The following is a 57,671-nucleotide window of genomic DNA, read 5'->3' on the forward strand; positions in this document are numbered from 1 at the left end:
TGTGGTTTTTAATGCATATAGAACGATTAAATCATCGTGATATGCAAAAAATGGGGTTACAATTAACTCCCGAAGAAATTTACAGTGTTAACAATCAAAGTTTAAAAGATGCAATAGTGCAATTTAATGGAGGTTGTACAGCAAGTATCGTTTCAGAAAGTGGATTGGTGTTAACAAACCATCATTGTGGATACAATGCGATTGCAGAATTATCTACAGCAGAACAAAATCACTTAAAAAATGGTTTTTGGGCAGGTTCTAAAGAAGAGGAATTGAAGCCAGAAAGCTTATATGTTCGCTTTTTTGTAAGAATGGATGATGTTTCTAAACGTATTTTATCATTAGTAAATGATAAAATGAGTGAAAAAGAACGTGAGGCAATCATCAATAGAGAAATTGCTAAGATTGAAAAAGAAAATAACGAAGGTGGAAAATACACGGTTTCTGTTCGTTCTTTTTATGAAGGAAATGAATTTTACTACTTTGTTTATGAGGATTATAAAGATGTTCGTTTAGTAGGTACGCCTCCAGAAAATGTTGGTAAATATGGTGGAGATACAGATAACTGGGAATGGCCAAGACATACTGGTGATTTTTCTTTATTTAGAGTTTATGCTGATGAAAATGGAGCACCAGCAGAATATTCAACAGCTAATGTGCCTTTAAAAGCAAAATATCATTTACCTGTTAATATTGATGGAGTAAAAGAAAATGATTTTGCAATGATTTTAGGATATCCTGGTAGAACTAACCGTTGGATGCCTGCACAAGGAGTAGAGCAAAACGTAAAATACGCATATCCTGCTTGGGTAGAAGGTTCTAAGTTAAGTATGGATGTTATGAGAAAATACATGGATGCAGACGAGTCTGTGAATCTAATGTATGCATCTGCTTACGCCGGTATTGCCAATTATTGGAAAAATAGAGGTGGAATGATTACTGCTTTAACAGAACATAAAACTGTAGAAAAGAAGAGTAAAGTAGAGGCGAAGTTTGCCAAATGGGCTAAGAAAAAAGACAATAAAGAAGTCTACGGAAAAGTTATTGAGAACATCAATAATTATTATAGTTTAACCAATGAAAAAACAAAACAAACCAACTACTTATTGGGGATGTTGCGTTCTAGTAAATTTGCTGTTTTATCATACAGAATTGGTGGCGCTTTAAAGCAATATACAGCTGCAAATGAAGCAGAGCGTGCAAATATGTTACCAAGATTACAAGCGCTTATAGAGAGTTCTTATAAAGATTTCTACTTGCCTTTAGAGGAAGAGGTTTTTGCAAAACAATTAGGTTTGTTAGCATCTAAATCTAATTATTCATTGCCAGAATTGGTAGCAGAAGTAGGTGGGAAAAACGATAATGATTTTTCTGCGTATGTAAAAGCTATTTTTAAGTTGAGTATGTTTACTTCTAAAGAGGGAGTAGAAGCTTATTTACAATACCCAGATGAAGCGATCTTAAATAGTGATCCTTTATTACAATTATCTAATCAGTTATTAGATAAATATAGAGAGAGTCCAGAGAGTTTAGTGCAACCAGAAAATGATTTTAAAGCATCATTTAGATTGTTAGTAAAAGGATTGCGTGAGTCAGGATTGAGTGATATTCAGTATCCTGATGCAAACTCTACATTAAGATTGTCTTACGGTAAAGTAAGAGCTTTGCCTGCGGATAAGAGAAACGATGCGAATGAAAATAATTATACTACTTTTCAGGGGATGATTAAAAAGTACAAACCAAACGATCCTGAGTTTGATTTAGACCAAAGCATGTTAGATATTTACGAAAAGAAAGATTACGGACGTTACGCAAATGAGCGTGGTCAATTGCCTGTAAACTTTTTAACGGATAACGATATTACAGGTGGTAATTCTGGTTCTCCTGTTGTAAATGGAAAAGGTGAATTAATTGGTTTGGCTTTTGATGGAAACATTGAAGCAATGGCTGGTGATGTTATTTTCGACTCAAACTTACAAAGAACTATTAATGTTGATGTTAGATATGTACTTTGGTTGATAGACAAATACTCAAACGCAAAACATATTGTAGACGAGTTGACTATTATTAGTAAAAAATAGTAAAGTCTATTTGTAGATTTTATAGTAATAAAAAAGCTCTCTGGTTTCAGAGAGCTTTTTTGTTTTAGGAATGGAAGTTTGTGAGTGGGGTTTGCTTAGGTTTTTGTGTATTGAAAGTTGCGGTTTTGTGAACGAGGAATTTCCGAAGGAAATTCAGATGTAACAAAAGTGCACTAAACTTTGATTAAGCACTAAATTACGCATTATTTTTATACGGTGTTGTAACACGTTTTAATTCCATTTTTTTTCTTTAATTAACTTTCCTTTTTTGTTCCATTCTTTCCATACTCCAATTGGAATTCCATTTATAAAATTTCTCTCACTTTTTTTCTGACCATTTTCGTACCATTCAGTCCAAATCCCACTTTCAATTCCATTTTGAAGTTTTCCTTTAAGTTTCAATTGACCGTTTTTATACTTTTTCTCAATTATTTCTATTTCTTTTACAGGTTCAATTTTCTTATTTATTTTTCTATAAAATTCATTTTCACTAAAAAGATTTTCAGGATCTGTTAATATTAATTCCGAAATTGTAAGTTTTAGTATCTTATATTTCCTCCAACTCATTGTTAATATACTATCTTTCAAATTGAATTTTACTCTTGACTTATCACCAAATTGTATGATGTCCAGATTTCCTTTTTTACCAAATTGTAAAATAATATCGGCTTCTTTTTTTTCGGTTTCTTTACTTTTTTTTCCTGAATTAATTGGTTCAGTTATTGGAGTCAGTTGTTCTCTTTCTTTTTGTTGCTTTTTAGTTTCATATGATTCCCAAGTTCCGTGCAATTGTTCAACTTTCAATTGGGCATAAATATTTTTAAATGATATTGCAAGGATTAATAATAATAAAAGCTCTTTTTTCATAATGTGTTACAACGTTTATGTGTATGAGTTGTGGCGTGTGCCGTCACGGACAATTCCAAACGATCAACTGCCTGTGGAAAATCCGCAGGATTTTCCAAGTAGGCACAGACACAGCCATAACTTATACACGGTGTTGTGCGCTGGCTTTTCCTCGGTTTAATTGCGTTTCTACTATTTTTTCTAATTCGTTTTGTTTAAAGTCAAACCAGTTTTGTCTATAATCTGAATTGTCAATTGTATTCTTAAAATTCTGAAATGGTTTTTTCCGTTCCAAGATAATTTCCAATTCTGCTTGAAATTGTTCGTTCGCAATTTGGGTAATAAAACGTTCCATAATCTTAAAAGACTCAAAACTCTCTAAAACCTCGATTTTTATAAAATCCGCTTTGTTTTTCTTTACTTTTTTCAATTCCATTCCAAAAGATTCACGAAATTCATCTTCATCAAACATTTCCCCAAAATTCGGAATTGTTATTAATTCGTTCGTTTTAGGATTGTAATAGCAGTCGTTTCCGCAATCTAATTCCTGCGCAATTTCTTTAATTATATTTTGTCTTGAATTATCCATAAAAACAACCGTGTTTATCTTCTTTGATAATATCGATAATGTTATCTAAATGAGTTGATTTTGGAAATGGTTCATAAAGTTCCCATTTTCCGCTTGCACGCATCCAATATAAATTCCATTCTTGTCTTGATTTATAAAACCTGATTTTCGCAAATTCGATATGTTGAATTTCTTTTGGATTATTCCAAACAGGACGAATTTCATAAAGTACAATTACTTTTCCGTCATAAGAATATCCGAAATCAAGTTGTGCACGAATTTCTTGATTTTCCGGACGTAATGAACTCACGTAATTTTTTATAGTCGCTTCGTTTATATCAATTGTAATGTTTTTCATTAAGTCTCAATTTTTTTCAGCTTGCGCACAACTTCTTTGTATGATAACTTTAATTACGTATATCCACTATTTAAAAAGGGATATACATAGTAATATCTTTAATTTTTTAGAAAAATTCTTTCATAGCAAATGGGAAGAATTTGGTGGTATAAATTTACAATAAATAACAAGTGTATGCTGTTTAAATGTTTAAACATTTGTTTCAACTTATTAACAAAAGTTTATATGACAGCAGCTTGTGAAAAAACGAGTTTCAGAAATTTCTTTTAAGATTCTTTATTAGTAAGTATTACTTGTTTTAGAGTTTCAGAAATCATTTTAAAAGTCAATAGGTATTAGAGAAGCATATCATAGGATAAATACTTTTTACATGCAAAAAGCTCCCTGAAATCAGAGAGCTTTTTGTAATTATATAGCTTGTAAAGAATGTTATTCTTATTTTACATCCATTAATTCTACATCAAAAATAAGTGTTGCATCTGGTGGAATTACTCCTCCTGCACCAGCAGAACCATACGCTAAATTAGATGGAATTACAAAACGAGCTTTGTCACCCACTTGTAATAATTGAATTCCTTCATCCCAACCAGAAATAACCTGACCTACACCAACATTAAAATCGATTGGTTCTTTTCTCTTGTAAGAAGAATCGAATACAGTACCGTCTAATAATTGACCTTTATAGTGTACAGAAACTCCAGCTCCTTTTGTAGCTTTCTTTCCTGTTCCTTTTTGTAAAATTTGGTAACGTAAACCACTTGCAGTTTCATCATAACCAGCAGCAACTGTATCTAACAATGCTTTTTGTTTAGCTTTTTCTTCTGCTTCACGCTTTTCTCTAGATCCTTCAAAAGTTCTAAAAGCTTCAACAGCATTAAAAGCTTCTGCTTCTGCACCAACTTTAATAATTTCTACAGTTGTTATTTCATCTCCTTGAGCAATTGCATCAACAACATCTTGTCCTTCTATTACAGAACCAAAAACAGTATGCTTACCGTCTAACCATGGAGTAGGTACGTGGGTAATATAAAACTGACTTCCGTTTGTTGCTGGACCAGAATTAGCCATCGCTAATTTTCCTGGAGCATCATGTTTTAAATCTGGGTGAAATTCATCATCAAATTTATAACCTGGGTTACCAGTTCCTGTTCCTAGAGGACAACCACCTTGTACCATAAATTCTGGAATTACTCTGTGGAATTTTAATCCATCATAATAAGGAGTTCCTTGCTCTTTTACAGCGTTTTCTAAATTTCCTTCTGTTAAAGCAACAAAATTACCAACAGTTCCAGGAGCTTTTTCGTGTTCTAATTGTACTAAAATCTCACCTTTTGGAGTGGTGAATTTTGCATAAATTCCGTTATTCATAATCTTTAATTTACTTTTTTGTTTTCTCGAGCGCAGTCGAGAGGTTTTATTCATTTATTAGTCCTCGACTGCGCTCGAACTGACATTAATTCTAATCTTGAAATGCATCAAGATTTTATTGTTATGATTCTGAAACAAGTTCAGGATACATTATTTTTTAGCATTTAAAATTGATAAACCATAAGTAAAACCAATATTTAAATTTGTTGAGTTTACGTTACCATTAGGAGACCACATTTGTCCGCCCGAAGCTGTAAACGAAAAGTTGTCGTTTAAATGATAATTAATACCTACGGTTGGTCTTACTAAAACACCTTCGCCAGAATCTACACCACCGCCACCTGCAACACCTGCTGCAGCTTCTACAAATAATGAAAAATTGTCATTTAAAAATTTATTTGATTTTATTCCCAATCCAAAAATTCCATGAGCATAACCACCTGCACCACCTAAATAAGCAAAAGAAGCTTCTCCGGCTATATAAAAACGATGGTTTAGGTCGTAATTAATTTTTAATGCTATTAACTCTAAATCATGTTCTTTGTATTGTCTATCAAGAATGGCAACATCAAAATAAGTTTGATTTTGCACACCAATTTGTATTCCTTGGGTATTTATATATTTAATTTTTTCTGCTGCGTAAGGATCTTTTATTCCGCCACTTAAACCATGATATTTTAAACTAAAACCGGCTGTATATGCTTCAAAAGTACCACTAACAGATTTATGATAACCACCATGAAGACCTAATCCAAAATTTTTGGTAATTTTTACATCTGCACCCACACTTGGGTACATGGTTAAACCACCTTCAGGAAAAATTCTACCTCCTGCAGCACCAATTCCTGCTTTTGCAAAAAAGTTTACATATTCTGTTTCTATAAAGTTTTTACCAATACCGAAAAAAACATCCATAAAACCAGCTCTTAAACCACCATACATGGCATCTACATGTGCGTAAACAAAGGTGTTTTTATTTAAATAACGTTGGTACTCAAAACCTAAAAGACTTAATGTTTGGGTAATTGGAGTGGTATTATTAAAGTTTCCAAAACCATCGTTTCTTGAAGATCCTATTGGAAAAAGATAATCAAAAGTAATTTGTTGTACACTTTTTACAGCAGGCTTCCTCCAAACTTCATCTTTGGTTTCATTGTTAACTGTAAAAGATTTTTGAGCATGTTTGTAAGATGTAGTTCTTAACGAGGTTGGTATTTCTACAAAAAAGGAAATATTATCTCCTTTTTGAATTCCGGTAAAAAAGTTTACATACCCATATTGCAAACCAAATGCATATCCGTTATTTTTATATTGTAAACCTACATTTGGGTAGATAATTCCACCACCATCAACTAAGCTTCTAAAACCACCACCGCCTCCTATGTGCACGTTGGCATCGAAATACAAGTTTTTATAAAGTTGGGTATTTACCCCTAAATTTACTCCTAAAGTAAACAAACCACCTTGATCTCCATAAACTGCTCCGTGAAAACCCGCACCTGTATATAACCAATCATTTAAAGGAAAATTATAATTTAATCCAAATAAACCCATTCTTGGTTGAAGTGTGTAGGTACTACCATCTCCATAATTGTATGTATTATTTGGTTGGTCTATTAAAATATAATTTAAACGAATTGAATTGTGTAATTCTTTTGGTTTAAAATCTGATAAATTATAAGTCTGTGAAACTCCGTTAAAACTGAGAATTGTTAGCAGTAAAAAAAGTAATTTCTTCATCATAATTATTTTTTAAATTCACTTGTAAAATGCAATTTAACCGTTGGGTATTTACTTTGTGTCATTTGTATTGTAAACTCAGAATCTGCTAAAAATACCAACTGACCTTGTTTGTCTTTTGCTAAATAACGCTGTTTAACACGTTTAAATTCTTTAAATTCATCGTTTTTGATATCTTCTGGCTCTACCCAACATGCTTTGTGAACACTTAAGTTTTCGTAAGAACATTTTGCACCATATTCATGCTCTAGTCTATATTGAATTACCTCGTATTGTAATGCACCAACAGTTCCAATAACTTTACGACCGTTCATGTCTAACGTAAATAGCTGCGCTACACCTTCATCCATTAATTGATCTAAACCTTTATATAATTGTTTAGATTTCATTGGGTCTGCGTTATTTACGTAACGGAAATGTTCTGGAGAAAAACTAGGAATTCCCTTAAAATTCAACTCTTCTCCTTCTGTTAAAGTATCTCCAATCTTAAAGTTTCCGGTGTCATGAATTCCTACAATATCTCCAGGAAAAGATTCATCTACTATTTCTTTTTTCTCTGCAAAAAATGCATTCGGACTAGAAAATTTTACTTTTTTACCATTTCTAACATGTAGATAAGGGGAGTTTCTTTTAAAAGTACCCGATACAATTTTAATAAACGCCAAACGATCTCTGTGCTTAGGATCCATGTTTGCATGGATTTTAAATACAAAACCAGTCATTTTTTTCTCTTTAGAATCTACTAAACGCTCTTCTGCTTTTTTAGGTTGTGGAGCAGGAGCAATGTTAATAAATGCGTCTAATAATTCTTTTACACCAAAATTATTTAAAGCAGAACCAAAAAATACAGGTTGGAGCGAACCGCTCAGGTATTCTTCTCTTTCAAAATCGGGGTAAACCTCGCTTATCAATTCTATTTCCTCACGTAAAGTATCGGCAGCTTTTTTACCAACGATAGTATCTAGTTCTGGGTTTGATAAATCATCAAACTCAACACCTTCAGAAATAGAAGTTTTATTATCACCAGAAAAAAGATTTAATTTCTTTTCCCAAATATTATAGATTCCTTTAAAATCATATCCCATTCCTATAGGGAAACTCATTGGGGTAACAGTTAAACCTAATTTTTGCTCAACTTCGTCTAGCAAATCAAAGGCATCTTTTCCTTCTCTATCCAACTTGTTGATAAAAACCAACATCGGAATTTTTCTCATTCTACAAACTTCAACCAATTTCTCAGTTTGAGGCTCCACACCTTTTGCAACATCAATTACTACAATAACACTATCTACAGCAGTTAAAGTTCTAAAAGTATCTTCTGCAAAATCTTTGTGACCAGGAGTATCTAAAATGTTTATTTTTTTATCTTGATAAATGAAAGCTAAGACAGAGGTAGCAACAGAAATACCACGCTGACGCTCAATCTCCATAAAATCGGAAGTTGCTCCCTTTTTTATCTTATTATTTTTTACAGCACCTGCTTCTTGTATTGCACCACCAAATAGTAACAATTTTTCTGTTAAAGTTGTTTTACCAGCATCCGGGTGCGATATAATTCCAAAGGTTCTTCTACGTGCTATTTCTTCTAAAAATGTCATCTACAAAATTTGAGGTGCAAAGATAGGTTTTATATACGATATTTTATAGTGAATTTAAAGGACTAAAAACGGAAGGATTTGATACTGTTTTTAACCATTTTAACGGGTTCATATTTTAATACAAATAGTTGATAAATTTTTGTTTTAAAAAGGATGTTGCTTATGTAAGTTGTGAGTTTGCTTTTTTTAGTGTGAAAAGGGTTGAATTATTCTATAATTTCGATGTGCATTTTTACATCATCAATAGGCCATTCATCTTCACCAACCTTAACTTTAGACATTTTTGTCATGGTATCAAAACCAGAAATAACTTCACCAAAAACAGTATGCTCATTATCTAAATGATGTGCGCCATTTTTTTTCTGAACAATATAAAATTCAAAAGGACTTGATAATTTATTAGGATTGTTATCCCATTGTCTGGCTGAAGCCAATGCACCGTATGTATGTTTTCTGTTATTTCTAAATTCTGGTTTTAATAAATAATTCCCATATTTTCTTCGTTCTCTCTGCGTGTACATTTCATCAGAATTACCACCTTGAAGTACAAAGTTTTTAGCAATTCTATAAAAAACAGTGGTGTTAAAATATTTTATTTTAGTTAAGAAGATAAAATTAGCTCTATGTATTGGCACATCTTCAAATAAACGCAATTTTATTTTACCAAAATCGGTAGTAATCTCTACAATGGTTTCTGGGTTTTGTTTGCCAAATTCAGTTAAAAAAGCTTCTGTATTGTGGCTATTTAAGCTATCCCAAGCTTTCACAACTTTTTCTTCTGCCTTATTTTTATGGATCGATTTTTTTTGAACAGATTTGTTTTCATCTTTACATTGATAAAATGCAATTATGGCGATTATAAAAAAGGCTTTTAAGAAAAGTTTCATGAAAGAAATTGGATGTTAATAATTACAAATATATGTTATCATAATAAAAGAATAGAAAACTCTGATGGCTTTTGTAATTATTTTATGATTTAATACTCATTGATTTTCTTATTTTTGCTAATATGGAAGAACAAGTAGTTTTAGTTGATGAAAAAGACAACCCAATTGGGTTGATGGCAAAAATGGAAGCACACGAAAAAGCTTTATTGCATAGAGCTTTCTCGGTATTCGTTTTTAATGACAAAGGAGAATTAATGTTGCAACAAAGAGCTGCGCATAAATATCATTCACCTTTATTATGGACAAATACCTGTTGTTCTCATCAAAGAGATGGAGAAACAAACTTAGAAGCAGGTAAAAGAAGATTAATGGAAGAAATGGGGTTTGTTACGGAGATAAAGGAAGTTTTTTCGTTTATGTACAAAGCACCTTTTGATAATGGCTTAACAGAGCATGAGTTCGATCATGTTATGGTTGGGTATTATAATGATGCTCCAAAAATAAATAAGGAAGAAGTAGAAGCTTATAAATGGATGACTTTACTAGATGTTAAAAAAGACATAGAAAACAATCCTACAGAATATACAGAGTGGTTTAAAATTATATTTGACAAATCTTTTGAAAAATTAACAAATGCCTAAAGTAAAAGTTTATAGAAGAGCTCATTTTAATGCGGCACACAGACTATTTAATTCAGATTGGTCTGACGAGAAAAATGCAGCAGTATTTGGTAAATGTAGCAACCCAAATTATCATGGTCATAATTACGAAATGATTGTGGCTTTGTTTGGTGAAGTAGATCCTGTTACCGGTTTTGTGTATGATTTAGGCCTATTAAGAGAATTGATTAAAGAAGAAATAGAAGATCCTTTTGATCATAAAAACCTAAATATTGAAGTTGCAGAATTTAAAAACTTAAATCCAACTGCAGAAAACATCTCAATAATTATTTACAATAAATTAAGACCTCACATACCAGCACATTTAGAAATAGAAGTGACTTTATACGAAACACGAAGAAATTTTGTGCGTTATTCTGGAGAGTAATCATTTTTACAAGTACCTATTAAATATATTTTATGAAAATAATTGCCATGATTCCTGCACGTTATAGTGCATCTCGTTTTCCAGGAAAGTTAATGAAAGATTTAGGAGGGAAACCTGTAATTTTAAGAACGTATGAAGCAGCTTTGCACACCAATTTATTTGATGATGTTTATATTGTTACAGATTCTGATGTTATTTTTAAAACGATAGAAAAAGCAGGCGGAAAAGCAATTATGAGTACAAAAGAACACGAATGTGGTTCTGATAGAATTGCTGAAGCTGTAGAACATATAGAAGCAGATATTGTAATTAATGTACAAGGAGATGAACCTTTTATAGATGCAGTTTCACTTTCTAAATTAATTGATGTTTTTAAAAAAGACGATAAAAAAGAAATAGATTTAGCTTCTTTAAAAGTACAAATCACTAATAAAGAAGATATAGAAAACCCTAATAATGTTAAGGTAATTACAGATGTAGATAATTTAGCAATTTACTTTTCTAGAAGTGTAATTCCTTTTCATAGAGATAAAGATATTACTGTTAAGTATTACAAACACAAAGGTGTGTATGCGTTTAGAAAACAAGCTTTAATAGATTTCTACAATACACCAATGACACCTTTAGAAGCAGCAGAGAAAATAGAAGCCATTAGATACCAAGAAATTGGTAAAAAAATTAAAATGGTAGAAACAGATGTAGAAGCTGTTGGTATAGATACTCCAGAAGATTTAGAAAAAGCAATTCAATTTTTAAAGGCATAAATTATGACTAAAATAAGTAAAAACATAAAGGTAATTGCTTTTGATGCTGATGATACTTTATGGGTAAACGAAACTTATTTTAGAGATGCAGAACATCAGTTTGCAAAACTACTAGCAAAGTACGAAACCGAAAATAAAATAGACCAAGAGCTTTTTAAAAAAGAAATTAAAAACTTAAAATTGTATGGTTATGGCGTTAAAGGTTTTGTTTTGTCTATGGTAGAATGTGCCTTAGAGCTGTCTAATTATCAAGTAAATCAAAAGACAATTGCTGCAATTCTAGAAATAGGTAAAGAAATGATAGAAAAACCTATAGAATTGCTAGATGGAGTAGAAGAGGTGTTGCAATCGTTACAAGGAAAGTACAAGTTAATTGTTGCTACCAAAGGAGATTTATTAGATCAAGAAAGAAAACTAGAAAAATCTAACCTGTTAAAATATTTTCATCACATAGAAGTGATGAGCGATAAGAAAGTTAAAGATTACAAGAAATTAATAAAACATTTAGATATTGCACCATCAGAGTTTTTAATGATTGGTAATTCATTAAAATCAGATGTGCTACCATTAATAAACTTAGGAGCATCTGCAATTCACGTTCCGTTTCATACCACTTGGGTACATGAAGAGGTTAGTGATGAAGAGAAGTCTGATTCAGATTATAAAACAGTTCCTAAAATTAAAGACATTGTTGGTTTTTTATGAAATATTTAGATGTAGATACCTGGAATAGAAAGCAACATTATCAGCATTTTTTAAGTTTACAAGATCCGTTTTTTGGCGTTACTGTTAATGTAGATGTTACTACTATTTATAAAAAATCTAAAGCAGAAAATATATCTTTTTTTGCAATGTATTTACATGCTTGCTTAATAGCGATAAATAAAATAGAAAATTTTAAATATAGAATTAAAGAAGATAAAGTTTTAATCTGTGATGCCATACATGCTTCGGCAACAATTGCTAGAAAAGATCATACTTTTGGTTTTTCTTTTATTTCCTTTTCTGAAGACTTTAATGAGTTTAATAAGAATTATTTAAAAGAAAAAGAACGAATTTTAAATTCTACAGATTTATTTCCACCAATAAATTCAGATAGTTGTATATATTGCTCCGCTTTACCTTGGTTTACCTTTACAAGTCAAAAAGAACCCGTTTCTGGAGTTAAAAATGAAAGTATACCTAAGTTGTCATTTGGTAAAATTTATGCAGAAAGTGATAAAATAATGATGCCTGTAGCTATTTCTGCAAACCATGCTTTAGTAGATGGATATCATATTGGTTTATTTTTTGAAGAATATCAGAAACAATTAGATAAAAACACCTAACTTTGCAAAATTAAATTTTAAATAAGTTATGGCAAGTATAAAAAACTTAAAAAAAGATATCAATTACGTTTTAGGTGATGTTATCGAATATGCATTAGATGTTTCAATCTTAAAAAATGCACCAGAAAAAGGAGAAGCAATTATTGATGAAGCGATCGAAACTTTTGATACTTTAGTTTCTAAAGTTAACAACAGTAAAGTAGAGAACAAGAAAGCTCACTTTAAAGCAATTAATTTAGAGTTAGAAGAAAAAGCTAAAGGTTTGGTAGAGAAGATTAATACTTTATAATCTTAACAAATTTTTAAGCATAATTTAAGACCATCATTTATACAATGATGGTTTTTTTTGTTATTTTTGGTACAAGCATACTATAACGATTTAGTAGGCGTTCTATTATTGTATAATTTAATTATTAAAAATGGCTAGAGCAATGTTTGAGTACACTAAAACGGTACTAAAAAAGGTGAGTTTTAATTCAGATTTGTTTTGTAAAGAACTAGAAAAGGCCTTAAGTCGATTGTTACCTTATGAAATAGATGAGCTAACAATTTGGTTAAAGCAGTTTACTTCTAATAAACCAGAATTATATTCTTGTATGGCATTAATTAAGTAACAAAAAAAAAGGAAGCATTTAGCTTCCTTTTTTTTGTTTAATTTTTAGAATCTGATTTCCTATGCTTGTATTTACTCATTAGTTTTCTGCCAAACTCCATTTCTGCTAATTGTAGTTTAACAATCTTTTTATAAGAAATTACTTTTTTTACGTTATTTATAAAATCATTTTGAGATTCATAAATTTTTTGATCTGTGTCTAGTTTTAAAGCGATTAATTTTTCTGCTTCTTTTTCAGAAACCGAGTTAATATCTCCTTCTATCATAGCTCTTTTAATTTCCGACCTTAGTATGTTTCTTAAGCTATACTGTTCTTTACTATAGGTGTTGTAAATAGGCCAAAATTTTTCAGCTTCGCTAGGAGATAAATTTAATTGTTCTGTTAAATAAGAGATTTTTAAAGCCTTAATCTTTTCTTTACTTCCTTGTTTATCTTGAGCAGACAAGGTAAGAGTACAAAAAAGGGTAATGCAAATAATAGTGATAATTTTTTTCATATTCTTAATTTTAGTTTATTTCATTTAAAAATGAAGTGTTGTCTATAGAGTTCATGTAGTCTTCAATATTTTCATCCTCTAAAGATGAAAAATAAAAGTCACTTTCTTCTAAAACATCATTTTCTAATACAATTGCAATATCATTGGTATGTAATGTGGTAGAATTTAACCAGAACTCTATATCATCATCAGAAAGAGAGTCTATGGTAAGTTCTTCTGTTTTGTTAAAAACAAAAGAATTTAATCCAATAAATAAAATAATTGAAGCAGCAGCAGCAATAGGAATCATTTTTAAAACTCTTTCTTTAAAAGAAATAACTTTTGTTTCTTTTTTTGGTGATGAAACTTTAGCTAAAATTTCATTTTCTAAATCATTAAAGTAATTATCTGGTGCTGTAAAACCATTTTCGTTTATAATATTTTCTTCTGCTAATTTTGTTTCAATAGCATTTTCAATTGTATCAAAATAGTTTTTAGGAAGAGAAAAACTAGTTTCCTTTCCTAATATTGAGTTTAAATACTCTTCGCTATTTTTAATCTTGTTTTCCATGATACTCTTTAGACCTTTGATTTGTAAAAAGGTTTAATTTGTTTCTTTTTTTATATAAAGTTCAATTTTCTTAACTGCTTGAAAATAAGAGGCTTTTAAGGCTCCTACAGATGTTTCTAAAATTTCAGACATTTCATCATATTTTATTTCATCAAAATATTTCATGTTAAAAACAAGTTGTTGCTTTTGCGGTAACGTTGCAATTGCTTTTTGTAAAATAACTTGAATTTCATCACCAGTAAAAAAATCATCACTCGCTAGAGTGGTTGCTAATTCTTGTTGGTAGTCAGAAATATCTAAACTTCTTTTTTTGGCTCTTTTGTTGATAAAAGTGATAGATTCATTCGTTGCAATTCTGTACATCCAAGAAAATAGTTTACTCTCTTGGTTAAATTTGTCTATATTTTTAAAAACCTTAATAAAGGTGTTTTGTAAAACATCATCTGCATCATCATGAGAAATCACAATTTTACGTATATGCCAATACAAGCGTTCTTTATAGAGAGTTATCAGTTCTCTAAACGCTTTGTCTTTAGTCTGAACACTTTTTAGTTGTTCTATTAAAAGAGTTTCATCTATCAACTATAATCGTTTATAAAGTTTAGACTAAAAGAATATTAAAAGGTTTAATTTTTATTTTCTTACTCTTGTTCTAGAGTAGCCAAAAAGTCTCTTTTGTTTTATTGTATCAGAAATTCCTTCTGGTAACATGTCTTCCCAACCTTTTTCTCCGTTTAAAATCATTTTTAAGATAGTACGAGAAAAAATATCTAGGATATCTTTGTCAAAATCATCAATATTAACAAGCTTTCCGTTGTTTTTAAAGAACTTGTATAGTTCTTTCATTCTAGGGTGAACCTGTAAGTTTTCTATAGTAATATATTCGTCAGATTCAGTGTCATGATAAGGGTATGTGTATACCTTTAAGTCTCTGTAAAATAATTTACCAAAAGCTTCTAGAATTCCTCCACTTAAATTACGGTAATATTTTTCTTCAAAAAGTTCAATAAGGTTTTGACCTCCCATGGTTAACCCCATTCTTTCTTTGGTGAATTCACTAAAATATTCTACCAATTTAAAGTACTGTTGAAAGCTAGTAATCATTACATTTTGCCCTAGAGAGCAAAGTAGTTCTGCTCTGTCTAAGAAATCTCTTTCGTTAATTTTACCCTCTGAAGTAAGGTTGCTTAAGGTAATCTCAAAGATAACTTGAGTTTTACTTTCTTCAACTTTCTTTTCGGCCAAAAACATTTTTTTAGACTTTTCATACATGTCCATATTTACCTTAGTAACAGGTCTAAAACTTCCACGTAAAGCTAAAATGTTTTTCTTATATAAAACTTGTGCTGGTAATAAGTTATTTCCGTCTGGGCCAAACATAACGGCATTTGTCATTCCGTTTTTAAGTAATTGTAAACTCATTAAACGATTGTCTACATACATAAAACGTGGACCAGCAAAATTAATCATATCAATTTCTAACTGGTCATTACTTAAATTATCATAAAAAGATTTTACTAAATCTTTAGGATTATCATTTAAATAGAAGGCACCATAAATTAAATTTACACCTAAAATACCTAAGGTTTCTTGCTGTAAACGGGCATCGGTTTCTTTAAAACGTAAGTGTAAAACAATTTCATTATAGCCTTCTAAAGGGTCTAATTGAAAACGGATACCTACCCAACCATGACCTTTAAATTGCTTTGCAAAATCTATAGTAGTTACGGTATTTGCGTAACTAAAAAATAATTTATCTGGATGTTTTTGTCTGCTTAATCGATCTTCCATTAAATCGATTTCGTGACCTAACATTTTTTTTAAACGTGGCTGCGTTACATAACGATTGTCTTGTTCCATGCCATAAATAGCATCAGAGAAATCTTTATCATAAGCACTCATTGCTTTTGCTATTGTACCAGAAGCAGCTCCAGATCTAAAAAAGTTACGAGCAGTTTCTTGACCTGCACCAATTTCTGCAAAAGTTCCGTAAATATCTCTATTTAAATTAATTCGTAGCGCTTTGCTTTTAATAGTAGGAACACTACTAATTTCTTGATCTCCTTTTAAAGAAATTGCCATATAATGCTATTTTAAGATTGAAACAAATGTACTAAAATAGACTGCTATGAGTCAATTTTTATGTTATTTTTGTTGGAATGAACTTTACTAAGAAACAACTGAATATTACTTTTTTAGGAACAGGTACTTCACAAGGAATTCCTATGATTGCAAGTAACGACCCTGTGTGCTTGTCTAAAAACTTAAAAGACAAACGTTTGAGGTCTTCTATTTTAATCTCTTGGGACGATGTTTCTTACACCGTAGATTGTGGGTTAGACTTTAGGCAGCAAATGTTAAGAGAGAATGTTCAGTCTTTAAATGGAGTATTTTTTACACACGAACATGCAGATCATATAGGTGGTTTAGATGATTTAAGAGCGTTTTGTTATCAAATAGGGGAGATGCCCATTTATTTATTAGAAAGAACTTTACTTAGTTTAGAAAAAAGGTTTGATTATATTTTTAGTGTAGAAAACAGGTACCCTGGTGCGCCTAGTGTATTACCAAAATTAGTGCATAAAACTAGTTTTAATGTAGCAGGGTTAAAGGTTACACCTATAGAGGTTCTTCATGGAAAATTACCCATTATAGCCTATAGGTTTGGAGACTTTGCTTATTTAACAGATGTTAAAACTGTTTCTGATGAAGAAAAATTGAAGCTTAAAGATTTAGATGTTTTAGTTATAAATGCATTAAGAATAGAAGCGCATCCTACGCATTTTAACTTACAAGAAGCATTAAATTTTATTGCAGAAATAAAACCTAAAAAAGCCTATCTCACACATATTAGTCATAAACTTGGATTTCATGATGAGGTTTCTAAAATATTGCCTAAAAATGTGTTTTTGGCCTATGATGGTTTAAAAATAACGGTTTAAGATTATATTACCTCTTTTTTAATGTATATTTGTTAGGAGTGCCTAATTTTTAACACTTAATTAAGAATAAAACAATTAGTTACAGTAATCAACTTTTAGTATAAATGGAAAAAAATTCAGAAAATAAACAGCCTGTTGTTGAAAATCATAAAATAGATGATAGAATTGCAGCAGTAAGAGACTTGATTTTTGGAGAAAACATGCAGCAATACAGTACTGAGTTTGCAGATGTTTACGACCAAATTAAAACACTTAAAGATCAAACAAATAAAAATCTATCTGAGTCAGTTACAAATCTTGAAAATAAATTAGCAGATTTAGAAAGTTTAATGGAGCACAAGTTTCAAGACTTAAATGACGATTTAGATAAAAGATTAGCCGATTTAGATGATGAAAAAGCAGACAGAAAAAAACTAGGTAAAGCTTTAGAGAAAATTGCATTGATGTTGCAAGAATAGATGAAAAAAATGCCTGCAGATAACAATAAAGACAATCGTTTTGAGTTGCTCAGAGACCTTTTATTAGCTGATGATAGAGAAAAGTTTGATTCTCTTAGTGAAGAAATTATTCTTCGAGAAAAACTGTCTAAAAGAGTAGCACCTCTTGTAGATGAGAAAATTACGGACTTACGTAATAATTTTTCAAGAGATTTTGGAGATACCATTACAGAAACTATAAAAGTTCAAATTAGAGACTCTCAAGATGAAGTTGTAGAAGCCTTGTACCCAATTATGGGTAAAATGGTTAAGAAATTTATTGTTGCAGAAATTACTAAGTTGTCTGATAGTATTAATAAAACTATAAAAGAAAAATTCTCCATTCAACAAATTCTTAAAAGATTTTTTAAAGGGAAAAGAAATGATGCTGGCATTGTTTTAGAAGGAGTTTTTGAATTTGTTATAGAAGAAGTTTTTATAATAGAAAAAGAATCTGGTTTACTTTCTGGAAACTATTCTAGAGGAAGTGTTGTTGATAAAGATATGATTTCTGGCATGTTAACTGCTATTAAATCTTTTGCTGAAGATGCTTTTTCTAAAGAAGGACAAGATTTAGAAAATATAAAGTTCGAAACTTTTCAGCTTTCTATAAAAAACTTTAAAACTATTTATATTGCAATTGCAACTTCTGGTGTTATCACAGAAGAGCATACAGAAGAATTGTCTGACAGCATAAATAACTTAGCCGAAATTATTTTAAGAGATCGAACTTATTTATCGGATGAAGAGCGTTTAAATAAGTTGATTTTTAAGGAAATAATCGAAGCCTAAATAATTATTCATAATTTATGATTGCAAAGAAAGTACTGCTCGTTGGTAATTTTGGTGTTGGTAAAACATCATTAATTAGACGATTTGTTTTAAATGAATTTTCTGAAGATTACATTAGTACTATTGGTGTTAGAGTGAGTAAAAAAGTAGTGGAATATAAAAATGAAACTATTAAATTGATGATTTGGGATGTTGCTGGTACAAGCGGAAATGAAAAAATACCGAAAGCTTATTTTTTAGGTTCTAGTGCGGCAATGTTTGTGTTTGATGTAAGTAGAGAAGAAACGTATTTAACCATAGCCGAGAATCTAAATATAGTTAAAGAACTGTCTGGTTTGCAAAATATAACTGTGGTTGGTAATAAAAAAGATTTGCTTTCTGCAGAAGAATTAGAAAATGTAATACAAAAAGTTTCTGTGAATATAGATTTAATTACCAGTGCCAAAGAAGATGAAAATGTAGAAGATGCTTTTATGAAATTAACCACGCTAGCCTTAAAATAATAGTATTGATACCTGCAAAAATAGATGATGTTTTTATACAATTGACTACTGATTATTCGGGAGTTATTACAAACATTATTGCTGGTAAATTTGCCAAATCTTCATTTATACCTAAAGAATCTATCTACGATTCTTGTCCTTTTTTAGAAGGTACTTTAGATGCTTTACCTTTAAATGAGCCTTTTCTTTTAGAAGGGATGATTATTTTTTCTGAAGAAGATGAATACAACATAGATTTAGAACTTTTTAAAAACGATGTTTCCATTAGTGTTTTAATACATAATAGAAGCAGTGTTTACAAATATGTAAGTGAGCTAAATCAAAATAGAAATGATATTTTTTTCATAAAAAGAGAACTTGCAGAAAAAAACATTGAATTAGATAAATTACGAAAAATTGCAGACAAAGCGAATGAAGAAAAGTCTCGTTTTTTAGCAATGATGAGTCATGAAATTAGAAACCCATTGAATTCGATTCTTGGATATTCAGAAATGATTTCATCAGAAAAATTGAATAAAAAAGTAGCTGTATACATTAAAAACTTATCATCTGCAGGGAAGAATTTAAAAGTTATTGTAGATGATATTTTAGATTTGTCGCGTATTGAAGCTGGTAAATTAGTTTTAGTTCATGAAGAAATTTCTATTCTAGAAATTATTAAGAATTGCAAAAACGATTTTCAGCATATCCATACAAATAAAAATGTGGATCTTGTTTTTTCAACTTCAGAAAAATTACCAGAAATTGTTTTAGGTGATGTAGTAAGAATTCAACAAATACTATCAAATTTAATTGGTAATGCAATTAAGTTTACTAATAAAGGAAAAGTTGTAACAAGTGCAAAAATAACTGTTGAAACAGAAAGTAAGGTTGTTTTAATTTTTGAAGTTACAGATTCTGGTAGAGGAATGAATGCTTCTCAGTGTTTAAAAGTCTTTGAAGAGTATCAGCAAAATGAATTAAATGACCAATATGTACATGGTGGTGCAGGTTTGGGGTTAGCTATTGTAAAACGTTTGGTAAAAGCCATGAACGGTAGTATTTCTGTAAAAAGTGAATTGAATAAAGGGACTTCTTTTTTTGTGGAAATTCCTTTTGAAAAAAGAATAAAATTTAAAAAGAGTCCGGTAACACCAATAGTCGCTAAAAATAAAAATATACCTTTAAAAGGTATAAATATTTTAGTTGCTGATGATGATATCATGAATCAAACAATAGTTGCGCATATTTTAAAAAAAGAAAAAGTAAATTTAACCATTGTAAGTGATGGTTTAGAGGCACTTTCTAAGATTGAAAAAGAAGTTTTTGATGTTGTTTTATTAGATATTAACATGCCTAATATGACAGGTGAAGAATTGATGCGAAAGAAAGCTATTATTGCTAAGGTCAATGATAAAACTCCTTTTTTAGCATTAACCGCCAATACCACTACAGAAGATATAGAAAGATATTCTAACCTAGGTTTTTCTGGAGTTATTTCTAAACCTTATACGATTGTTGATTTTATTGATAAAATTAGAAATGTTCTTATCAATCAACATTTACCAAACAATAGAACTCTTTAAGATCTTAGTGTAAGTTAATATTTATTACACTTAATCTCTATCTAGAAAATCTTGAAAAGCATCTTGAGAAATTGATTTTCCTAAAGAGTCTAATTCTAGAGCTTCTGTACCTTCTTCTAAAATTGGTTTTTTACTAACATGATCAAATAGATACAGTCCGTTTTTACTAAGTGTACCAAATCCTTTGTTAAAGATATAATGTGCGTATTGTTTATCGGAAGTATTAAAGATGTTTTTACTAAATTTAAATTCAGAATTATCGCCTTTTAATAAATCTAGTAAGGTGTAAGATAAGTCTATTTGACTGGCAATATTATCTATTTCAATTCCTTTTTTATTTAAAGCACCACCTAACCATAACATAGGTATTTGAAACTTTATTGGAGCATTAAAAGCACCTTTGTGTTCAGGAGTACGGTGGCCATGATCTGCAATAATAACGATTAGGGTGTTGTTGTACCAAGGTTGCTGTTTTGCAAATTGAATAAATTTTCCAATTGTTTTATCTGTGTAAGCATGTGCACTTCTAAATTTATTTTCTTCGGTGTCTTTACCAAATTCATAAGTATCAGGAAACTCGTAAGGCTCGTGACTTGTAAGTGTTAAAGCGATTTTAAAAAATGGTTCGTTTTGTTTTTTAGACAAGTCGTCTGCTAAACGTTTCATAAATACGTGATCGTGCGCTCCCCATTTAGAATTCCAATCTTTTACATCAAAATCGTTTCCATCTACAAATTCAGTAATGCCTGAATTTCGTAAATAGGTATTCATGTTTCCAAAGTTTAAATCACCGCCATAATAAAAAGAAGTATTGTAGCCTAAATCCATCATTTTTTTAGGTAACATTGGTAGGTTTCTAGTTTTATTTGGCATTTTCATAACGCTCTGCGATGGTTGTGGGTAGTATCCACTTAAAATAGCAGGAATCCCTTTGTCTGTTCTGTCTCCGTTAGCATAAAAGTTGGTAAATAAAATTCCTTCTTTAGAGAGTTTGTTTAGGTTTTCTGTTACGTTAGGTTCACCTCCTAAAGAACCTACTACTTTTGCAGTTAAACTTTCCCATATAATAAAGATTACATTGGGTTTTGTAGTATTTAAAATACTATCGGTATCTGCTTTTAAAAGTTGAGACCTTCTTTTGTTAATGGTGCTTTTTGCTATTTCAGTATCAAAAAATTTATAAGGATTTTTACCGTTAGGTTTGTGTGTAAGTGCGTTAGAAAAGTTCCAAGCATAATTTATAGATGAATGGTTTGCAAACATTTTATTAGAAAAATAAACATTACTTTGGTTAACAGGTATGGTTTGTAAACCGCCTCGTACAGGTATAATTAAGGCTGCTGTTATTAAGAAAAAAAGAACAGCTTGTAACCAGAAACCTTTTTCTACTTTGGTTATTTTTTTTGATATAATTCTGTTGAACCATTTTATAAAGACGAAAGAAGTAATCAGCCAAAAAAGAGTTCCGCTTACCTTTTGGAAAGTAGAAACAGAAGCAATCATAATTTCTGGAGTATTTAAATACTTTAACAAAGAGGCGTCTAAACGCGTTCCCCAAGATTGATATAGGCTTGCATCAATAATTAGTAATAAACTTAAAATTACAATCATTATTGCTGAATACCACTTTATGATTCTTCCAATTTTTTTAGCGTCGATAAAAACAGTTAAAATGATAATTAAAAACGGAGTAAAACATAAATAGGCGGTAAAAGAACTGTCTAACCGTAAACCGTAAAGAAATGTTTTTAGCGTAGTTAAAAAGTCTAATTCCCTTGTTTTATCAATATAAAAAAGAAGAAAAAATAATCTTGCAAACGCAAAATATCCAATCCATAATAGAAAATAATAAATATTGAATAAAAATCTGTTTTTAAATGTTTTCAAGGAGTAGAAATTCGGTTTGTTAATTATGTTTGTTTTTATAAAAAGCTTCTAAGAGTTTTCTGTAACTTTTAAACGCGCTTTTGCTGTTACAGAAACATCAGAGTAATTGTTGTTTAAGTATTTTAAATATCCAGTAATGGCAATCATTGCAGCATTATCAGTAGTATATTCAAATTTAGGTACGTAGGTAGTCCATCCAAAATGTTTTTCTGCTAATTGTAAGCGGTTTCTAATTTCTGAATTTGCAGAAACTCCACCAGCAATAGCAATATGTTTAATACCTGTTTGTTTTACCGCATTTTTTAATTTATCCATTAAAATTTCTACAATTGTATATTGTATGGAAGCACAAATGTCGTCTAAATTTTCTTCAATAAAATTAGGGTTTATTCTAACTTGTTTCTGAATAAAATATAAAATTCCTGTTTTTAAACCGCTAAAACTAAAATCTAAATCACCCACTTTTGGTTTTGTAAACTGAAAAGCTTTTGGATTTCCTAGTTTTGCGTGTTTGTCTATTAAAGGACCACCGGGATAGGGAAGACCTAAAATTTTTGCAGATTTATCAAAAGCTTCACCAACGGCATCATCAATAGTTTCACCTAAAACTTCCATTTCAAAATAATTGCTCACTTTAACAATTTGTGTATGTCCACCACTAATGGTTAAACAGATGAAAGGAAAAGGAGGAGTTTTGCTATTTTCTTCTTCAATAAAATGAGATAAAATATGAGCTTGCATGTGGTTTACATCTATTAGAGGTATTTGCAACCCAAGGGCCAAAGATTTGGCAAAAGAAGTGCCTACCAATAAAGATCCCATTAAACCAGGACCGCGTGTAAATGCAATTGCAGATAGATCTTCTTTAGTTATATTTGCTTGCTCTATAGCTTGTTGTACTACAGGAACAATGTTTTGTTGATGTGCTCTAGACGCTAGTTCTGGAACTACACCACCATATTTAGAATGTATTTCTTGGTTAGCAACAACATTACTCAGCACTTTTGCGTTACAAATTACTGAGGCACTTGTATCGTCACAAGAAGATTCTATCCCTAATATATAAACCTGTTTTTTCATTAAAAATGATAATTTAAAGCAAAATTAAGGATTATTTTATGTTGTCTTCCTTTTTTAAGAATAGAAATTTAATTCTTTGTTAAATTTGCACGTTCTTTGTACTAATTGGCAGTGTTTTTGATTCATAGAAATCATATTGTTACAATCATTTTAAATAAAAAATATTATCAAAAAAGCAGGAAAAATAATACTGAAATGGCTTGGGTACTTTGTGCTCTTTTTACTGTTCATTTTTATTTTAATTTCTATACCTGCTATACAAACAAAATTAGGTACTTATGCTACTCAAAGACTTAATGAAGATTTTAATACGAATATATCTATAGAAAAAATAGATTTATCTTTTTTAGGTAACATTCAATTAAAAGGAGTCGATATTAAAGACCATCATCAAGATACTTTAATCTATGTTAAACAGTTAACGAGTTCTATTTTAAATGCCAAGAACTTTTTAGATAACAAAGTAAACCTAGGGAGTATTTCTTTGGAAGGTGCTTATGTTTATATGAAAACCTATAAAGGAGAAAAAGATGACTCTATGGCTGTTTTTATAGATAATTTTGATGATGGTTCTCCAAAAGATTCGCTCTCTACACCTTTTATCTTAAAATCTGATAACGTATATGTAAGTGATTTAAATTATAAATTGATCAACGAAAACAGTAACAATCCTATTTTATTTTCAGCAAGTAATGGAGGAGGTAATTTACAAGATTTATTAGTCTATGGACCCGATTTTTCATCGAAAATAAGAGGGCTTTTCTTTGTTGATAATAGAGGATTAGAGATTACTAGCTTAACAACAGATTTTTCATACTCTAGAAAGGCAATGCATTTTGTAAAAACAACATTGCAAACTAGAGAGTCAGAAATTAAAGGTACAATAGCTTTTAATTACAAGAGAGAAGATTTAATAGATTTTAATAATAAAGTAGATATTACAGCAGCTTTTACAGAGAGTACTATTTCTATTCCAGATTTAAAGAAATACTACAATGAATTATATGGAAGTGATGTAGTTACTTTTACAGGAGATTTTAAAGGAAAGTTAAATAATTTTTCTTTAAACAATCTTTGGTTAACTTCTAAAAAAGGGATTAAAGTAATTGGAGATTTAAGTTTTGTAAACGCAGTTAATTTTGAAAAAGGATTTGTTTTTAATGGTAATTTAAGAGATTTAACAGCAACTTATTATGACCTAAAAAGTGTTTTGCCAAATGTTTTAGGGAAAACATTGCCCTCTGAATTTGCTAAATTTGGTAGATTTACTCTAAAAGGGAAAGTACATGTTACCCCTAAAGAAATCAAAGCCAATTTAGATTTAAATTCAGAAATAGGGAATGTTATATCAGATTTAGAAATTTCTAATATAGACGCTATTGATTATGCCGCTTATAGCGGAAAGATTGAATTGAACAAGTTTAATATTGGCGAATTATTCAACGACCCTTTATTTGGGGAAGTGTCTTTAAAAGGAGATGTAAAAGGGAGTGGTTTTAAGCTAGATAATATTAATACTTCTTTTATAGGAACTGTTGCAGCTCTTAATTTTAAAAATTATACTTATAAAAAAATTGAAGCAAATGGTCAATATCAAAATAACAAATTTGATGGAGATTTAAAGATAGATGATGTCAATTTTAAAATGAATTTTAATGGGTTGGCAGACTTATCTACAGATATAAATAAATTCGATTTTAAATCAAATATTGAATATCTAAACTTAAAAGAAACAAATCTTTTTACAAGAGATAGTATTGCTGTTTTAAAAGGGAATATTGAGTTAGATGTAGAGGGAAACACGTTTGATGATATCACTGGAAAAGCAACTTTTACAAATATTTTATACACAAACCAAAAAGAAGAATTTAATTTTAAAGAATTTAATGTAGTATCGTCTTTAAAGGATAGTATTAAAACAATAGAGCTGGTTTCTAAAGATATTGCAGAAGGTTATTTGTCTGGTAAATTTTCTTTTTCAGAATTGTTACCCGTTGCCCAAAATGCGTTAGGTAGTGTTTATACAAACTATAAACCGTTTGCTGTTGCACCTAATCAATTTTTAGATTTTAATTTTACCATCTATAATCAAATTGTTACGGTATTTTTTCCTGATATTTCTATTGATAATAATACCAAGGTAAAAGGTAAAATAAAGGCAGATAAAAACCAACTAAGGTTAACGTTTTCTTCACCAAAAATAGAAGCTTATGGTAATGAGGTAAAAGATGTTTTATTAAGAACAGATAATCAAAATCCGCTTTATAATTCGCATTTAACGGCATCCGAAGTAAATACAAAATATTATAATGTTTCTAAATTAAACTTATTGAGTTTAAATCAGAATGATACTTTGTATTTTAAATCAGAATTTGAAGGAGGAATTAAAAAGAACGAAGATTTTAACCTCGATTTTTTCTACACCTTTAATCCTGAAGGGAAATCTGTAGTTGGTTTCCAAAAGTCATCCTTTATATTTAAAGAGAACACTTGGGGAATTAATCCAGATGTTTCAAGTAAAAATAAAGTTACTTTCAATATTAAAGAAAATGATTTTAATTTTAGTCAGTTTAAATTTACCTCTGGCGAGCAGAAAATAGAGTTTTCAGGTACTTTAAAAGGAGATTCAGAGAAAGTGCTTTTAGCCGATTTTACAAAAGTTAAATTACAGAGTTTTTTACCCAAAATAGATAGCCTTGCATTAAAAGGAGTATTGTCTGGTCATGTAGATTTTGTACAAAATAAAGGTGTTTATAATCCGGAAGCATTACTTTCTATTGCAGATTTTCAGGTTAATAATTTTAAACAAGGAGATTTATCTCTAAATGTAAAAGGAGATAATTCTTACAAAAAGTATAAGGTTGATTTATCTATAAATAATGAAAAAGTAAAAAGCATTGCAGCTACAGGTTCTTTAGATTTTTCAGAAAAAAGACCTTTAATAGATTTAGATGTCTACTTAGAAGAATTTGGTTTAGATGCTTTTAGTCCGCTTGGTCAAGATGTTTTATCCTCTATAAGAGGTACAGCAAATGGAGATTTTTCTTTAAGAGGTTTTTTAGGAAATCCTGAGATGGAAGGTACTTTAACGCTTAAAGATGCAGGTTTAAAGTTTCCATATTTAAATGTAGATTATGATTTTGAAGGAGAATCTATAATCAGTTTGCAAGAACAGTCGTTTATTTTTGAAGGAGTATCATTGATAGATACCAAACATAAAAGTAGAGGGAGGCTTATTGGAGATATTACTCACTTAAATTTTAAAAAGTGGTTTTTAAATATAGAAATAGAGAGTAATAATTTATTGGTTTTAGATACCAAAAATACAGATGAAGCATTGTATTATGGTACTGCTTTTATAGATGGTACAGCTAATATTACAGGGTTAACAGACCAATTGACCATAGATATTAATGCTAAAACAATGTCTGGCACTGCATTTGTGGTTCCTTTAAAAGATATAGAAACAGTAGATAGTTATAATTTAATTCATTTTAAAACGAAAGAAACTGGGATTAAGGAAAAGCAAAAAGAAATTGCCTTAGAAGCTATTAAAGGATTGTCTTTAAATATAGATTTAGATGTAACAAGTGATGCAACAGCGCAAGTAGTTATAGATGAGGTAAACGGAAGTCAGTTAACCGGTACAGGTAAAGGAAACCTTAGAATTGAGATAAATACACGAGGTAAATTTAACATGTTTGGGGACTATACGATAGACAGCGGAGTGTATGATTTTAAATACGGAGGTATTGTAAATAAGCCATTTTTAATACAAAAAGGAGGTACCGTTTCTTGGAATGGAAATCCGTATGAAGCCAATTTAGATGTAACGGCAATTTATAAAGCAAAAGCAAATCCAGGAGTTTTATTGCAAAATTTTAATTCTAATAGAAAGATTGAGGTAGATTTAGTAACTAAAATTACAGGAGGTTTGTTTAGTTCTAAACAAGATTTAGACATTCAATTAACAAATGTAGACCCATCAATAGCCAGTGAATTAGAGTTTATTTTAAATGATAATAATGTAAACGAGAAAACAACACAATTTATATCATTACTTGCATTTGGTACTTTTGCAAACCCAGATAGAGCAGATTTTAATGCGAGTGAAACCTTTTCTAATACAGCCTCTAGTGCAGTGTCTGCAGCTTTTTCTAGTTTATTAAATAATCCTGACGGTAAATTTCAATTAGGGGTAGATTATCAACAAGGAAATAGCGGTAATGATATTGGAAACGTATATACAGATAATCAAGTAGATGTTTCTGTAAGCACCCAGTTAGGTGATAAAGTTGTTATTAATGGAAAAGTAGGAGTGCCTGTTGGTACACAAACTCAATCTAGTGTTGTTGGTGAGGTAAAAGTTGAAATATTACTAAATGAAGAAGGAAATTTTAGAGGTGTTATTTTTAATAGACAAAATGAAATACAATACTCTACAGAAGAAGAAGGCTACACACAAGGAGTAGGACTCTCTTATCAAGTTAATTTTAATACACTTTCTGGCTTGTTAAGAAAAATTAAAGGAAAGAAAAGAGTAGATAAAGCAAAAAAAGCTTTGATAAAAAGAGATTCCATATTTAGATTTAAAGATAATTTAATAAATTTTGAAGGAAACTAATCAACTCACTACTTATTAAAAAAAAAGTGATTTTTATCATTTAATTTTTTTGATTTGATTGCTAATTTTGCGTCTGAAAAAATATTAATAAAACAATAATGTATACCGTTGAATTATTTAATAAAATTTAGCTACTTTTCACTTATAATAACGAAAATGAGCCTAAAACGATTTCGTAATTTTATTATTTTAAATGGTTATAAAGCAGTAAATTTACATCACAATATATGAAGAAAATCAAAAAAATAGCAGTTATGACTTCTGGAGGAGATGCTCCAGGAATGAACGCCGCAATTAGAGCAGTAGTTAGGTCTTGTGCCTATTATAGTTTAGGTTGTGTAGGTATATATAGAGGGTATGAAGGTTTAATCGAAGATGATCTTGTAGAACTAAATGCAAGAAGCGTTCATAATATTATTAACAAAGGTGGAACAATCTTAAAATCTGCAAGGTCTAAAGGATTTAGAACTAAAGAAGGTAGACAGAAAGCTTACGAAAACTTAATAGAACGTGAGGTAGATGCATTGGTTGTAATTGGTGGAGATGGTTCGTTTACCGGAGCAGTATTGTTTAATGAAGAATTTGGTTTCCCTGTAGTAGGAATTCCAGGTACTATTGATAATGATATCTTTGGAACATCCCATACACTAGGTTACGACACCGCTTTAAATACAGCAGTAGAAGCAATAGATAAGATTAGAGATACAGCATCTTCACATAACAGACTTTTCTTTGTTGAGGTTATGGGACGTGATGCAGGTTTTATCGCTTTAAATGCAGGAGTAGGAGCTGGAGCAGAAGAAATCTTGATTCCTGAAGAAGATTTAGGTTTAGACAGATTATTAGAATCTTTAGAAAGAAGTAGAAGAGCAGGAAAATCATCTAGTATTGTAGTCGTTGCAGAAGGAGATAAATCTGGTAAAAACGTTTACGAATTAGCAAAATATGTAGAGGAGAATTTACCTCAATATGATGTTAGAGTTAGTATTCTTGGTCACATGCAAAGAGGTGGTTCACCTTCTTGTTTTGATAGAGTTTTAGCAAGTAGACTAGGTGTAAAAGCAGTAGAGTTATTATTAGATGGTAAAACCAATTTAATGGTTGGTTTACAAGATAATAAAGTAATTAGTACAGATATTAAAGTAGCAATTGCAGGTGGTCATTCTATAAACCACGAGTTGCTTAGAATTTCTGATATTATAACAACATAAAAAATAAATAATTAAAAATTAGTAAAATGATTAAAATAGGAATTAACGGATTTGGAAGAATTGGTAGATTAGCATTCAGATCTACTGTAAATAGAAAAGACGTACAGGTAGTAGGAATTAATGATTTATTAGATGTAGATTATTTAGCTTACATGTTAAAATACGATTCAGTTCACGGTGCATTTGATGGTACTGTTGATGTTAAAGATGGTAAATTAATTGTAAACGGAAACGAAATTAGAATTACAGCAGAAAGAAACCCAGCAGATTTAAAATGGGATGAAATTGGAGCTGAATATGTTATAGAATCTACAGGTTTTTTCTTAACAGCAGAAACTGCAGGAAAACACTTAGAAGCAGGTGCTAAAAAAGTAGTATTATCTGCACCTTCTAAAGATGATACACCAATGTTTGTAATGGGTGTTAACAATACAGAATTAAAAGCAGATCAAAAGATTTTTTCTAACGCATCTTGTACTACAAACTGTTTATCTCCTATTGCTAAAGTATTAAACGATAACTGGGGTATCTCAGAAGGTTTAATGACAACTGTACATGCTGCAACAGCTACTCAAAAAACTGTTGATGGTCCTTCTATGAAAGACTGGAGAGGTGGACGTTCTGCAATTGGTAACGTAATTCCTTCTTCAACTGGAGCTGCAAAAGCTGTTGGAAAAGTAATTCCTGCATTAAACGGAAAATTAACTGGTATGGCTTTTAGAGTTCCTACTATGGATGTTTCTGTTGTAGATTTAACTGTAAAATTAGAAAAGCCAGCAACATATGCAGAAATTTGTGCTGCAATGAAAGCTGCTTCAGAAAGTGATGCAATGAAAGGTGTTTTAGGATACACTGAAGATATGGTAGTTTCTCAAGACTTTGTTGGAGATACTCGTACTTCTATCTTTGATGCTAAAGCAGGTATCGCTTTAAACGATAACTTTGTAAAAGTTGTTTCTTGGTATGATAACGAAATGGGTTATTCAACTAAGATTGTAGACTTAATCGAATATGCAGCTTCTTTATAATATAAAGTAGTTCATCTATATAAAACCTGATAGAATTAATTTTCTATCAGGTTTTTTTTTATCTTTAGAATAAATAAATTTAATAGTATTTTATGGAAATAGCAATTATTGCACACGATGGCAAAAAAGCAGAAATGGTTCAGTTTTTAAATGAACATAAAGAGGTTTTGCTTACAAAAAATATAAAGTTAGTTTCTACAGGAACTACAGGTTCTAAAGCAGAAAAAGCGGGTTTTGTAGTTACAAAATTCTTATCAGGTCCTATTGGAGGAGATGCGCAAATTGCAGCAAGAGTTGCAGAAGGCAAATGCAATATGGTCTTGTTTTTTAGAGATCCTCATGCAAAACACCCTCACGAACCAGATATTATAATGCTGTTAAGAATTTGTGATGTACACAATGTTCCGTTAGCAACAAATCCTGCTTCTGCAGATTTACTAATGAAAGCAATTGCTATTTAATAGCAATTGCACTAATTTCTACATTTACAAATTTAGGCAAGTTTGCTACTTCTACAGTTTCTCTTGCAGGTGCAGTTTCTTCGTTAAAATAGGTTCCGTAAATAGCATTTATTTCTCCAAAATTATTCATGTCAGAAATAAAAATAGAGGTTTTAATGACGTTTTCGAAAGTCATATCTGCAGCAGCTAAAACTTCCTTTAGGTTTTCCATAACCTGAGTTGTTTCTTCTTTTATTGAAGATAAGATCAATTCTCCTGTTTCTGGGTTGATAGCAATTTGACCAGAAGTATATAGCGTATTTCCGCTTAATACAGCCTGATTGTAAGGCCCTATTGGAGCCGGTGCTTTTGTAGTTGTTATTATTTTTTTCATTAAATTATGTGTTTTATTTTGTTACCATCGTAAGTAACAAAGTTAATAAGTTTTAAGGATTGTTTGCATAGTGTAATCTAAGTATTTTAGTTTTGAATACTGAATACTATTAGAACAACGTTCTATCTGCAGGTTTCGTTTTATCCCATTTAAGATCTGATAAGACAGAAGATTTTACACCAATAAAAAACGTGTAAGAAGAATTTGTTCCAAAAGGAACCCAGTTAAAATTAAATTGCCAACTGTCTAAATCTCTTGTGAAATTAAATCTAGAAAACGTAAAAGCACCTCCTTTAACATCGTAACCAGATGAGTAACCCATTTTCCATTTTGGTGATAGCTCTAAATTACCACTAAACATAATACTGTGTACTCCAATACTACCACCATCTAAACCATTATTCGTATAATTTGCAGAGTATGCTAAATTTATAGACCATGGTATGTCTGCTGTATATAACTTGGTTTCTTTTTTAGTATCTGTTTCTTCTTTATTATTAGCGTTATTTCTATTATTCCTACCAGTAGGATTAATATCTGCACCAATAACATCTACATTATTGTCACCTCCGTTAGCACTTTGTTTAGACTGGTCTTTTTTATCTTTACCAAAATCGGTACTAGATATAGAGTAATTAGCGGTTAAATTAGCGTTGGTCAATCTTAAAATATTTGCGTTGTATTCATTGATTCTTACACCATCGCTATTTACTTTATAAGGATCCATAGAACCACTTAAGTTTAGTGATAATTTGTCTTTAAATAACCTTGTACCTGCAGAAAAGCTAACAGGAGACCATCGTAAACTATCGGCTGCAATATTATAAGAACTACTAAAATTTAAGTTGTTTAACAGCGTTACTTTCTCATCTTCTTCATCACTATCGGGATCTTTAGGGGCAACTTTTGCTTCTAAAACGTTGTTTAAAGAAATACCTATAGAATTGCTTAATCCAGAAGATGGTGCACCATAAATACCTTGGTCATAAACCGTGTAATCTAATAAATCTTTTGCATCTGCACTTTGCTGAACTTGCTTTATGTATTTATCTTTAAAGTCTGGTCTATAAGAATAAGAAACAGACGGTCTAAAAGTATGTCTAATTGTTTTTAATCTTCCTTTCTTAAAATTAAAAGTACCATAAATATTTGTAGATAAACTAATACCAGCATTGTATTCTCTATAACTTTTAAAACCTCTAAGTGTATCTGTTACCACTACATTCTCTGTAACATCATAATCTTTTTGAATATAATCAAACTGCCAGGTTTCTTCATAATTAGCACTTGGAGATAATGTAAAGTACTTAAATGCTTTTATGTTTGTGCTAGTTCCTGTCTTATGTTGCATTCCAGATCTTGCTGTTTCAAACATTTTTGGTGTAAAAAACTCATCATCTGTAGTGTTAATTAAATACTGCCCTTGCATCGTATAATTAAAACCCATTTTTTGAATTGGAGTTTTTTGAATTCCATTTTTTCCTGCAAACGGATATATTCTACTCATATTTACAGTTAATGACGGTAAAGTCATTGTAATAGCTTCTGTATTTGTATTTTGCTGATGACTTGCAGTAAGGTTCATATTAAACGGTGTGCCAACAAATGTTTTGCTATAGTTTATAGACGAGTTAAAGGTGTTTGTTAACGTCTGTGCTACATTGTATTGGTTTTGAGATTCTCTAAAAAACTTACTACTTCCTAAGTTTACTGAGGCAGAGAATCTAGAGTTAGGGCTAGCTTTAGAGTCTTGACTATGAGACCATCTAATATTAAAATTGTTCGATTTACTATAATCATCAAAACCACTAATTCCGTTAATGTTATTTTCGAAATTTAAACTAAAAGAACCATTAAAACGATATCTTTTTCTGTAGTTAGATGATATTCTAGAACCCCAACTTCCGTTAGAATATGCATCACCTAAAACTGTTAAATCCATATATTCACTAATCGCAAAATAATAACCACCATTCTGAAAACCAATACCTCTATCACTACTACCAGTATCAAAAGACGGAATTAAAAATCCAGAAACACTTGTTTCAGTTATTGGAAAATAGGCAAATGGTAAAAAGATAGGGGTAGGGATGTCTGCTAACACTAAATTACTGGTACCAACAATAATCTTTTTTCCTGGAACTAATTTTGCTTTGTCAGTTGCAATGTAATAATCTGGGTTTTTCTTTTCTGAAGTAGTAAATTGTATATTTCTTACATAAATAGTAGAGTCATTTACACGTTTGGTTTTTTCTCCATACGTAAACATTTCTCCTTGTTTTGTTTTTAATCCGTAGATTAAAGCTCTTTTACTCTTAAAATTATAGATAATAGAGTCTTGTTCAGATTCTTGACTACCTTGTTTAAATATTGGGCGTTGCACGTATCCTGTACTGTCAATTATTCCTTTTGCAAAAAGTGTGTTTTTCTTATAATCAACAACAATAATTCCTGCTTTTAAATCAATATCTGTATAGGTTATGTTTGCTTCGTTGTAAAGTGTAACCGTTTGGTTTTTTGCGTTTTGTATAGTGTAGTCTGTGGCAACATGTACAATAATGTCTTCTATCGTTTCTTTAGGTTTTATAGAGTCTAAAGAAATGGAATCTGTTTGTTTTAAAGCCAAAGAATCTCTCTTACTTTTAAATAAAGAGTCTTTAGCAACATTAGTATTTGTTGTTTTATCTTTAGATTTTAGCTCTTGTGAAAAGCCTATTTCTATAAAAAAGATACAGCAAAATAAAAGAATGTATGATAGGTTTGTTTGCAATGCTTTAAATGCTATTTTTGTATAAAGGTTAAAAGTATGGCTCAATATTTGGAACACCAAATTTGAGAAGCCAAAATTAGTTAAATTTTATTGATGCAATTTAAAGAAAATCACAAAATTAATATCAAAGTAAAAAATATTTTATTTTTTCTCTTTGCGTTCTCATTTTTAATGAATCCATTATTAATGTTTGCGCAGAAGGAATATGTTGTTGTTATTGATGCTGGCCATGGAGGGAAAGACCCTGGAAACTTAGGCAATGGTTACAAAGAGAAAGATATAGCCTTAAAAGTTGCGTTAATTGTAGGAGATAAATTGTCTAAGACTAAAGATATAAAAGTTGTTTACACTAGAAATAATGATGTTTTTATAGATTTATGGAAAAGAGGAGAAATTGCAAATCATGCTAAAGCAGACTTGTTTTTATCTATTCATTGCGATTCTCATACCTCTAATGCCTACGGAGCAGGTACTTTTGTTTTGGGGTTAAGGGGTAATAAAAAGAACTTAGAAATCGCTAAAAGAGAAAATGCAGCTATTTTTTATGAAGAGAATTACGAAGAAAAGTATAAGGGATTTGATTCTAATTCTGCAGAATCGGTAATTGGTTTATCGCTTTTGCAAGAAGAAAATTTAGATAAGAGTTTAGCTATTGCTAGTTTAATTCAAAATAGTTTTACTTCTAAATTAAAGAGACACGATAGAAAGGTAAAGCAAGATAACTTTCAGGTTTTAAGAGAAACCATTATGCCAAGTGTTTTGGTAGAGTTAGGTTTTTTAACGAATAAAACAGAAGGAAGATACTTGAATTCTAAAAAAGGTCAAGAACAAATGGGAACTGCTATTACAGCTGCTGTTTTAAATTATGTAGGTAATTTAAAACTAAACACTGTAAATAATAACATATCAGAAAACAAAGTGGTAGGAAGTATTGAATATAAAGTTCAAATTGCTTCTGGAAAAAATAAAATAGCAACTAAATCTTATAATTTTAAAGGTTTAGATGATGTAGAGAGAGTTGCTGTAGGAAGTTTTTATAAATATTATTTTGGAAATACTTCTAATTATAATAAAGTGAAACAATCTTTAAGGGTTGCAAAATCTAAAGGATATACTTCTGCTTTTATTGTTGCTTTTAAGAATGGTGAAAAGATTTCCGTTCATGAAGCTGTTAAAATACAATAGATTTGATGGTCTCAACCAAAAATTATTAGTAGTTTTGTTATTAAACTTTTATGGATGTCTAAAGAATTAAAAACAGGAATTGTAGCTATTGTTATTATATTCATATTTATATGGGGATATAACTTTTTAAAAGGTCAAAACTTGTTTGATGGAAATACCCGTTATTTTAAAGTAGAATACACAAATATTGGTGGTTTAACAGAGTCTAGCTCAGTAACTATTAATGGGTTAAAAGTAGGTAAGGTTATAGATATTGCTTTTAATAAATCAGAAGATAAAAAAGGGCAATTAGTAGTAAATTTTGCTATTGAAAAAGATTTTGAATTCTCTAAAAAGAGTGTTGTGAAAATCTATTCTCCAAGTCCTTTAGGTGGGTCTAACCTAGCTATCATACCTAATTATGAAGGAGAAATGGCCATTTCTGGAGATTATCTAAAAGGTCAAATTGAATCAAGTTTATTTACTTCTATTGGAGAACGCTTAGATCCAATACAAGCAAAGTTAGAGACAGTAATGGTAAGAGCAGATTCATTGTTTAAAAATGTAAACAATATTTTAGATACCAACACACAAAATAGTCTAAAAAATTCGGTTTCTAGCTTAGAGGCAACTTTAAATGAAGTAAATAAAATGATGTCATCTGTAAACGGAGTGATAGATGCTACCTCTTCAGATTTAAAAGCAAGTGTAAAAAACACAAAAACAATTACAGAAAATTTCGCAAAAGTTTCAGATACGTTAGCAAATGCTGATATTGGTAGGATTGTAAAAAAAGCAGAACATACGCTTACTTCTGTTAATACAATATTAGAAGGTATCAACTCTGGTAAAGGTACTATAGGTAAATTAATTACTGATGAAGCGATGTACACAAATTTAGAAAACGCTTCTAAAGAACTAGAAGAATTGCTTAGAGAAATGAAGTTGAACCCTAAGCGATTTGTACACTTTTCATTATTTGGTAAAAAAGCAAAGCCTTATACACCTAAGAAAGACACCGAATTAGAAGAAGAAAATAACTAATTTCACATAAACTATTAACTAATATGCAATACCTACCCAATATAATTTTTGCTTTAGCATTAGCTTTAGGACTTAGTTTTTTTACGATGAACATTCGTAAATTATTAAGAAATATCAAATTAGGTAAAGATGTTAATCGTACAGATAAAAAGCCTGAACGGTTAAAAAATATGTTGATGATTGCTTTGGGGCAATCAAAAATGGTGAAAAGACCTTTTTCAGGATTTTTACATATCATTGTTTATTTAGGTTTTATAATTATTAATATTGAAGTTGTAGAAATTATTATCGATGGATTATTTGGAACTCACAGAATTTTTCAAGGGCTTTTGGGCGATGGTTTATATGGCTTTTTAATTGGTGTTTTCGAAGTATTAGCAGCCTTAGTTTTTGTTGCTGTTGTATTGTTTTGGTTGCGTAGAAATGTGTCTAACATTAAACGTTTTCTGAGTAAAGAAATGAAAGGTTGGCCTAAAAACGATGGAAATTATATTCTTTATATTGAAATGGTTTTAATGACCTTGTTTTTGGTGATGAATGCTACGGATGTTAGTTTTCAGCAAGCAGGAATAGGAAATACAATTAGTCAGTTTATAGCACCTTTATTTGATGGTTTTTCACCAGAAGGTTTACATACAATAGAAAGAACTTGTTGGTGGATTCATATTTTAGGGATTTTAGTTTTCTTAAATTATTTATATTACTCAAAGCATTTACATATACTATTAGCTTTTCCAAATACGTATTTTGCAAATTTAAATCCAAAAGGACAGTTTACAAATTTAGAATCTGTTACTACTGAAGTGAAATTAATGATGGATCCTGATGCAGATCCTTATGCAACGCCACCAGAAGGAGCAGAAGATGCAGTCCCAGAAAAATTTGGTGCATCTGATGTTGCAGATTTAAATTGGGTACAATTATTAAATGCTTACACCTGTACAGAATGCGGTAGATGTACATCTTCTTGTCCAGCAAATCTTACAGGAAAAGAATTATCGCCTAGAAAAATCATGATGGATACTCGTGATCGTTTAGAAGAAGTTGGTAGAAATATTGATGCTAATAAAGGTGTTTTTGTAGATGATGGTAAGCAATTATTAAACGATTATATTTCTCCAGAAGAACTTTGGGCATGTACAAGTTGTAATGCTTGTGTAGAAGAATGTCCGGTAAATATAGATCCTCTTTCTATTATTATGGATATGAGAAGATATTTGGTAATGGAAGAAAGTGCAGCGCCACAAGAGTTAAATATGATGATGACAAACATCGAAAACAACGGAGCTCCTTGGCAATACAATCAACAAGATAGATTAAACTGGGCAAAAGAGGAGTAAAAAATGTTGGCACTTCTCAGTTTTAGAAAGAAGAAACTGTTTTTAGACCATGTCAGTTCGGGTGAATTTATGAAGAACTAATAAATTTATATCGACAACACACGATTAATCATTTAAACGAATAAACATCAAAGTTATGAACGTACCAACAATGGCAGATATGATGGCTCAAGGTAAGCAACCAAAAGTGTTGTTTTGGGTTGGCGCAGCAGGAAGTTATGATGATAGAGCAAAAAAAATATCGAGAGCATTTGTAAAAATATTACATCAAGCTAAGGTAGATTTTGCTGTTTTAGGAACGGAGGAATCATCTACTGGTGATGCAGCAAAAAGAGCAGGAAATGAATTCTTGTTTCAAATGCAAGCAATGATGAATATTGAAGTATTAAATGGTTATGAAGTAAAAAAAATAGTTACTTGTGATCCGCATTCGTTTAATACTTTAAAAAATGAATATCCTTCTTTAGGAGGAAAATATGAAGTTTTTCATCATACACAATTCATCCAAAATTTAATTTCTGAAGGTCGTTTAACATTAGATGATACTACTTTAAAGGGTAAAAGAGTAACGTTTCATGATCCTTGTTATTTAGGTAGAGCTAATGATGTTTATGAGTCTCCTAGAGAATTAATAAAAAGATTAGGTGTTAATTTAACAGAAATGAAACGCCATAAATCTACCGCATTATGTTGTGGAGCAGGAGGTGCGCAAATGTTTAAAGATGCTGAAAAAGGGGATAAGGAGATTAATGTTTTAAGAACAGAAGATGCTTTAGAAACCAAACCAAATATTATTGCTACAGGTTGTCCGTATTGCAATACAATGATGACAGACGGAATTAAATTTAAAGAAAAAGAAGCAGAAGTTGTTGTTAAAGATATTGCAGAACTAATTGCAGAGGCTAATAATTTGTAGGAAAAAAACATTAAATTAATTTAAATGTTTGAAAACGAGTTTGTTTCTAATTTACCAAATATTACAGAAATCACCTTTAAACCAATCAATAAGAACTATTTAAAAGTTATTTTATTAAATAGTTTATTACTTTTTGGAGCTATTTTAATGGGGATTTTTATAGCGAATCATTATAATTTTCTAGACGCAATTAGTCCTTATGTTTATCTTGTCTACATTGCTTTTATAATAGTTCTGATAATTACAATACTTTTACTTTACTTTGGATTTAAAAAAAGAAAATATGCTGTTCGAGAAAAAGACATTTCTTATAAAAGCGGTTTATTCTTCCAAAAAATTACAACAGTACCGTTTTCTAGAGTTCAGCATATAGAAGTAGATGAAAGCCCTCTCTCTAGGTTTTTTAAATTAGCTTCTTTAAGTGTTTTTACTGCCGGAGATAGTAGTGATGATTTAGATATAAAAGGAATTACCAAAAAGGAAGCTATAGAAATAAAAGAATTTATTAGTCAAAAAATCAATGAATAACACGTTTGATTTTAGTCAATTTTCTAAACAATCTAAAAAAGGAATTCTTATAATTTATTTTAAGTTACTGTATAAATTATTAAAAGCTTTTTGGGTCTTACTTTTTCTGTTTTTTCAGAAATTTTCTAAGTTTAATCAAACTACACTGTTTTATATCTATTTGGGACTTGGATTTTTGTTATTATTTTTTCTGATTAGGGCTTTTTTAATTTATCAAAATTTTCAGTTTAAGGTAGATAAGAATCACTTTATTTTAAAACAAGGAATCTTAAAAAAAACAAATACTTCCATTTCTTTTGATAGAATTCAGAACATCAATTTTAAGCAAAATATTATTCAACAGCTTATCAATGTATATGAAGTTAATATAGAAACTGCAGGGTCTAACAAAACAGAAATCTCTATAAAGGCATTGTCTTTTCAAAAAGCCAAAGCGCTTAAAAGTCAACTTTCATTCCATAACTCAACCATAATCAAAGAAGAAATTGTTGCAGAAAAACCATTTCTAAAAATAAATTTATTAGAGTTATTAAAGGTTAGTTTCACAGAAAACCATCTACAAAGTTTGCTCATTTTTATGGCCTTATTAGTAGGGCTTTTTCAGCAACTAGAACAATTATTTAGTGGTATTGGAAAAGATCATTTATTAAATGAATATATAGAAAAAAGTAGTAGTTCTTTTCATCAAAGTATTTTTGTGTTCATTGTGCTAATTATCTTATTGATTTTTATAGCAATTTTAAGTTCTTTTGTAAGAATATTCTTATTTCATTTTAATTTAACTGTTTTTATAAAAGATCAAAACTTTGAAATCTATCAAGGATTGCTTACAAAAAAATCTATTATATTAAAGAAGGATAAAATTCAGAGTATTACTGTTTCTACAAATCCAATAAAAAAGATTTTAGGTATTTCCTTTATCACTTTTAAACAAGCTGTTAGTGGTAAAGTAAATAAAAAAAGAAAAGACAAGTTAATACGAATTGTTGGCTGTAAAAAAGCTCAGGTAAACAGAATTAAGGAATTACTTTTCAACTTTTCTGAAGTAGATCAATTAGAAAGAAAGCAGGTACATGTTTATTTAAAAAGAAGAATGTATTTTCTGTCTTTTTTACTTTTACTGATAACAAATGTAGTTTTTTATCTTACTTTTTTAGACAAACTAGTTTTCTTAACTAACATTTTATTGGTTCCATTATTTATTCTTATTGTCAATTTAATCTTCAATAAAAGATTTTATAAAATAAGTGATGATGTTTTGTTGGTTGGTTCAGGAAGTTTTGACACTCATTTAACATATTTACCCTTTTTTAAGGTGCAAAATATTAAAATGATGCAAACTTTTTTTCAAGAAAGAAATAAGGTTGTAGATTTGGTTTTTCAAACCGCTTCTGGAGAAATTAAACTTCCTTGTATAGAAAAAAGCGAGGCGATAAAAATTTACAATTATACTTTATTTAAAGTAGAAAGTAGTACGAATTTATGGATGTAAAAAATTACATAAAAGCAGCAAGGTTAAGAACTTTACCTTTATCTGTTTCAGGAATTATTTTGGGTAGCTTTTTAGGAACTAAAAAATTAAGTGATGAAATTTCAATTCTGGAATCTCCAATTTTTTGGTTAGCAATATTAACTACTGTCGGTTTTCAGGTATTGTCTAATTTTGCAAACGATTATGGAGACGGAATTAAAGGTTCCGATAAAAATAGAACAGGAGAAGCACGTATGGTTTCATCAGGAGCAATCACTCCGAAACAAATGAAATTAGCCATGATAATTACAACAATTATCACCTTAATAATAGCCTTATTTCTTATTTACGTTTCTTTTGGTAAAGAAAATTTTGGATATTCAATATTATTTTTAGGTTTAGGAATTGCTTCAATTGCTGCAGCTATTAAATATACCGTTGGTAACTCTGCTTATGGATATAGTGGTTTTGGTGATGTTTTTGTTTTTCTGTTTTTTGGTTTATTAAGCGTAGTTGGTAGTTATTTCTTATTCACAAAACACCTTGATATGTATGTTTTTTTACCAGCAATTTCAGTTGGCTTATTAAGTACTGCTGTTTTAAACCTTAATAATTTACGTGATAGAGAAGAAGATAAAAAAAATAATAAAAACACCTTAGTTGTTAAGTTAGGAAACGTAAAAGCAAAAAAATATCATTATTTTTTAATTTTTGGGGCTTTGATTTTTGCTTGTGCATATGCCTTTTTAGATTTTAGAAATATTTATCAACTTATTTTTTTAGGTGCTTTTGTTCCGTTAATTAGAAATGTAAAAACTGTTGCAGCCAATAATATTCCTGCAGAATTAGATAGTGAACTTAAAAAAGTAGCATTAAGCACTTTTTTGTTTGCAATTCTTTTTGGAGTTGGACAAATTATGTAATTTGTGAATTAAATATAATTTTAAGATATGAAGATTAAATTTTTAGGTCATTCTTGTTTTTCTATAGAAATAAACAACGTAACTATTTTAGTAGATCCGTTTATTTCGGGTAATGCATTAGCTTCTCACATAGATATCTCTAATTTAAAAGCAGATTTTATCTTGTTAACACATGCGCATCAAGATCATGTTTTAGATGTAGAAATAATTGCAGAGAGAACAAAGGCAGTTATTGTTTCTAACTATGAAATATCCATGTACTATGGGGCAAAAGATTTAAATGTAAGTGCATTAAATCATGGAGGTACTTTTAAAACGGAGCACTTTTCTGCAAAATACGTAAATGCAATTCACACTTCCTCTTTTGCAGATGGTACTTATGGTGGAGAACCGGGAGGTTTTGTAATTTCATCAAAAGATAAAAACCTATATGTTGCAGGAGATACTGCTTTAACAATGGATATGAAATTGATTCCTTTAACTACGAAGCTTACTGCAGCTATTTTTCCTATTGGAGATACGTTTACTATGGGAGTGGAAGATGCAATTATTGCAAGTGATTTAGTGGAGTGTCCTAAAGTAATTGGATGTCATTTTAATACTTTTCCTCCAATTGAAATCGATATTAATGAAGCAAAATCTAAATTCACATCAAAAAATAAAGAGTTGGTTGTATTAGAAATAGGAGAAAATATAAACTTATAAAATGAAAGCAATAAAAATAATTTTAGGAATCATTTCTGCATTTGTAGTTGTTTTTCTACTAACAGGTTTAATTGTAAAAGAAACAACGTATACCGCTCAAGTATCTATTAGTAAGTCCATAGATCAGGTTTTTACAGCTTTTAATAATTCTGAGGATGTACAAAACTGGATTCCAGAAGTACAGTCTTTTGAGGTTGTTAATGAAAACCCTGGTAAAATAGGAAGTATTTACAAAATAGTTGTTTTAAACCAAGGTCAAGAAATAAGTATGACCGAAAAAGTGTTGGCTTATGTGCCAAATGAAAAAGTAACCTTGTTTTTTGATGCAGAAGGTATGCTTAAAAAAGACGATTATATTTTTACAGAAAGTAATGGGGTTACCACTGTTACTTTAAATGCAAGTTGCCAAAGTGATACGTTTATAATGGCATGTATTTTTCCTTATTTTAAAGGAACATTTAGAGAACAAGATCAATCTTATTTGAATAACCTTAAAGTTTTTATAGAAGGTAAAGTAGACGAATAATCTTTCATTTTATTACTTGCTGTTTTCTCTGTATTTAAAATACGATCTTAATATTAATGTTTTCACTAAACGTGGAAATATTTTTGTAACGCTAAATCAATTATACTCTTTTGTTAAACGCTACCTACAAAAAATACATTCTCAATTTTAAAAACCCAAGTGGAACATCACGTGGAATTTTAAGAACTAAAGAAACTTGGTTTATCTTTTTAAATAAAAATGGTAAAATAGGTGTTGGAGAAACGGGCTTGTTTAGAGGCTTAAGCTTTGATGATGTGCCTAATTATGAAGAAAAATTAATATGGGTTTGTAATAACATTAATAAAGGTTTGGTCTTTTTGCTAAAAGAACTCTCTGAGTTTCCATCCATACAATTCGGGTTAGAGCAAGCTTTCTTATCACTTAAAAGTGACGATAAGTTTCATTTATTTCCATCAGAATTTACCAAAGGGAACGAAGCTATTGATATAAACGGCCTAATTTGGATGGGTGAAGAAGCGTTTATGAAAAAACAAATCAAAGAAAAATTAGAAGCAGGTTTTTCTTGTATCAAAATGAAAATTGGTGCCATTAATTTTGAGACTGAAATAGCGTTGTTAAAATCCATCCGAAAAGAATTTTCATCAAAAGAAATAGAGTTAAGAGTAGATGCAAATGGTGCTTTTAATCCAAAGAATGCTTTAGAAAAATTAAAGCGTTTATCCGAATTAGAAATTCATTCTATAGAACAACCCATTAAACAAGGTCAAGTAGAAGAAATGGCTACTTTATGTGCTACAACACCTTTGCCAATTGCATTGGATGAAGAGTTAATAGGTGTGTTTTCATCCGAAGAAAAAAATCAATTATTACAAACTATTCAACCTCAATTTATCATTTTAAAACCAAGTTTAATCGGTGGTTTCGCTGGTAGTTTAGAATGGATTAAATTTGCAGAAGAAATAAAATCTGATTGGTGGATAACCTCTGCATTAGAAAGTAATATTGGTTTAAATGCTATTGCTCAATTTACACATACATTAAAAAGTAATTTACCACAAGGTTTAGGAACCGGTGGGCTATTCACAAATAATTTTGCAAGTCCGTTAGTAGTTAAAAATGGAGCTTTATATTATCATCAAACTCAAAACTGGGATTTTAATTTATAAATATGAATTTTATACAACAAGCATATAAAGGAAACAATGAATGGTTTCATTGGGTATTAACTATCATGGCCGTTTTTGCTGGGTGGCAAATTTTAGGTGTCATACCTTTAACGGTTTTGGCTATTATGCATTCTGCAAATATGGCAGAGTTTACTGCGGCTGCTCAAGATAACTTTATGACGTTAGATATCAATAAAAACCTCTTTCTTTTTTTTATGATATTAATGTTCTTTTTTGGATTGGTTAGTCTTGTTATAGCAATTAAGTACATCCACAAAAGAACTGTAACATCTTTATTAACAAGTAGAAAATCGATAGATTGGAAGCGTTTTTGGTTTGGTTTTATTACTTGGGGAATTGTTTCTTCTGTTGTAATTATGGGAGGTATTCTTTTAGCTCCAGAAAACTATGTTTGGAACTTTAATCCAGTGCCTTTCTTTACCTTATTAGCAGTCTCTTTTCTCTTTTTACCTTTTCAAACTTCATTTGAAGAGTTGTTATTTAGAGGTTATTTTATGCAAGGTTTGGGAATTTTAGCTAAAAATAGATGGGTACCTTTAATTTTAACTTCGGTTTGTTTTGGTTTACTACATGGTGCAAATCCAGAGGTAGAGAAGTTAGGCTATATTTCTATGGTTTTTTATATTGGTACGGGTTTCTTTTACGGAATTACTACTTTAATGGACGAAGGAACTGAATTGGCAATTGGCTTACATGCTATAAATAATATTGTTGCAGCATTTTTTGTGACTACAAATTGGACCGTTTTTCAAACGGATGCTTTATATGTTGATACTTCAGAACCTTCTGTAGGATGGGAAATGTTTTTCCCTGTTTTAGTTTTATATCCAATACTATTATTTATTTTTTCTAAAAAATATGGATGGAAAAACTGGAAAGAAAAACTTACAGGAAAAATAGAGCAACCTGTTAATTTAAAAGAAAATTATAGAATTTTAGAAGATTGAAACGAAACAGATTTCATATAAAATTTCAATTAAATGGCGTTTCATTTTCTTCTGTAGATGAAATTATAACGTTTGCATCTATTTTTTCTGATGAAATACACCAATTTTTAAAGAACTGGTTTTCTGACGATCCATATATTATAGTTAAAACTTCAGGATCTACAGGTGTTCCAAAAGATATAAAATTGCAAAAAAGTAAGATGATAAACTCTGCTTTGGCTACCGGTGCTTTTTTTTATTTAAAAGAAAATACAACGGCATTATTATGTTTGCCTACAGAATATATTGCCGGAAAAATGATGTTGATAAGAGCGTTAACTTTAGGTTGGCAATTAGATGTAGTGGCTCCAACTTCTTTTCCTCTTCGAGGGATAAAAAAAATATTTGATTTCTCTGCAATGGTGCCGCTACAATTAGAGAATTCTTTAAACTCACTAAATCAAATTAAAAAGTTAATTGTTGGTGGAGGAGTAGTTTCTAAGCAATTAGAAAATAAAATTTTAAACACTACGTGCACTGTTTTTGCTACTTATGGTATGACAGAAACGATTACACACATTGCTGTGAAAAGATTAAATAATTTTTCTTCAATAGAAAGAAATACGAGTATGAAATCTTTACAAAAAGGGTTTTATGAAACTTTACCAAATGTAGAAATTTATAAAGACGATAGAAACTGTTTGGTTATTAATGCGCTAGAGGTTTCAAATGAAGTCATTTTTACAAATGATATTGTAAATTTAGTTTCAGAAACTCAATTTGAATGGTTGGGGCGTTTTGACAATGTGATAAACTCAGGAGGAATCAAACTACACCCAGAAAAAATTGAAGAAAAATTATCAGAAATAATTAGCAAGCGTTTTTTTGTAGCTGGTATTCCAGACAGTACATTAGGAGAAAAACTCGTTTTAATTATAGAAGATTCTTATACCTCAAATGAAGTTGAAGTTTCTTTTAAATTGAAAATTAATCAATTAAAAGCACTCACTAAATTTGAAATTCCCAAAGAAATTTATTTTGTAACTAAATTTATAGAAACAGAAACAAATAAGATTCAACGTAACAAAACTTTAGATTTAATAAAATAATATTTTAAATTTATAAGCACTTTTTTTTAATAGTCATTGTTGTCTAGCGTGTTTTATTAAATTAATATTTTAGAAAATGCTTATTTTAAGGTAAATTATAGATGTGAAGAACTTCTTTTATACTCACTAAAGTTGTACTATTCTAACCCTTTTTATAAAATTAGTATAATTAATAAGTAAATGCTGTTGTTTTATTGAAAATATTTAAAAATTTTGTATTTTTGTTATTGTTCTGACGATAATATATAATAATTAAATTGGGGGATTGAATTTATTATATTCTAAGAATAACTAAGGTCGTAATTTTTTAATTACGGCTTTTTTTATTTTTTTAAACTAGAGTTAAAGCTTTTATTTATTTCTGATTATAATAATTTTTATTTCGAGTTTTTTTTCTGGTATTATTTTTGATATTTTTAATAAAATTAACATTCATGAAAAAAGTATTTTTAGGTTTTACTATTTGTTTTTTTTCTATTACAAATAATGTAGCACAAGAGCAACATGTAGAAAATCAAAAAGAAAATAAAGAAGCCCTTTCTATAAATTGGGAACCTTCTTTTAGCGATGCTTTAAAGAAGTCTAAAAAAGAAAATAAACCAGTACTTATTTATTTTACTGGATCAGATTGGTGCGGACCATGTATTGTTTTAGATAAGAATCTTTTTCATTCAGAAAAGTTTAAGGCTATCGCAGATAATGATTTAATATTATACGAGGCAGATAGTCCTAGAAATTTAGATTTGGTTTCTCCTGAGCAGTTAGAAGTAAACAATGATTTAAAAAGGAAGTTTAATATAAATACATTTCCCACGTTAGTTTTTGTAAACCACAAAGGAAAAATGATTGGCTATAAAAAAGGGTTAATTCTTACAGATTATTATTATCCATTTATTCAATCTGTTATAGAGAATTATTAAACATAAAAAAAACCGAAGCAATTTGCTCCGGTTTTTTTACCTCTAGTTTTTAGAAGATAATTATTTTTCATTCACTACTCTAAATGTAGTTCTTCTGTTGGCTCTGTGTTGCGCTTCTGTACAAGAAACACCATCTGCACATCTGTTAGTTAATTTTGCTTCACCATAACCATTACCAGTTAATTTACTTGGGTTTACACCTTTAGAAATTAAATAGTTAGTAACTGCTTGCGCTCTTCTTTCAGATAAATCTTGGTTACTCTCTTTTGTTCCTCTAGAGTCTGTATGAGATTCTAAAGCTACAGATACCCCCGTTTTTAGAACTGGTAATAATCTTGTATCGATAATTCCTTTAGCAGCAGAAGTTAAAGTAGCGCTTCCTAAGTTCCAGTTAATAGGTAAAATAGTATTGTTTACTAATTCACACTCAACTTCTTTCCAAGTTGTTAGACCTCCTTTATTTACTAAAATTTCTTTAGTTACAGTTTTGTATTTCGCAGCAACAGTAACTTCTTCTAGCCATGCATCTTTTACTAAAACTGTTTTGTTGATATTTCCGTACTCTGCAGGAATTTCAATAGATTTTGTAGTTGGTGCAGAAACCATAACTTTTGTTGTATAGGTTTTCTCATAACCAGGAACTTTGTCAGAAACAGTACTTGCGTCTTTATCTAACTTAGTTAAAGGAATTGTAACGTATTTTGCAGGAACTGGTTTGTAGCACCAGTATCTACAGTCATTAGGGTCGCTAGACTCACAATCAGGAGCTTTTTCACTCATTTCCCAATTTGCAGAAGCTGCTTTTGTTTCAATAGTTTCAGAATCTGGGTTAAATGTTGCTTGAATAACTCTTAATTTATTAGCATCTTCTTTAGCAGTATAGCTTACTGTTTTGTCTTCCCACACAGCAGGTACAACAACTAAACGCTGTCCAGCTTCTTTAATTAATACTCTTTCTGTAACAGTATTGTATTCTGCAGGATGTGTAACAATTTTTTTGTATGCCGGAGCAACTTCTATTGTTACGTCTTCATTTTTCCAAACTTCAGGAGTTTTACAACGTACGTAGCATTTTCCTGGTTCTGGGTTTTGTGGTAAGTCTTGTGCAAATGCTGTTGCACCAAACATTAATAATGTAGCACCTAGTAAAATTTTTTTCATAATAGATTTGTATTTTGAGTTTTTATTCATATTTATGACACAAACTTTTCTAGTAAGTCACATCATTCTTCTCAAAAGTACAAATTATGTTAAAGAAATCATAAAAAAATCACAACTTATTGTAAAATAGGCTTTTAATAATCCCGTCTGAAAGACCAATTTTAGGAACATAAATTTTTCTTGCCCCACTCCATTTCATTGCAGACAAGTATATCTTTGTTGCAGGTATAATAACATCAGCTCTATCTGGGTTTAAACTTAACTCAGAAACCCGCTCATCAAAAGTCATTTGTTTTAAGAATTGATATTGAGCATTTAGATATATATAAGAAATTGGTTTTCCTTCCGCTCGTCCAGACATTTTAAATAACTTGTTAATGTTACCTCCAGAACCAATTAAAGAGACCTTCTTTAAGTCTTTAGTGTTTTTCTTAATCCACTTCTCTACATTTGCATAAATTTCTTTATTTACAGCTTTTTTGTTATTTAACAAACGTACTGTACCCATTTTAAAAGATTTTGACGTAAGAATTTTTCCTTCAGAAAATATGGTGAATTCTGTACTACCACCACCAACATCAACATATAAATAAGAATTATCTCCTTCTATTAATTGATTTAAGTCGGTAGATGAAATGATAGCTGCTTCTTCTTTTCCTCCAATGATATCAATTTGTACTCCTGTTTGTTTTAGAATTTTTGCTGCAACTTCTTTTCCGTTTTCTGCTTCTCTCATTGCAGATGTTGCACAAGCTTTATATCTTTCTACGCCATGAACATCCATTAATAATTTAAATGCTTCCATAGCATTAATCATTCTACTAATGTTTTTTTCACAGATCATTCCTTCACCAACAAAAGCATCCGCTCCTAAACGAATAGGAACACGTACTAAAGAAGATTTTTTAAATTGAGGCTCCTTGTCTTCAGATACAATTACATTGGCAATAAGCAATCTAATTGCATTGGAACCAATATCTATAGCTCCATATTTTTTAATTTCTAACAAACTATTTTTATTTATGGTTTTTAGGGAATTCTATCATAAACGTTTTCCCTTTCTTTATGTTTTTCCAGTGCTTTTCTTCAAACTGTATACCTACAACACCACAAGTTGATACATGAGAAATGGGCTTGTTACCAAACTTGTTTACAAACGAATTAATACCATGATCATGACTAAAAATGATTGCAGAATTAAAACCATCATCTAAAGCGTTTACTGTCTTTACCAAATACCCATCACTAAAGCTATATAGTTGTCTTTTTACTTGAAGGTTCGATAATGGAAATTCGAAATTTTCACAAAAAATAATCGCTGTATGCAATGCTCTATTAGCACTACTTGATACAAAAACATCTGGTCTGTCTATTTCTTTAGCTAAGAACTTAGAGATTAAATGTGCATCTTTTATTCCGCGTTTTTTTAGAGGTCTGTCAATATCTTCTATTCCTGAGTATTCCCAAGAAGATTTTGCATGTCTAACAATGTATAAAGTTTTCATTCAATTCTTATTGTTGAGTTGTAAATATAAAAATTTATGGTGCTAATCTTTCTTTTTTCCAAGAAAAATCTTCTTCTAGGGTGTATCTTATTCTATCATGCATTCTATTTGGTCTCCCTTGCCAAAATTCTATAGAAATTGGTTTTACCAAATAACCTCCCCAATGTTTAGGTCTTATTATTTCCTTTCCTTTAAATTGGTTTTCAAAAGTTTTTAAATTACCATCTAATTCTTCTCTAGAAGCAACCACTTCACTTTGGTTAGATGCCCAAGCACCTAGTTTGCTACCGTCTGGTCTCGATTCAAAATAGCCATCAGACAAATTTTCTGCTAACAGTTCTGCATTTCCTTTTATAATTATTTGTTGTTCTAAGGCTGGCCAAAAGAAAGACAAACAAATATTATTATTTGCTGCAATTGCTTTTCCTTTTTCTGAATTGTAATTGGTGTAAAAGATAAAACCTTCCCAAGTAAATTTTTTTAATAAAACAACTCTACTTTTAGGGAAACCATCTAAACCAATGGAAGAAACGGTCATTGCATTGCTTTCATCAACCATGTTGGATGTGTCTGCTTTTATAAACCAAGTTTGGAATAATTCTATGGGGTTTTCTGGGCAAATACTTTCTAAAAGTTCTTGCTTTTCGTAGGATTTTCTATAATTACTTAAATCTTTAGACATTCTTTTAAATTGGATACAGTAAAAATACAGAATATTTTAACAGGATAAACATTCTAAAACATGCTTTTTAAGCATTTTTATTGAAATATTTTGCAAGGTAAACGCCAATACTAGCACACCCCTGAATTAAATATCCACCAGTAGGCGCATCCCAATTTAACATTTCCCCAATACAATATTGATTCGGGATTTTATGTAGCTGAAAATGAGTATCTACAGCATTTAGGTTAATGCCACCAACAGTGGATATTGCTTCATCTAGAATTCCCAAACCGATAATTTCTAGTGGAAACTTTTTAATGTTTTCTGATAAAATTACTGCATCTAAATAATCCTCTTTAGAAAGTGTTGTTTTTAATAAATCTATTTGAGAGTTGCTTAATTTGAGTTCTTTTTTTAAGATTTGTGTGGTGTTTTTTAAAGTTGAATTGATCACTTTAGAGGTAACTTTCTCTGAAGTTAACATCGGTTTAAAGTCGATATAAATACGAGCTTTTTCTGTTGATTTTAGCTGTTCTCTAATTTGCGGACTCAACCCATAAATGGCATTTCCTTCTAAACCGAATTTTGTAATTACAGCTTCTCCTTTTTGTGTTTTATCAGCGCAAGTAATAGCAATGTTTTTTAAAGGATTTCCTTCGTTTTGGATGATGAAATTAGTTTTCCAATCTACCTTAAAAGCACAGTTAGAAGCTTCAAAAGGCATGGTTTTAATCTCTTTTTCTTGAAAGGTGTTTAACCAACTTCCGTCAGAACCTGTTATTTTCCAACTTCCTCCGCCTAAAGAGAAAACTGTATAATCAGAAGTAATGGTTTTATTATTTATAATTAAATTATGGTCAGAATCCCAACCAGAAAAAGTGTGTTCATATTTAAAGATGATTCCTTTTTCTTTTAAATGATTTAATATTGTATTTAAAACCGTAATTGGTTTTATGCCGTCTTCAGGATAGACTCTTTTGCTACTTCCTATATAGGTAGGAATTCCAATCTCTTTTAACCAATCTCTAAAATCATCATTGGTAAAACTAAGTAAAGCCCTTTTTAAAAAATCACTAGGTGTATAGCGTTCTATAAAACTAGTTATAGGTTCTGAATGAGTTAAATTAAAACCACCTTTTCCCGCAACCAATAGCTTTCTACCGGCAGCTTTGTTTTTTTCATATATAGTAACCTCAAATTTATTTGCGTCTAAAAAAGCAGCTAAAAGGAGGGAAGATGGTCCGCTTCCAATAATGGAAATTGTTTTTTTCATGTTGTCAAATTTTAAACTTAACTCAACCTATTGAATTATTTTATTTCAATTCTAAATTTGAATTAGAAACATTAGATTTAATATTTGTTTATTTAAAATTAATAGTAATCTAAAACAGAAGCGTTTTACTGTCTCATAAACACTGTTAGTTAAGTTATTGGAATTTAGCTTAGATTTAAACCAATCTACTTTTTAATTATAGTTAATCCAATAAAAGTTAATACTCCATTTAACACCAATACAAAAAATCCAAAATCGAAACCTAATTTTTCTTTAGAATAATAGCTAATGATTAAAGTTAGTATAGGAGCTATTAAACAAATTAAAGGTACTATTTTATCTTTTACATTCATTTTGGTAAACATTCCAAAAGCATATAAGCCTAATAATGGTCCGTAGGTATAACCAGCAAACGTAAATATTTTTGCAATTACACTTGCATCTGCAATAAAATATTTAAAGATAAGAATGGTGGCAATTAATATTAGAGAGAATATAATATGTATTCTTTTTCTAATTTTTTCTTGTTCATTTTTCTCTTTCTTTTTATCAATTTCTAAAATGTCGATACTAAAAGAAGTGGTTAAAGAAGTTAAGGCAGAATCTGCACTAGAATATGCAGCAGCAATTAATCCTAATAAGAAAAATAGCGCTGTAGCCAAACCTAAAGTTCCTTGGGTTGCTATTAATGGAAAAAGTTGATCTTTATGGGCGTCTATGCCGTTTTGTTGTGCGTAATCGGTTAATAAAACACCCAAAGCTAAAAAGAAAAAGTTAACAATTACCAAGACAATTGTAAACCAAAACATGTTTTTCTGCGCGTCTTTTAAGTTTCTACACGTTAAGTTTTTTTGCATCATATCTTGGTCTAAACCAGTCATTACAACTGCAATAAATGCTCCTGCTAAAAATTGTTTCCAAAAATAATTCCCTGCATTTACATCCTCAAAAAAGAACGTTTTAGAGAGTTCGCTATCGGCAACATAGGTAAATATATTGTCAATCTTCATTTCGGTAGAAATGGTGTAAATACAAACACCTACAGCAAGCAGCATAAATAAGGTTTGTAAAGTATCTGTCCAAACAATTGTTTTTATACCGCCTTTAAAAGTGTACAACCAAATTAATAAAATAGTAATAGAAACCGTAACCCAAAAAGGAACACCATAGGCATCAAACAAAATAACTTGTAAGACATTTGCTACTAGAAATAATCGAAATGCTGCACCAATTACTCTAGAAAGTAAAAAGAAACTCGCACCTGTTTTGTAAGAATAGTTTCCGAAACGATCTTGTAAATAGGTATAGATGGAAGTTAAATTTAGTTTATAATAGAGAGGCAGTAATACCAAACCAATTACTAAGTACCCAACAACATAGCCTAGAACCATTTGAAAATAACTCATAGAATCTGTTTCTACCCAACCAGGTACAGAAATAAATGTAACTCCAGATAGAGAGGCACCAATCATACCAAAGGCAACTAGATACCAAGGTGAAGAATTATTTGCTTTAAAAAAGGTTTTGTTGTCTGCAGATTTCCCGGTGATGTAAGAAATAAATATTAATACAGAAAAATAAGCGACGATTAATAATAAGATGTAAAGTGGTTGCATAGAGTAATTAAGAATGTTCTATTTTAATGCACGAATATAGGATTTTTAGAGAATAGAATATAGAAAAGTGTATAAAGAAAATAATGGATAAGATAGCGGTGAAGTCGTTTGTAAAAAGAGTTACTTTTCTTAAACATCTTGCATCTTTTTTCTCTTTAAAATTGTAATTTTGCCGACTATGGATTTTTCATCAAAACTTTTAGAAAATGCAGTGAACGAAGTATCTCGTTTACCAGGGATAGGGAAAAGAACTGCATTGCGTTTAGTACTACATTTGTTAAAGCAACCTTCGGATAATACCAAATTTTTAACAGAGGCTTTGTTGCATTTAAGAAATGATGTGAAAAACTGTGAAAAATGCCATAATATTTCTGATACTGAATTGTGTGATATTTGCTATAATGTAAAGAGAAACCCAGAGATTGTTTGTGTTGTAGAAGATATTAGAGATGTAATGGCTATTGAAAGTACGTCTCAATTTAATGGATTGTACCATGTTTTGGGCGGTAAAATTTCTCCGATTGAAGGTATTGGTCCTCAAAACTTAAAAATAGAAAGTTTAATTAAGAAAGTAGAGAGCGGAGAAGTTAAAGAATTGATTTTTGCTTTAAGTTCTACAATGGAGGGTGATACGACTAATTTCTATATTTTTAAACAAATAGAAAAATTTAATATAACAACATCTACAATTGCACGTGGAATTTCTGTGGGTGATGAATTAGAATACGCAGATGAAGTTACTTTAGGTAGGTCTATTGTAAATAGAATTCCGTTTGAACAAAGTATAAGAGGGTGATTTAATCGATTCTATAAAAAAATATTTGGTTAGGATTTTCAGTATTAGGATTTTCAAAGTCAAAATCAATTTCGTCATGTTTTCCGTCAATAGTTGAATTGAGAATAAAGTAATTTTCAACATCAGAGTTGTCGTATTTAAAAGATCCCCAAATTCTATTATAACGGCTATGGGTTATAGTTAATTTACCGGTTAAGGTTTTTGAGTATACACACTTATTATTATTAGGATCTCTTTTGTATTTTCTATGAATAAAGCTGTCATCAGAATTAATTATCAAATCAATAGAGTCGTCAACAGAACTACCTGTACAATATGCTTGTATTGAAGGGGTAAATTGTCTAACTCTAAAATTACCGCTAAAATCTCCCAACCCATAAAATTCTGGTTGGTCATCATTAGAAGTGCAAGAAAATAAGATGATAAGGATAGAGAATGCTAAAATTTTGTTTTTCATGTTTTTTAATCTAAGATATCAGTTTTTAAAATAGTTAATGTTGAAATGAGTTTTATTTACTTATTCTTTTTTATGATCACTTTCTAAAACTTCTCTCTCAGCTTTTTCCCAAGATCTTTTTTCTCTTATCTTCTTGTAGAGTCTAATTCCTAACATTAACAGTACTCCAAAAAGGATAATACCTACAACACCCCAAATCCAATTTATAGCAGATTTTAGGGTTACTAAAAAAACGACTGCAAATAAAATAAGTGTTGGTGCTTCGTTTATAATTCTTAATTTGAATGCTGTGTATTTTATAATATTATTCTGTAATTGTTTGTATATTTTATGGCAAAAACCATGATAAACATACAATGCTAAGACAAAAGTAAGTTTTATGTGCATCCAAGGCATTTCTAAATAATGCGGATTTTTGTACAACATCCAAAAGCCAAAGATACTTGCTAAAATTGCAGAAGGCCAAGTAATAATATACCACAACCTTTTGCTCATTAATTTATATTGAGTTTGTAAAATTTCTTTTGCAGGTTCTGTTTTCTTTTCTGCTTCTACATGATACATAAATAAGCGAACAATATAAAATAACCCAGCAAACCAAGTAACAATAAAAATAATATGTAAAGCTTTTACGTATAGGAAATCCATAATTTTTTAATTTTATTTATTCTAATCGATGTCATTACTAATGAAGAATTAGGAGGAATCTAAGTTTTACTTATAATAAGGTTTCTCAATTGCTAAAAAAAAGCTCATTTCGAAATGACATATTGAATACTAGAATATATTTTAATTTTAGCTATTTGTTTGCAAACAAGTTTAGCCCTGATTGAAGCGGCATCCTTTTTTCTGGCAGTTCGAGTGAATTTGCTTTTTTGCAAATTTATATCGAGAACAGAAGAAAAAAGATATAGCAGAAAGCAGGAAAAAGCTTCTAATAATTTTACTTATTTCTCCAGTCGTTAATCCATTTTACCATAACATCTACCCAATCGTCATTGTCATTCATACAAGGTATGTGTTTGTAATCTGTACCTCCAAACTTTAAAAACTCGTCTTTTCCTTCCATGGCAATTTCTTCTAGAGTTTCTAAGCAGTCAGCAACAAAGGCAGGAGTTACAACGGCTAATTTCTTTTTTCCTTCTGATGGAAATTTCTCTATTTCGAAATCTGTATAAGGTTTTAACCAAGGATCTTTTAATAAACGAGATTGAAAAGAATTACTATACGTACCTTCTTTTAAGTTTAAGGCTTTAGCAATTTCTTTTGTAGTTTCAAAACATTGATGTCTGTAGCATGTGTGATGTGCAACAGAATTGCGCTCACAACAAGAACCATCAATTTTACAGTGGTTTTTAGTAACGTCAGATTTCATTATATGACGCTCCGGAATTCCGTGATATGAAAACAAGATATGATCATAATCAAAACCTTCTAAATGATTCGCAATGTTGTTACTCATTGCTTTTATGTAATCTGGTTCATTATAAAAAGCAGGTAAAACGTCTAATTTTACTTGCGGATATTTTTCTGCTAAAATTTCTTCTGCTTTTACAACAACCGTTTCGTAAGAAGACATTGCGTAATGCGGATATAATGGTGCTAAAAAGATTTCTGTTACTCCTTTATCAACAAGTTCTTTAATACCTTTTTCCATGGTCATAGAACCGTAACGCATTGCCAAAGCAACAGGTAGGTCTACTTTTTTTATTACTTTGTCTGTAAATCTTTGAGAGATTACAACTAATGGAGAACCTTCTTTCCACCAAATTTTTTTATAAGCAGCACCTGCTTTTTTTGGTCTTGTTTGTAAAATAATTCCGTTAATAAGCAACCAGCGTTTCCAATACGGAATGTCTATTACGCGTTCGTCCATTAAAAATTCTCCTAAATAACTCTTTACATCTTTGGTGTCTGTAGAGTCTGGTGATCCTAAATTGTTTAGTAATATTCCTTTCATTTAAAAAAGTTTCAAAGTATTTAAGTTTTAGTTTCAAATTTATAGAAATGAAACTCTTATATTTTATTTTTGCTTACTGTTAGTTGATTAGTAACTTCATACAAAGTGATTGCTAAACTGTGTATAACATTCATGCTAGAGTTTCTACCAAACATTGGTATTGCAATGGTATGGTCTAATAAATCTACATTTTCAATTCCGTTTCTTTCACTTCCCAAAAGTAATACGATTTTTTCATGATTTTTAAAATTAAAATTTTGAATATCGATACTTTTATCAGTAATTTCTATACCAATAATGGTGTTTCCTTCTTGCTTTAATTGGTGAATCAGTAAATCAAAATTAGTATAAACTTCATGCTGAATTTGGTTTACCGTGTTTCTTGCTGTCTTTTTTACAATTCTATTTTCTGTAGAAGGTGAGTTCTCATGAAAATAAATTTTTTGTACTCCAAAACTTTCCGAAATTCTAAAACACATTCCTATGTTTTCAGGTGTTCTAATAGCATCGCAAACAATTGTTATAGGAAATTGCTTTTGATTATTTTCTATGTCGTAATGTGTTAATTGTTCCAAATTAATTTTGATTCAAAGTTAAAAAAAGATGTTTTTTTAAATTTTAGTTTAGCTTGCTATTTACTCTTTTAAGCTCATTACATACTTCTTTGGCGTTGTGCCAAACTTCTTTTTAAAGGCTGCAATAAAGTGGCTAGAGGTGCTGTAGCCTACTTTTACACCAACTTCATTCACATTATATTGATTACTTTCTAATAATTTTCTAGCGTACTCCATTTTGTAATCAAAAAGAAAACTAAAAACGGTATCTCCATAAATCTGTTTAAACCCTTCTTTTAATTTTTTGATATTTAGACCAATTTCATTTGCTAATTCTTGCAAACCTGGTGGTTCTGCCATTCTAGCAATGATAATTTCTTTTGCTTTTCTAATTTTTAATACATTTTGTTCATCTACTAAAAAAGGACAAAATTCACCTTCTGGGTTTTCTTCTTTTTGAAAATGGATACTTAATAATTCGTAAACTTTTCCTCTAACATATAATTCTCTAATAGAACTATTTGTTTTAGAATTTATAATTTGCTGTAAAATAATAGAAACAGTAGGTTTAATTTCTGTGTCGTCATAATACTTCTTGTTGCTGTTTTCATCACTTAAAAAAGGAATGTAACCAGACTCTTTAGAAAATAACGAGTGAAATTTCTCTATAGAAATTAATAACGAAACCAATGTTGTTTTGGGTTGAATTTCTAAATTGATAGGTAAAACTCCTTGTGGGTTGTATAATAGAATTGCTCTATTGTCTAGAACATCAAAAGAGTAGCTGCCATTATTAAATAAAAATTTAGATTTACCTCTTAAACAAAAATGAATTTGTATAAATGCATTATTAATTTTTCTTTCAAAGTTATGTACTTCTTTACTTTCATTCTGAAAATGAAGTACATAAAAACCTTTCTCTAAAGTAATTTCTTCAAACGTACTTTCTCCGACATTTTTAAACATCTCTAATGTTTTTAGTTTCTA

General features: G+C 30.1%; 57 protein-coding genes (1 of these 57 cut by a window edge). 31 read left to right on the top strand and 26 right to left on the bottom strand.

Translation table 11 applies throughout. The features are described 5' to 3' along the window. A protein-coding gene (locus WG945_RS16135; RefSeq protein WP_068449936.1) for a S46 family peptidase crosses the window boundary here: on the top strand, window positions 1-2,081 show its 3' portion. Its footprint begins 70 nt before the window's first position; 2,081 of the gene's 2,151 nt are visible here — the last part of the coding sequence; the start codon falls outside the window, past its left edge; it ends in the stop codon at window positions 2,079-2,081. 231 nt (window positions 2,082-2,312) lie between these two features. On the opposite strand, the gene WG945_RS16140 is transcribed toward WG945_RS16135, so the two are convergent. The 7 genes from WG945_RS16140 to WG945_RS16170 all read right to left on the bottom strand — a co-directional run bounded on the left by WG945_RS16140 (window position 2,313) and on the right by WG945_RS16170 (window position 9,446). Beyond that, entirely contained in the window at window positions 2,313-2,948 is a 636-nt protein-coding gene (locus tag WG945_RS16140; RefSeq protein WP_068449937.1) for a toxin-antitoxin system YwqK family antitoxin, read from the bottom strand. A gap of 121 nt (window positions 2,949-3,069) precedes the next feature. Then, the gene (locus WG945_RS16145; RefSeq protein WP_068449938.1) at window positions 3,070-3,516 is read right to left on the bottom strand and encodes a UPF0158 family protein; all 447 of its coding nucleotides are present in this window, start codon (window positions 3,514-3,516) and stop codon (window positions 3,070-3,072) included. Further along, the gene (locus WG945_RS16150; RefSeq protein ID WP_068449939.1) at window positions 3,509-3,853 is read right to left on the bottom strand and encodes a DUF3024 domain-containing protein; all 345 of its coding nucleotides are present in this window, start codon (window positions 3,851-3,853) and stop codon (window positions 3,509-3,511) included. The genes WG945_RS16145 and WG945_RS16150 overlap by 8 nt, the downstream gene beginning before the upstream one ends. Before the next feature lie 435 nt (window positions 3,854-4,288). Then, a complete protein-coding gene (locus WG945_RS16155) occupies window positions 4,289-5,221 on the bottom strand; it encodes a peptidylprolyl isomerase (protein WP_068449940.1) in 933 nt (310 codons plus the stop codon). Window positions 5,222-5,371: 150 nt separating this feature from the next. Next, on the bottom strand, window positions 5,372-6,961 hold the full coding sequence (locus WG945_RS16160; protein ID WP_068449996.1) for a hypothetical protein: 1,590 nt from the start codon (window positions 6,959-6,961) through the stop codon (window positions 5,372-5,374). 5 nt (window positions 6,962-6,966) lie between these two features. Then, window positions 6,967-8,559: a peptide chain release factor 3 gene (locus tag WG945_RS16165; protein ID WP_068449941.1), complete on the bottom strand. Its 1,593-nt coding sequence runs from the start codon at window positions 8,557-8,559 to the stop codon at window positions 6,967-6,969. A 206-nt stretch (window positions 8,560-8,765) separates the two neighbouring features. Further along, window positions 8,766-9,446 (bottom strand): peptidylprolyl isomerase, encoded by a 681-nt coding sequence (locus WG945_RS16170; protein ID WP_068449942.1) that lies wholly within the window; start codon window positions 9,444-9,446, stop codon window positions 8,766-8,768. A gap of 122 nt (window positions 9,447-9,568) precedes the next feature. Here WG945_RS16170 and idi point away from each other — a divergent pair, with 122 nt between their 5' ends. The 7 genes from idi to WG945_RS16205 all read left to right on the top strand — a co-directional run bounded on the left by idi (window position 9,569) and on the right by WG945_RS16205 (window position 13,199). Next, window positions 9,569-10,087 (top strand): isopentenyl-diphosphate Delta-isomerase, encoded by a 519-nt coding sequence (idi, locus tag WG945_RS16175; RefSeq protein WP_068449943.1) that lies wholly within the window; start codon window positions 9,569-9,571, stop codon window positions 10,085-10,087. Continuing rightward, window positions 10,080-10,493 (top strand): 6-pyruvoyl trahydropterin synthase family protein, encoded by a 414-nt coding sequence (locus WG945_RS16180; RefSeq protein ID WP_068449944.1) that lies wholly within the window; start codon window positions 10,080-10,082, stop codon window positions 10,491-10,493. Before idi ends, WG945_RS16180 begins: the two co-directional genes overlap by 8 nt. A gap of 32 nt (window positions 10,494-10,525) precedes the next feature. Then, entirely contained in the window at window positions 10,526-11,257 is a 732-nt protein-coding gene (kdsB, locus tag WG945_RS16185; RefSeq protein ID WP_068449945.1) for a 3-deoxy-manno-octulosonate cytidylyltransferase, read from the top strand. A 3-nt stretch (window positions 11,258-11,260) separates the two neighbouring features. Further along, window positions 11,261-11,962 (top strand): HAD family hydrolase, encoded by a 702-nt coding sequence (locus tag WG945_RS16190; RefSeq protein ID WP_068449946.1) that lies wholly within the window; start codon window positions 11,261-11,263, stop codon window positions 11,960-11,962. Next, a complete protein-coding gene (locus WG945_RS16195; RefSeq protein WP_068449947.1) occupies window positions 11,959-12,585 on the top strand; it encodes a chloramphenicol acetyltransferase in 627 nt (208 codons plus the stop codon). Before WG945_RS16190 ends, WG945_RS16195 begins: the two co-directional genes overlap by 4 nt. A gap of 28 nt (window positions 12,586-12,613) precedes the next feature. Continuing rightward, the gene (locus WG945_RS16200; protein ID WP_068449948.1) at window positions 12,614-12,874 is read left to right on the top strand and encodes a hypothetical protein; all 261 of its coding nucleotides are present in this window, start codon (window positions 12,614-12,616) and stop codon (window positions 12,872-12,874) included. Window positions 12,875-13,004: 130 nt separating this feature from the next. Beyond that, window positions 13,005-13,199, top strand: coding sequence for a hypothetical protein (locus WG945_RS16205; RefSeq protein WP_068449949.1), 195 nt, complete (start codon window positions 13,005-13,007; stop codon window positions 13,197-13,199). A 37-nt stretch (window positions 13,200-13,236) separates the two neighbouring features. Here WG945_RS16205 and WG945_RS16210 read toward each other — a convergent pair whose 3' ends face one another. Genes WG945_RS16210 through WG945_RS16225 form a run of 4 tightly spaced genes read right to left on the bottom strand, consistent with a single transcriptional unit; the run spans window position 13,237 to window position 16,327 of the window. After that, window positions 13,237-13,695, bottom strand: coding sequence for a hypothetical protein (locus WG945_RS16210; RefSeq protein ID WP_068449950.1), 459 nt, complete (start codon window positions 13,693-13,695; stop codon window positions 13,237-13,239). A gap of 10 nt (window positions 13,696-13,705) precedes the next feature. Beyond that, window positions 13,706-14,245 carry a hypothetical protein gene (locus tag WG945_RS16215; protein WP_068449951.1) on the bottom strand — a complete coding sequence of 180 codons (540 nt, stop codon included), beginning with the start codon at window positions 14,243-14,245 and terminating at the stop codon, window positions 13,706-13,708. A 33-nt stretch (window positions 14,246-14,278) separates the two neighbouring features. Then, window positions 14,279-14,827 (bottom strand): RNA polymerase sigma factor, encoded by a 549-nt coding sequence (locus WG945_RS16220; RefSeq protein ID WP_068449952.1) that lies wholly within the window; start codon window positions 14,825-14,827, stop codon window positions 14,279-14,281. Between the two features lie 51 nt (window positions 14,828-14,878). After that, window positions 14,879-16,327: a nicotinate-nucleotide adenylyltransferase gene (locus WG945_RS16225; protein ID WP_068449953.1), complete on the bottom strand. Its 1,449-nt coding sequence runs from the start codon at window positions 16,325-16,327 to the stop codon at window positions 14,879-14,881. Window positions 16,328-16,404: 77 nt separating this feature from the next. Here WG945_RS16225 and WG945_RS16230 point away from each other — a divergent pair, with 77 nt between their 5' ends. The 5 genes from WG945_RS16230 (at window position 16,405) to WG945_RS16250 (ending at window position 20,523) form a co-directional block, all read left to right on the top strand. Next, window positions 16,405-17,187 (top strand): MBL fold metallo-hydrolase, encoded by a 783-nt coding sequence (locus WG945_RS16230; protein WP_068449954.1) that lies wholly within the window; start codon window positions 16,405-16,407, stop codon window positions 17,185-17,187. Between the two features lie 104 nt (window positions 17,188-17,291). Next, window positions 17,292-17,645, top strand: coding sequence for a hypothetical protein (locus WG945_RS16235; RefSeq protein WP_068449955.1), 354 nt, complete (start codon window positions 17,292-17,294; stop codon window positions 17,643-17,645). A gap of 9 nt (window positions 17,646-17,654) precedes the next feature. Then, on the top strand, window positions 17,655-18,455 hold the full coding sequence (locus WG945_RS16240) for a hypothetical protein (protein ID WP_068449997.1): 801 nt from the start codon (window positions 17,655-17,657) through the stop codon (window positions 18,453-18,455). Between the two features lie 17 nt (window positions 18,456-18,472). Next, window positions 18,473-18,958 carry a Rab family GTPase gene (locus WG945_RS16245; protein WP_068449956.1) on the top strand — a complete coding sequence of 162 codons (486 nt, stop codon included), beginning with the start codon at window positions 18,473-18,475 and terminating at the stop codon, window positions 18,956-18,958. Window positions 18,959-18,963: 5 nt separating this feature from the next. After that, window positions 18,964-20,523 carry an ATP-binding response regulator gene (locus WG945_RS16250; protein ID WP_068449957.1) on the top strand — a complete coding sequence of 520 codons (1,560 nt, stop codon included), beginning with the start codon at window positions 18,964-18,966 and terminating at the stop codon, window positions 20,521-20,523. Between the two features lie 30 nt (window positions 20,524-20,553). Here the strand turns inward: WG945_RS16250 and WG945_RS16255 are convergent, their stop codons facing one another. Continuing rightward, window positions 20,554-22,134 carry an LTA synthase family protein gene (locus WG945_RS16255; protein WP_068449998.1) on the bottom strand — a complete coding sequence of 527 codons (1,581 nt, stop codon included), beginning with the start codon at window positions 22,132-22,134 and terminating at the stop codon, window positions 20,554-20,556. Window positions 22,135-22,458: 324 nt separating this feature from the next. Further along, on the bottom strand, window positions 22,459-23,490 hold the full coding sequence (tsaD, locus tag WG945_RS16260; RefSeq protein WP_068449958.1) for a tRNA (adenosine(37)-N6)-threonylcarbamoyltransferase complex transferase subunit TsaD: 1,032 nt from the start codon (window positions 23,488-23,490) through the stop codon (window positions 22,459-22,461). Window positions 23,491-23,701: 211 nt separating this feature from the next. On the opposite strand from tsaD, the gene WG945_RS16265 reads away from it, so the two are divergent. The 4 genes from WG945_RS16265 (at window position 23,702) to WG945_RS16280 (ending at window position 30,814) form a co-directional block, all read left to right on the top strand. Then, window positions 23,702-28,114, top strand: a complete 4,413-nt coding sequence (locus WG945_RS16265; protein WP_068449959.1) for a translocation/assembly module TamB domain-containing protein — start codon at window positions 23,702-23,704, stop codon at window positions 28,112-28,114. 227 nt (window positions 28,115-28,341) lie between these two features. After that, window positions 28,342-29,325: a 6-phosphofructokinase gene (pfkA, locus tag WG945_RS16270; RefSeq protein ID WP_068449960.1), complete on the top strand. Its 984-nt coding sequence runs from the start codon at window positions 28,342-28,344 to the stop codon at window positions 29,323-29,325. 26 nt (window positions 29,326-29,351) lie between these two features. Beyond that, a complete protein-coding gene (gap, locus tag WG945_RS16275; RefSeq protein ID WP_068449961.1) occupies window positions 29,352-30,353 on the top strand; it encodes a type I glyceraldehyde-3-phosphate dehydrogenase in 1,002 nt (333 codons plus the stop codon). 92 nt (window positions 30,354-30,445) lie between these two features. Further along, window positions 30,446-30,814: a methylglyoxal synthase gene (locus tag WG945_RS16280; protein ID WP_068449962.1), complete on the top strand. Its 369-nt coding sequence runs from the start codon at window positions 30,446-30,448 to the stop codon at window positions 30,812-30,814. On the opposite strand, the gene WG945_RS16285 is transcribed toward WG945_RS16280, so the two are convergent. Both WG945_RS16285 and WG945_RS16290 read right to left on the bottom strand, forming a co-directional pair. After that, window positions 30,807-31,187, bottom strand: coding sequence for a RidA family protein (locus WG945_RS16285; RefSeq protein ID WP_068449963.1), 381 nt, complete (start codon window positions 31,185-31,187; stop codon window positions 30,807-30,809). The genes WG945_RS16280 and WG945_RS16285 overlap by 8 nt on opposite strands. 109 nt (window positions 31,188-31,296) lie before the next feature. Next, window positions 31,297-33,957 carry a putative LPS assembly protein LptD gene (locus WG945_RS16290; RefSeq protein WP_068449999.1) on the bottom strand — a complete coding sequence of 887 codons (2,661 nt, stop codon included), beginning with the start codon at window positions 33,955-33,957 and terminating at the stop codon, window positions 31,297-31,299. A 93-nt stretch (window positions 33,958-34,050) separates the two neighbouring features. Here WG945_RS16290 and WG945_RS16295 point away from each other — a divergent pair, with 93 nt between their 5' ends. From WG945_RS16295 to WG945_RS16355, 13 genes are all read left to right on the top strand, one after another. Continuing rightward, on the top strand, window positions 34,051-35,142 hold the full coding sequence (locus WG945_RS16295; protein ID WP_068449964.1) for an N-acetylmuramoyl-L-alanine amidase family protein: 1,092 nt from the start codon (window positions 34,051-34,053) through the stop codon (window positions 35,140-35,142). A gap of 54 nt (window positions 35,143-35,196) precedes the next feature. Then, window positions 35,197-36,165, top strand: coding sequence for an MlaD family protein (locus WG945_RS16300; RefSeq protein ID WP_068449965.1), 969 nt, complete (start codon window positions 35,197-35,199; stop codon window positions 36,163-36,165). A gap of 23 nt (window positions 36,166-36,188) precedes the next feature. After that, the gene (locus tag WG945_RS16305; RefSeq protein ID WP_068449966.1) at window positions 36,189-37,505 is read left to right on the top strand and encodes a (Fe-S)-binding protein; all 1,317 of its coding nucleotides are present in this window, start codon (window positions 36,189-36,191) and stop codon (window positions 37,503-37,505) included. Window positions 37,506-37,641: 136 nt separating this feature from the next. After that, the gene (locus WG945_RS16310) at window positions 37,642-38,421 is read left to right on the top strand and encodes a (Fe-S)-binding protein (RefSeq protein WP_068449967.1); all 780 of its coding nucleotides are present in this window, start codon (window positions 37,642-37,644) and stop codon (window positions 38,419-38,421) included. Between the two features lie 24 nt (window positions 38,422-38,445). Continuing rightward, window positions 38,446-38,949, top strand: a complete 504-nt coding sequence (locus WG945_RS16315; protein ID WP_068449968.1) for a PH domain-containing protein — start codon at window positions 38,446-38,448, stop codon at window positions 38,947-38,949. Beyond that, a complete protein-coding gene (locus WG945_RS16320) occupies window positions 38,942-40,441 on the top strand; it encodes a PH domain-containing protein (protein ID WP_068449969.1) in 1,500 nt (499 codons plus the stop codon). The genes WG945_RS16315 and WG945_RS16320 overlap by 8 nt, the downstream gene beginning before the upstream one ends. Beyond that, window positions 40,432-41,343 carry a 1,4-dihydroxy-2-naphthoate octaprenyltransferase gene (menA, locus tag WG945_RS16325; protein WP_068449970.1) on the top strand — a complete coding sequence of 304 codons (912 nt, stop codon included), beginning with the start codon at window positions 40,432-40,434 and terminating at the stop codon, window positions 41,341-41,343. Before WG945_RS16320 ends, menA begins: the two co-directional genes overlap by 10 nt. A 27-nt stretch (window positions 41,344-41,370) precedes the next feature. Further along, on the top strand, window positions 41,371-42,048 hold the full coding sequence (locus WG945_RS16330) for a metal-dependent hydrolase (protein WP_068449971.1): 678 nt from the start codon (window positions 41,371-41,373) through the stop codon (window positions 42,046-42,048). Between the two features lies 1 nt (window position 42,049). Next, window positions 42,050-42,574 (top strand): SRPBCC family protein, encoded by a 525-nt coding sequence (locus tag WG945_RS16335; RefSeq protein ID WP_068449972.1) that lies wholly within the window; start codon window positions 42,050-42,052, stop codon window positions 42,572-42,574. Between the two features lie 110 nt (window positions 42,575-42,684). Beyond that, complete coding sequence (locus tag WG945_RS16340; protein WP_068449973.1) at window positions 42,685-43,722, top strand: o-succinylbenzoate synthase; 1,038 nt, start codon at window positions 42,685-42,687, stop codon at window positions 43,720-43,722. A gap of 2 nt (window positions 43,723-43,724) precedes the next feature. Continuing rightward, window positions 43,725-44,690, top strand: coding sequence for a CPBP family intramembrane glutamic endopeptidase (locus WG945_RS16345; protein WP_068449974.1), 966 nt, complete (start codon window positions 43,725-43,727; stop codon window positions 44,688-44,690). Beyond that, window positions 44,687-45,778, top strand: coding sequence for an AMP-binding protein (locus tag WG945_RS16350; protein WP_068449975.1), 1,092 nt, complete (start codon window positions 44,687-44,689; stop codon window positions 45,776-45,778). The genes WG945_RS16345 and WG945_RS16350 overlap by 4 nt, the downstream gene beginning before the upstream one ends. 434 nt (window positions 45,779-46,212) lie before the next feature. Then, window positions 46,213-46,698, top strand: coding sequence for a thioredoxin family protein (locus WG945_RS16355; protein ID WP_082864240.1), 486 nt, complete (start codon window positions 46,213-46,215; stop codon window positions 46,696-46,698). 60 nt (window positions 46,699-46,758) lie between these two features. Here WG945_RS16355 and WG945_RS16360 read toward each other — a convergent pair whose 3' ends face one another. The 6 genes from WG945_RS16360 to WG945_RS16385 all read right to left on the bottom strand — a co-directional run bounded on the left by WG945_RS16360 (window position 46,759) and on the right by WG945_RS16385 (window position 52,917). Continuing rightward, window positions 46,759-47,859: an OmpA family protein gene (locus tag WG945_RS16360; RefSeq protein WP_068450001.1), complete on the bottom strand. Its 1,101-nt coding sequence runs from the start codon at window positions 47,857-47,859 to the stop codon at window positions 46,759-46,761. 109 nt (window positions 47,860-47,968) lie between these two features. After that, a complete protein-coding gene (locus WG945_RS16365; protein ID WP_068449976.1) occupies window positions 47,969-48,868 on the bottom strand; it encodes a Ppx/GppA phosphatase family protein in 900 nt (299 codons plus the stop codon). Window positions 48,869-48,875: 7 nt separating this feature from the next. Beyond that, window positions 48,876-49,364 carry a SixA phosphatase family protein gene (locus WG945_RS16370; protein ID WP_068449977.1) on the bottom strand — a complete coding sequence of 163 codons (489 nt, stop codon included), beginning with the start codon at window positions 49,362-49,364 and terminating at the stop codon, window positions 48,876-48,878. A gap of 34 nt (window positions 49,365-49,398) precedes the next feature. Beyond that, a complete protein-coding gene (gene pdxH / locus WG945_RS16375; protein WP_068449978.1) occupies window positions 49,399-50,046 on the bottom strand; it encodes a pyridoxamine 5'-phosphate oxidase in 648 nt (215 codons plus the stop codon). A 67-nt stretch (window positions 50,047-50,113) separates the two neighbouring features. Then, window positions 50,114-51,301: an NAD(P)/FAD-dependent oxidoreductase gene (locus WG945_RS16380; protein ID WP_068449979.1), complete on the bottom strand. Its 1,188-nt coding sequence runs from the start codon at window positions 51,299-51,301 to the stop codon at window positions 50,114-50,116. Window positions 51,302-51,486: 185 nt separating this feature from the next. Further along, window positions 51,487-52,917 carry a sodium:solute symporter gene (locus WG945_RS16385; protein ID WP_068449980.1) on the bottom strand — a complete coding sequence of 477 codons (1,431 nt, stop codon included), beginning with the start codon at window positions 52,915-52,917 and terminating at the stop codon, window positions 51,487-51,489. Between the two features lie 178 nt (window positions 52,918-53,095). On the opposite strand from WG945_RS16385, the gene recR reads away from it, so the two are divergent. Then, window positions 53,096-53,713 carry a recombination mediator RecR gene (recR, locus tag WG945_RS16390; RefSeq protein WP_068449981.1) on the top strand — a complete coding sequence of 206 codons (618 nt, stop codon included), beginning with the start codon at window positions 53,096-53,098 and terminating at the stop codon, window positions 53,711-53,713. A gap of 1 nt (window position 53,714) precedes the next feature. Here the strand turns inward: recR and WG945_RS16395 are convergent, their stop codons facing one another. The 5 genes from WG945_RS16395 to WG945_RS16415 form a co-directional block, all read right to left on the bottom strand. After that, entirely contained in the window at window positions 53,715-54,170 is a 456-nt protein-coding gene (locus WG945_RS16395) for a hypothetical protein (RefSeq protein WP_068449982.1), read from the bottom strand. Window positions 54,171-54,230: 60 nt separating this feature from the next. Beyond that, window positions 54,231-54,818, bottom strand: a complete 588-nt coding sequence (locus tag WG945_RS16400; protein WP_068449983.1) for a CopD family protein — start codon at window positions 54,816-54,818, stop codon at window positions 54,231-54,233. A 295-nt stretch (window positions 54,819-55,113) separates the two neighbouring features. Then, window positions 55,114-56,130 (bottom strand): ferrochelatase, encoded by a 1,017-nt coding sequence (hemH, locus tag WG945_RS16405; RefSeq protein WP_068449984.1) that lies wholly within the window; start codon window positions 56,128-56,130, stop codon window positions 55,114-55,116. Between the two features lie 56 nt (window positions 56,131-56,186). Beyond that, window positions 56,187-56,705 (bottom strand): TrmH family RNA methyltransferase, encoded by a 519-nt coding sequence (locus WG945_RS16410; protein ID WP_068449985.1) that lies wholly within the window; start codon window positions 56,703-56,705, stop codon window positions 56,187-56,189. 60 nt (window positions 56,706-56,765) lie between these two features. After that, window positions 56,766-57,650 carry an AraC family transcriptional regulator gene (locus WG945_RS16415; protein WP_068449986.1) on the bottom strand — a complete coding sequence of 295 codons (885 nt, stop codon included), beginning with the start codon at window positions 57,648-57,650 and terminating at the stop codon, window positions 56,766-56,768. Window positions 57,651-57,671 lie beyond the last annotated feature (21 nt).

Source organism: Polaribacter atrinae, from assembly GCF_038023995.1.
GTDB classification, from domain to species: domain Bacteria; phylum Bacteroidota; class Bacteroidia; order Flavobacteriales; family Flavobacteriaceae; genus Polaribacter; species Polaribacter atrinae.

What these genes read in the sequence shown, in the direction of transcription:
- WG945_RS16140 (WP_068449937.1), bottom strand. Translation starts at nt 2,948, where the DNA reads ATGAAAAAAGAGCTTTTATTATTATTAATCCTTGCAATATCATTTAAA.
- WG945_RS16145 (WP_068449938.1), bottom strand. Translation starts at nt 3,516, where the DNA reads ATGGATAATTCAAGACAAAATATAATTAAAGAAATTGCGCAGGAATTA.
- WG945_RS16150 (WP_068449939.1), bottom strand. Translation starts at nt 3,853, where the DNA reads ATGAAAAACATTACAATTGATATAAACGAAGCGACTATAAAAAATTAC.
- WG945_RS16155 (WP_068449940.1), bottom strand. Translation starts at nt 5,221, where the DNA reads ATGAATAACGGAATTTATGCAAAATTCACCACTCCAAAAGGTGAGATT.
- WG945_RS16160 (WP_068449996.1), bottom strand. Translation starts at nt 6,961, where the DNA reads ATGAAGAAATTACTTTTTTTACTGCTAACAATTCTCAGTTTTAACGGA.
- WG945_RS16165 (WP_068449941.1), bottom strand. Translation starts at nt 8,559, where the DNA reads ATGACATTTTTAGAAGAAATAGCACGTAGAAGAACCTTTGGAATTATA.
- WG945_RS16170 (WP_068449942.1), bottom strand. Translation starts at nt 9,446, where the DNA reads ATGAAACTTTTCTTAAAAGCCTTTTTTATAATCGCCATAATTGCATTT.
- idi (WP_068449943.1), top strand. Translation starts at nt 9,569, where the DNA reads ATGGAAGAACAAGTAGTTTTAGTTGATGAAAAAGACAACCCAATTGGG.
- WG945_RS16180 (WP_068449944.1), top strand. Translation starts at nt 10,080, where the DNA reads ATGCCTAAAGTAAAAGTTTATAGAAGAGCTCATTTTAATGCGGCACAC.
- kdsB (WP_068449945.1), top strand. Translation starts at nt 10,526, where the DNA reads ATGAAAATAATTGCCATGATTCCTGCACGTTATAGTGCATCTCGTTTT.
- WG945_RS16190 (WP_068449946.1), top strand. Translation starts at nt 11,261, where the DNA reads ATGACTAAAATAAGTAAAAACATAAAGGTAATTGCTTTTGATGCTGAT.
- WG945_RS16195 (WP_068449947.1), top strand. Translation starts at nt 11,959, where the DNA reads ATGAAATATTTAGATGTAGATACCTGGAATAGAAAGCAACATTATCAG.
- WG945_RS16200 (WP_068449948.1), top strand. Translation starts at nt 12,614, where the DNA reads ATGGCAAGTATAAAAAACTTAAAAAAAGATATCAATTACGTTTTAGGT.
- WG945_RS16205 (WP_068449949.1), top strand. Translation starts at nt 13,005, where the DNA reads ATGGCTAGAGCAATGTTTGAGTACACTAAAACGGTACTAAAAAAGGTG.
- WG945_RS16210 (WP_068449950.1), bottom strand. Translation starts at nt 13,695, where the DNA reads ATGAAAAAAATTATCACTATTATTTGCATTACCCTTTTTTGTACTCTT.
- WG945_RS16215 (WP_068449951.1), bottom strand. Translation starts at nt 14,245, where the DNA reads ATGGAAAACAAGATTAAAAATAGCGAAGAGTATTTAAACTCAATATTA.
- WG945_RS16225 (WP_068449953.1), bottom strand. Translation starts at nt 16,327, where the DNA reads ATGGCAATTTCTTTAAAAGGAGATCAAGAAATTAGTAGTGTTCCTACT.
- WG945_RS16230 (WP_068449954.1), top strand. Translation starts at nt 16,405, where the DNA reads ATGAACTTTACTAAGAAACAACTGAATATTACTTTTTTAGGAACAGGT.
- WG945_RS16235 (WP_068449955.1), top strand. Translation starts at nt 17,292, where the DNA reads ATGGAAAAAAATTCAGAAAATAAACAGCCTGTTGTTGAAAATCATAAA.
- WG945_RS16240 (WP_068449997.1), top strand. Translation starts at nt 17,655, where the DNA reads ATGCCTGCAGATAACAATAAAGACAATCGTTTTGAGTTGCTCAGAGAC.
- WG945_RS16245 (WP_068449956.1), top strand. Translation starts at nt 18,473, where the DNA reads ATGATTGCAAAGAAAGTACTGCTCGTTGGTAATTTTGGTGTTGGTAAA.
- WG945_RS16255 (WP_068449998.1), bottom strand. Translation starts at nt 22,134, where the DNA reads ATGATTGTAATTTTAAGTTTATTACTAATTATTGATGCAAGCCTATAT.
- tsaD (WP_068449958.1), bottom strand. Translation starts at nt 23,490, where the DNA reads ATGAAAAAACAGGTTTATATATTAGGGATAGAATCTTCTTGTGACGAT.
- pfkA (WP_068449960.1), top strand. Translation starts at nt 28,342, where the DNA reads ATGAAGAAAATCAAAAAAATAGCAGTTATGACTTCTGGAGGAGATGCT.
- gap (WP_068449961.1), top strand. Translation starts at nt 29,352, where the DNA reads ATGATTAAAATAGGAATTAACGGATTTGGAAGAATTGGTAGATTAGCA.
- WG945_RS16280 (WP_068449962.1), top strand. Translation starts at nt 30,446, where the DNA reads ATGGAAATAGCAATTATTGCACACGATGGCAAAAAAGCAGAAATGGTT.
- WG945_RS16285 (WP_068449963.1), bottom strand. Translation starts at nt 31,187, where the DNA reads ATGAAAAAAATAATAACAACTACAAAAGCACCGGCTCCAATAGGGCCT.
- WG945_RS16295 (WP_068449964.1), top strand. Translation starts at nt 34,051, where the DNA reads ATGCAATTTAAAGAAAATCACAAAATTAATATCAAAGTAAAAAATATT.
- WG945_RS16300 (WP_068449965.1), top strand. Translation starts at nt 35,197, where the DNA reads ATGTCTAAAGAATTAAAAACAGGAATTGTAGCTATTGTTATTATATTC.
- WG945_RS16305 (WP_068449966.1), top strand. Translation starts at nt 36,189, where the DNA reads ATGCAATACCTACCCAATATAATTTTTGCTTTAGCATTAGCTTTAGGA.
- WG945_RS16310 (WP_068449967.1), top strand. Translation starts at nt 37,642, where the DNA reads ATGAACGTACCAACAATGGCAGATATGATGGCTCAAGGTAAGCAACCA.
- WG945_RS16315 (WP_068449968.1), top strand. Translation starts at nt 38,446, where the DNA reads ATGTTTGAAAACGAGTTTGTTTCTAATTTACCAAATATTACAGAAATC.
- WG945_RS16320 (WP_068449969.1), top strand. Translation starts at nt 38,942, where the DNA reads ATGAATAACACGTTTGATTTTAGTCAATTTTCTAAACAATCTAAAAAA.
- menA (WP_068449970.1), top strand. Translation starts at nt 40,432, where the DNA reads ATGGATGTAAAAAATTACATAAAAGCAGCAAGGTTAAGAACTTTACCT.
- WG945_RS16330 (WP_068449971.1), top strand. Translation starts at nt 41,371, where the DNA reads ATGAAGATTAAATTTTTAGGTCATTCTTGTTTTTCTATAGAAATAAAC.
- WG945_RS16335 (WP_068449972.1), top strand. Translation starts at nt 42,050, where the DNA reads ATGAAAGCAATAAAAATAATTTTAGGAATCATTTCTGCATTTGTAGTT.
- WG945_RS16345 (WP_068449974.1), top strand. Translation starts at nt 43,725, where the DNA reads ATGAATTTTATACAACAAGCATATAAAGGAAACAATGAATGGTTTCAT.
- WG945_RS16355 (WP_082864240.1), top strand. Translation starts at nt 46,213, where the DNA reads ATGAAAAAAGTATTTTTAGGTTTTACTATTTGTTTTTTTTCTATTACA.
- WG945_RS16360 (WP_068450001.1), bottom strand. Translation starts at nt 47,859, where the DNA reads ATGAAAAAAATTTTACTAGGTGCTACATTATTAATGTTTGGTGCAACA.
- WG945_RS16370 (WP_068449977.1), bottom strand. Translation starts at nt 49,364, where the DNA reads ATGAAAACTTTATACATTGTTAGACATGCAAAATCTTCTTGGGAATAC.
- pdxH (WP_068449978.1), bottom strand. Translation starts at nt 50,046, where the DNA reads ATGTCTAAAGATTTAAGTAATTATAGAAAATCCTACGAAAAGCAAGAA.
- WG945_RS16380 (WP_068449979.1), bottom strand. Translation starts at nt 51,301, where the DNA reads ATGAAAAAAACAATTTCCATTATTGGAAGCGGACCATCTTCCCTCCTT.
- WG945_RS16385 (WP_068449980.1), bottom strand. Translation starts at nt 52,917, where the DNA reads ATGCAACCACTTTACATCTTATTATTAATCGTCGCTTATTTTTCTGTA.
- recR (WP_068449981.1), top strand. Translation starts at nt 53,096, where the DNA reads ATGGATTTTTCATCAAAACTTTTAGAAAATGCAGTGAACGAAGTATCT.
- WG945_RS16395 (WP_068449982.1), bottom strand. Translation starts at nt 54,170, where the DNA reads ATGAAAAACAAAATTTTAGCATTCTCTATCCTTATCATCTTATTTTCT.
- WG945_RS16400 (WP_068449983.1), bottom strand. Translation starts at nt 54,818, where the DNA reads ATGGATTTCCTATACGTAAAAGCTTTACATATTATTTTTATTGTTACT.
- hemH (WP_068449984.1), bottom strand. Translation starts at nt 56,130, where the DNA reads ATGAAAGGAATATTACTAAACAATTTAGGATCACCAGACTCTACAGAC.
- WG945_RS16415 (WP_068449986.1), bottom strand. Translation starts at nt 57,650, where the DNA reads ATGTTTAAAAATGTCGGAGAAAGTACGTTTGAAGAAATTACTTTAGAG.